This window comes from Candidatus Methanocrinis alkalitolerans (genome assembly GCF_029167205.1).
Classification (GTDB): Archaea; Halobacteriota; Methanosarcinia; order Methanotrichales; family Methanotrichaceae; genus Methanocrinis; species Methanocrinis alkalitolerans.
Genome location: NZ_JARFPL010000020.1, coordinates 1 through 45,875 on the forward strand (window position 1 = coordinate 1; position 45,875 = coordinate 45,875).

55 protein-coding genes and 2 pseudogenes are annotated in these 45,875 nt (G+C 58.9%); 31 read left to right on the forward strand and 26 right to left on the reverse strand.

Annotated elements, in window-relative coordinates:
• Positions 1-512: pseudogene (locus P0O24_RS07405) on the forward strand (transposase); the annotation flags it as partial.
• A 308-nt stretch (positions 513-820) separates the two neighbouring features.
• Here P0O24_RS07405 and P0O24_RS07410 read toward each other — a convergent pair.
• Together P0O24_RS07410 and P0O24_RS07415 are read right to left on the reverse strand one after the other, a co-directional pair.
• Complete coding sequence (locus P0O24_RS07410; protein WP_316969108.1) at positions 821-1,264, reverse strand: hypothetical protein; 444 nt, start codon at positions 1,262-1,264, stop codon at positions 821-823.
• A gap of 182 nt (positions 1,265-1,446) precedes the next feature.
• Positions 1,447-1,854 (reverse strand): hypothetical protein, encoded by a 408-nt coding sequence (locus P0O24_RS07415; RefSeq protein ID WP_316969109.1) that lies wholly within the window; start codon positions 1,852-1,854, stop codon positions 1,447-1,449.
• A 139-nt stretch (positions 1,855-1,993) separates the two neighbouring features.
• Here P0O24_RS07415 and P0O24_RS07420 point away from each other — a divergent pair, with 139 nt between their 5' ends.
• From P0O24_RS07420 to P0O24_RS12550, 6 genes and pseudogenes are all read left to right on the forward strand, one after another.
• Positions 1,994-2,551: a hypothetical protein gene (locus P0O24_RS07420; RefSeq protein ID WP_316969110.1), complete on the forward strand. Its 558-nt coding sequence runs from the start codon at positions 1,994-1,996 to the stop codon at positions 2,549-2,551.
• 600 nt (positions 2,552-3,151) lie between these two features.
• Positions 3,152-3,457 (forward strand): hypothetical protein, encoded by a 306-nt coding sequence (locus P0O24_RS07425; protein ID WP_316969111.1) that lies wholly within the window; start codon positions 3,152-3,154, stop codon positions 3,455-3,457.
• A gap of 79 nt (positions 3,458-3,536) precedes the next feature.
• Positions 3,537-3,887, forward strand: coding sequence for an ArsR family transcriptional regulator (locus tag P0O24_RS07430; RefSeq protein ID WP_316969161.1), 351 nt, complete (start codon positions 3,537-3,539; stop codon positions 3,885-3,887).
• A gap of 204 nt (positions 3,888-4,091) precedes the next feature.
• A complete protein-coding gene (locus tag P0O24_RS07435; RefSeq protein WP_316969112.1) occupies positions 4,092-5,192 on the forward strand; it encodes an AAA family ATPase in 1,101 nt (366 codons plus the stop codon).
• A 163-nt stretch (positions 5,193-5,355) separates the two neighbouring features.
• Positions 5,356-5,859 carry an amino acid-binding protein gene (locus P0O24_RS07440; RefSeq protein ID WP_316969113.1) on the forward strand — a complete coding sequence of 168 codons (504 nt, stop codon included), beginning with the start codon at positions 5,356-5,358 and terminating at the stop codon, positions 5,857-5,859.
• Positions 5,860-5,950: 91 nt separating this feature from the next.
• A pseudogene (locus tag P0O24_RS12550) lies at positions 5,951-6,109 on the forward strand (DUF3795 domain-containing protein); the annotation flags it as partial.
• A gap of 16 nt (positions 6,110-6,125) precedes the next feature.
• Here P0O24_RS12550 and cofC read toward each other — a convergent pair.
• The 6 genes from cofC to gatD form a co-directional block, all read right to left on the reverse strand.
• The gene (gene cofC / locus P0O24_RS07445; protein WP_316969114.1) at positions 6,126-6,806 is read right to left on the reverse strand and encodes a 2-phospho-L-lactate guanylyltransferase; all 681 of its coding nucleotides are present in this window, start codon (positions 6,804-6,806) and stop codon (positions 6,126-6,128) included.
• A 9-nt stretch (positions 6,807-6,815) separates the two neighbouring features.
• Positions 6,816-7,562, reverse strand: a complete 747-nt coding sequence (locus P0O24_RS07450; RefSeq protein WP_316969115.1) for a coenzyme F420-0:L-glutamate ligase — start codon at positions 7,560-7,562, stop codon at positions 6,816-6,818.
• Between the two features lie 24 nt (positions 7,563-7,586).
• Positions 7,587-7,820, reverse strand: a complete 234-nt coding sequence (locus P0O24_RS07455; protein ID WP_316969116.1) for a hypothetical protein — start codon at positions 7,818-7,820, stop codon at positions 7,587-7,589.
• A gap of 16 nt (positions 7,821-7,836) precedes the next feature.
• A complete protein-coding gene (locus P0O24_RS07460) occupies positions 7,837-8,463 on the reverse strand; it encodes a translation initiation factor IF-2 subunit beta (RefSeq protein ID WP_316969117.1) in 627 nt (208 codons plus the stop codon).
• A gap of 21 nt (positions 8,464-8,484) precedes the next feature.
• On the reverse strand, positions 8,485-9,000 hold the full coding sequence (locus P0O24_RS07465) for a 50S ribosomal protein L16 (protein WP_316969118.1): 516 nt from the start codon (positions 8,998-9,000) through the stop codon (positions 8,485-8,487).
• 122 nt (positions 9,001-9,122) lie between these two features.
• Positions 9,123-10,367 carry a Glu-tRNA(Gln) amidotransferase subunit GatD gene (gene gatD, locus P0O24_RS07470; protein WP_316969119.1) on the reverse strand — a complete coding sequence of 415 codons (1,245 nt, stop codon included), beginning with the start codon at positions 10,365-10,367 and terminating at the stop codon, positions 9,123-9,125.
• A gap of 164 nt (positions 10,368-10,531) precedes the next feature.
• Here gatD and P0O24_RS07475 point away from each other — a divergent pair, with 164 nt between their 5' ends.
• Positions 10,532-11,065, forward strand: a complete 534-nt coding sequence (locus tag P0O24_RS07475; RefSeq protein ID WP_316969120.1) for an XTP/dITP diphosphatase — start codon at positions 10,532-10,534, stop codon at positions 11,063-11,065.
• Positions 11,066-11,086: 21 nt separating this feature from the next.
• Here the strand turns inward: P0O24_RS07475 and P0O24_RS07480 are convergent, their stop codons facing one another.
• The gene (locus tag P0O24_RS07480) at positions 11,087-11,374 is read right to left on the reverse strand and encodes a hypothetical protein (RefSeq protein WP_316969121.1); all 288 of its coding nucleotides are present in this window, start codon (positions 11,372-11,374) and stop codon (positions 11,087-11,089) included.
• A gap of 63 nt (positions 11,375-11,437) precedes the next feature.
• Here P0O24_RS07480 and P0O24_RS07485 point away from each other — a divergent pair, with 63 nt between their 5' ends.
• A complete protein-coding gene (locus tag P0O24_RS07485; protein WP_316969122.1) occupies positions 11,438-11,752 on the forward strand; it encodes a ribonuclease P protein component 4 in 315 nt (104 codons plus the stop codon).
• 343 nt (positions 11,753-12,095) lie between these two features.
• On the opposite strand, the gene P0O24_RS07490 is transcribed toward P0O24_RS07485, so the two are convergent.
• Both P0O24_RS07490 and P0O24_RS07495 read right to left on the reverse strand, forming a co-directional pair.
• Positions 12,096-13,931 (reverse strand): YgiQ family radical SAM protein, encoded by a 1,836-nt coding sequence (locus tag P0O24_RS07490; protein ID WP_316969123.1) that lies wholly within the window; start codon positions 13,929-13,931, stop codon positions 12,096-12,098.
• A gap of 3 nt (positions 13,932-13,934) precedes the next feature.
• The gene (locus P0O24_RS07495; RefSeq protein WP_316969124.1) at positions 13,935-14,387 is read right to left on the reverse strand and encodes a PPC domain-containing DNA-binding protein; all 453 of its coding nucleotides are present in this window, start codon (positions 14,385-14,387) and stop codon (positions 13,935-13,937) included.
• 226 nt (positions 14,388-14,613) lie between these two features.
• On the opposite strand from P0O24_RS07495, the gene P0O24_RS07500 reads away from it, so the two are divergent.
• From P0O24_RS07500 to P0O24_RS07535, 8 genes are all read left to right on the forward strand, one after another.
• Positions 14,614-15,069 (forward strand): lamin tail domain-containing protein, encoded by a 456-nt coding sequence (locus tag P0O24_RS07500; protein ID WP_316969125.1) that lies wholly within the window; start codon positions 14,614-14,616, stop codon positions 15,067-15,069.
• A 175-nt stretch (positions 15,070-15,244) separates the two neighbouring features.
• Entirely contained in the window at positions 15,245-15,694 is a 450-nt protein-coding gene (locus tag P0O24_RS07505; RefSeq protein WP_316969126.1) for a lamin tail domain-containing protein, read from the forward strand.
• A gap of 16 nt (positions 15,695-15,710) precedes the next feature.
• A complete protein-coding gene (locus tag P0O24_RS07510) occupies positions 15,711-16,565 on the forward strand; it encodes a hypothetical protein (RefSeq protein WP_316969127.1) in 855 nt (284 codons plus the stop codon).
• Positions 16,562-17,956, forward strand: a complete 1,395-nt coding sequence (locus P0O24_RS07515) for a B12-binding domain-containing radical SAM protein (protein ID WP_316969128.1) — start codon at positions 16,562-16,564, stop codon at positions 17,954-17,956. Before P0O24_RS07510 ends, P0O24_RS07515 begins: the two co-directional genes overlap by 4 nt.
• Before the next feature lie 162 nt (positions 17,957-18,118).
• Positions 18,119-18,619, forward strand: coding sequence for a lamin tail domain-containing protein (locus tag P0O24_RS07520; protein ID WP_316969129.1), 501 nt, complete (start codon positions 18,119-18,121; stop codon positions 18,617-18,619).
• Positions 18,620-18,716: 97 nt separating this feature from the next.
• On the forward strand, positions 18,717-19,097 hold the full coding sequence (locus P0O24_RS07525) for a hypothetical protein (RefSeq protein WP_316969130.1): 381 nt from the start codon (positions 18,717-18,719) through the stop codon (positions 19,095-19,097).
• A 147-nt stretch (positions 19,098-19,244) separates the two neighbouring features.
• Positions 19,245-19,673, forward strand: a complete 429-nt coding sequence (locus tag P0O24_RS07530; protein ID WP_394356743.1) for a COG2426 family protein — start codon at positions 19,245-19,247, stop codon at positions 19,671-19,673.
• A gap of 143 nt (positions 19,674-19,816) precedes the next feature.
• Complete coding sequence (locus P0O24_RS07535) at positions 19,817-21,607, forward strand: SLC13 family permease (protein WP_316969162.1); 1,791 nt, start codon at positions 19,817-19,819, stop codon at positions 21,605-21,607.
• Here P0O24_RS07535 and P0O24_RS07540 read toward each other — a convergent pair.
• Positions 21,598-22,506 carry an SAM hydrolase/SAM-dependent halogenase family protein gene (locus P0O24_RS07540; RefSeq protein WP_316969132.1) on the reverse strand — a complete coding sequence of 303 codons (909 nt, stop codon included), beginning with the start codon at positions 22,504-22,506 and terminating at the stop codon, positions 21,598-21,600. The genes P0O24_RS07535 and P0O24_RS07540 overlap by 10 nt on opposite strands.
• Positions 22,507-22,654: 148 nt before the next feature.
• Between P0O24_RS07540 and P0O24_RS07545 the strand changes: the two genes are divergently transcribed.
• Positions 22,655-23,176, forward strand: a complete 522-nt coding sequence (locus P0O24_RS07545) for a YeeE/YedE thiosulfate transporter family protein (protein ID WP_394356744.1) — start codon at positions 22,655-22,657, stop codon at positions 23,174-23,176.
• Positions 23,177-23,192: 16 nt separating this feature from the next.
• Positions 23,193-23,762, forward strand: coding sequence for a YeeE/YedE thiosulfate transporter family protein (locus tag P0O24_RS07550; protein ID WP_316969134.1), 570 nt, complete (start codon positions 23,193-23,195; stop codon positions 23,760-23,762).
• 80 nt (positions 23,763-23,842) lie between these two features.
• On the opposite strand, the gene P0O24_RS07555 is transcribed toward P0O24_RS07550, so the two are convergent.
• From P0O24_RS07555 to P0O24_RS07605, 11 genes are read right to left on the reverse strand one after another with little or no spacing between them, the layout of a single operon-like run.
• Positions 23,843-25,321: an NADH-quinone oxidoreductase subunit N gene (locus tag P0O24_RS07555; protein ID WP_316969135.1), complete on the reverse strand. Its 1,479-nt coding sequence runs from the start codon at positions 25,319-25,321 to the stop codon at positions 23,843-23,845.
• A 1-nt stretch (position 25,322) separates the two neighbouring features.
• Positions 25,323-26,825: a complex I subunit 4 family protein gene (locus P0O24_RS07560; RefSeq protein WP_316969136.1), complete on the reverse strand. Its 1,503-nt coding sequence runs from the start codon at positions 26,823-26,825 to the stop codon at positions 25,323-25,325.
• The gene (gene nuoL / locus P0O24_RS07565; protein WP_316969137.1) at positions 26,822-28,780 is read right to left on the reverse strand and encodes an NADH-quinone oxidoreductase subunit L; all 1,959 of its coding nucleotides are present in this window, start codon (positions 28,778-28,780) and stop codon (positions 26,822-26,824) included. The genes P0O24_RS07560 and nuoL overlap by 4 nt, the downstream gene beginning before the upstream one ends.
• 4 nt (positions 28,781-28,784) lie before the next feature.
• Positions 28,785-29,087 (reverse strand): F420H2 dehydrogenase subunit FpoK, encoded by a 303-nt coding sequence (gene fpoK, locus P0O24_RS07570; RefSeq protein ID WP_316969138.1) that lies wholly within the window; start codon positions 29,085-29,087, stop codon positions 28,785-28,787.
• A gap of 22 nt (positions 29,088-29,109) precedes the next feature.
• Positions 29,110-29,376, reverse strand: coding sequence for an NADH-quinone oxidoreductase subunit J family protein (locus P0O24_RS07575; protein WP_316969139.1), 267 nt, complete (start codon positions 29,374-29,376; stop codon positions 29,110-29,112).
• The gene (locus P0O24_RS07580; RefSeq protein ID WP_316969140.1) at positions 29,369-29,668 is read right to left on the reverse strand and encodes an NADH-quinone oxidoreductase subunit J; all 300 of its coding nucleotides are present in this window, start codon (positions 29,666-29,668) and stop codon (positions 29,369-29,371) included. Before P0O24_RS07580 ends, P0O24_RS07575 begins: the two co-directional genes overlap by 8 nt.
• Positions 29,669-29,688: 20 nt before the next feature.
• Positions 29,689-30,240: an NADH-quinone oxidoreductase subunit I gene (locus P0O24_RS07585; RefSeq protein ID WP_316969141.1), complete on the reverse strand. Its 552-nt coding sequence runs from the start codon at positions 30,238-30,240 to the stop codon at positions 29,689-29,691.
• Positions 30,241-30,251: 11 nt separating this feature from the next.
• Positions 30,252-31,298 carry a F420H2 dehydrogenase subunit FpoH gene (fpoH, locus tag P0O24_RS07590; protein ID WP_316969142.1) on the reverse strand — a complete coding sequence of 349 codons (1,047 nt, stop codon included), beginning with the start codon at positions 31,296-31,298 and terminating at the stop codon, positions 30,252-30,254.
• Positions 31,299-31,310: 12 nt separating this feature from the next.
• On the reverse strand, positions 31,311-33,026 hold the full coding sequence (fpoD, locus tag P0O24_RS07595) for a F420H2 dehydrogenase subunit FpoD (protein ID WP_316969143.1): 1,716 nt from the start codon (positions 33,024-33,026) through the stop codon (positions 31,311-31,313).
• A 15-nt stretch (positions 33,027-33,041) separates the two neighbouring features.
• On the reverse strand, positions 33,042-33,614 hold the full coding sequence (locus P0O24_RS07600) for an NADH-quinone oxidoreductase subunit B (RefSeq protein WP_316969144.1): 573 nt from the start codon (positions 33,612-33,614) through the stop codon (positions 33,042-33,044).
• On the reverse strand, positions 33,605-34,000 hold the full coding sequence (locus P0O24_RS07605) for an NADH-quinone oxidoreductase subunit A (protein WP_316969145.1): 396 nt from the start codon (positions 33,998-34,000) through the stop codon (positions 33,605-33,607). Before P0O24_RS07605 ends, P0O24_RS07600 begins: the two co-directional genes overlap by 10 nt.
• 144 nt (positions 34,001-34,144) lie before the next feature.
• On the opposite strand from P0O24_RS07605, the gene P0O24_RS07610 reads away from it, so the two are divergent.
• The 10 genes from P0O24_RS07610 (at position 34,145) to P0O24_RS07655 (ending at position 43,274) form a co-directional block, all read left to right on the forward strand.
• Positions 34,145-35,062 (forward strand): deoxyhypusine synthase, encoded by a 918-nt coding sequence (locus tag P0O24_RS07610; RefSeq protein ID WP_316969146.1) that lies wholly within the window; start codon positions 34,145-34,147, stop codon positions 35,060-35,062.
• A 14-nt stretch (positions 35,063-35,076) separates the two neighbouring features.
• The gene (locus P0O24_RS07615) at positions 35,077-35,715 is read left to right on the forward strand and encodes a UbiX family flavin prenyltransferase (RefSeq protein ID WP_316969147.1); all 639 of its coding nucleotides are present in this window, start codon (positions 35,077-35,079) and stop codon (positions 35,713-35,715) included.
• Between the two features lie 383 nt (positions 35,716-36,098).
• On the forward strand, positions 36,099-37,703 hold the full coding sequence (atwA, locus tag P0O24_RS07620; protein ID WP_316969148.1) for a methyl coenzyme M reductase system, component A2: 1,605 nt from the start codon (positions 36,099-36,101) through the stop codon (positions 37,701-37,703).
• Position 37,704: 1 nt separating this feature from the next.
• Positions 37,705-39,231 carry a methyl-coenzyme M reductase-associated protein Mmp3 gene (mmp3, locus tag P0O24_RS07625; RefSeq protein ID WP_316969149.1) on the forward strand — a complete coding sequence of 509 codons (1,527 nt, stop codon included), beginning with the start codon at positions 37,705-37,707 and terminating at the stop codon, positions 39,229-39,231.
• Entirely contained in the window at positions 39,232-39,657 is a 426-nt protein-coding gene (locus tag P0O24_RS07630; protein ID WP_316969150.1) for a methanogenesis marker 6 protein, read from the forward strand.
• 9 nt (positions 39,658-39,666) lie between these two features.
• Complete coding sequence (locus P0O24_RS07635; RefSeq protein ID WP_316969151.1) at positions 39,667-40,104, forward strand: methanogenesis marker 5 protein; 438 nt, start codon at positions 39,667-39,669, stop codon at positions 40,102-40,104.
• Positions 40,101-41,327, forward strand: a complete 1,227-nt coding sequence (locus P0O24_RS07640) for a methanogenesis marker 15 protein (RefSeq protein ID WP_316969152.1) — start codon at positions 40,101-40,103, stop codon at positions 41,325-41,327. Before P0O24_RS07635 ends, P0O24_RS07640 begins: the two co-directional genes overlap by 4 nt.
• Before the next feature lies 1 nt (position 41,328).
• Positions 41,329-41,904 carry a methanogenesis marker 17 protein gene (locus P0O24_RS07645; protein WP_316969153.1) on the forward strand — a complete coding sequence of 192 codons (576 nt, stop codon included), beginning with the start codon at positions 41,329-41,331 and terminating at the stop codon, positions 41,902-41,904.
• Positions 41,897-42,820 carry a methanogenesis marker 7 protein gene (locus P0O24_RS07650; protein WP_316969154.1) on the forward strand — a complete coding sequence of 308 codons (924 nt, stop codon included), beginning with the start codon at positions 41,897-41,899 and terminating at the stop codon, positions 42,818-42,820. The genes P0O24_RS07645 and P0O24_RS07650 overlap by 8 nt, the downstream gene beginning before the upstream one ends.
• Positions 42,821-42,830: 10 nt before the next feature.
• Positions 42,831-43,274, forward strand: coding sequence for a carboxymuconolactone decarboxylase family protein (locus P0O24_RS07655; RefSeq protein WP_316969155.1), 444 nt, complete (start codon positions 42,831-42,833; stop codon positions 43,272-43,274).
• A gap of 98 nt (positions 43,275-43,372) precedes the next feature.
• Here P0O24_RS07655 and P0O24_RS07660 read toward each other — a convergent pair whose 3' ends face one another.
• The 3 genes from P0O24_RS07660 to P0O24_RS07670 are packed head-to-tail and all read right to left on the reverse strand — an operon-like array spanning position 43,373 to position 44,402.
• On the reverse strand, positions 43,373-43,732 hold the full coding sequence (locus P0O24_RS07660; protein WP_316969156.1) for a NifB/NifX family molybdenum-iron cluster-binding protein: 360 nt from the start codon (positions 43,730-43,732) through the stop codon (positions 43,373-43,375).
• Between the two features lie 6 nt (positions 43,733-43,738).
• Positions 43,739-44,206, reverse strand: a complete 468-nt coding sequence (locus P0O24_RS07665) for a NifB/NifX family molybdenum-iron cluster-binding protein (protein ID WP_316969157.1) — start codon at positions 44,204-44,206, stop codon at positions 43,739-43,741.
• 34 nt (positions 44,207-44,240) lie between these two features.
• The gene (locus P0O24_RS07670; protein WP_316969158.1) at positions 44,241-44,402 is read right to left on the reverse strand and encodes a hypothetical protein; all 162 of its coding nucleotides are present in this window, start codon (positions 44,400-44,402) and stop codon (positions 44,241-44,243) included.
• 188 nt (positions 44,403-44,590) lie between these two features.
• Between P0O24_RS07670 and P0O24_RS07675 the strand changes: the two genes are divergently transcribed.
• Both P0O24_RS07675 and P0O24_RS07680 read left to right on the forward strand, forming a co-directional pair.
• On the forward strand, positions 44,591-45,097 hold the full coding sequence (locus P0O24_RS07675; protein WP_316969159.1) for an ABC transporter ATP-binding protein: 507 nt from the start codon (positions 44,591-44,593) through the stop codon (positions 45,095-45,097).
• Positions 45,094-45,774 carry an ABC transporter permease gene (locus P0O24_RS07680; protein ID WP_316969160.1) on the forward strand — a complete coding sequence of 227 codons (681 nt, stop codon included), beginning with the start codon at positions 45,094-45,096 and terminating at the stop codon, positions 45,772-45,774. Before P0O24_RS07675 ends, P0O24_RS07680 begins: the two co-directional genes overlap by 4 nt.
• Positions 45,775-45,875: the final 101 nt, after the last annotated feature.

Sequence of the window (45,875 nt, forward strand, 5' to 3'; positions counted from 1 at the left end):
ACAATCGTGAGCTTGAGCTCGAGTTTCTTCGGTCGATGGCGGATGAAGAACATATTATGAAGATCGGCGACGAGAGCGATTACAAGCGATGGCTATGGGAGGCAAGGTGTAAATTCCGGGATTTCGTTCATGCTCTTGAACTCAAACGCAGAAGAAAGAACCTGAACCTGGAACAGAGACCTTATAACGACGCATTAAATAATTTTCATAATATGATGGACAGAATAGACTCGTTCAAGATGGCCGTGAAGAAGAGGTTGAGAAAAATCGAAGAGCTGTGGCCGAATCTTACAGCTTTTTACTTCGTGGACGGTGCCCCGGCCACAAACAACGCCATAGAAAATTACTATTCTACAAGCCTAAAGACTCATAGGAAGAGACAGTTAAAGACATCGGGGATTGAAGATCAAATGAAGCTCTCTGCCATGAAGAGGGCGGGTATCTTCGAAAGACCTCAAAAAACGTTACTCGAAGCGTTCTTAATGTTCATTCCTTTCCTTGATACAGGATAATAGATTTTTAATATAAAAATCTGCAACAGTATCAATTGATTAGCCTAAGCCATATGATTCTAAATTAATTTAGTAAATTTTATTGTTTTATTGATTAACTATATTGTGCGATAATTTAGATTTCACCCAATTCTCGCGAAAACTTTAGAGATATGGAGATAAAGTAAAACGGCATTTTGTTCCCGAAAGCTGAATATCACTCGATTTCTAGATAGTGCCGTCTGGTGCAATCTTCTGCGGTTCTTTTTCCTTCACAATGGCTTAAGAATAGCCTTGTATCAGGTTTAATTGCAGTCAAACTATAAATATCACCGTACTCTTTCGAATCGTTGGCATCGACGTTTTTCTCCTTTTTTTATATATGACCATATCTCGTCTACTTGCACGCGATCGAGACGGAGATTCTTCAAATAATAATCATTCACTTCTTTGCAGTGTTTGCCAGCGAGATCTATCCACCTGCAGATTGTGCTAATGCTATAGCCGGATGCCCGAGCTGCACCGCGAATGCTTCCTTTTTCGGGAATCAGCGCCAAAGTTCGGCAGACTTCATCTATCGATGTGTTTAAGCCGAAGAACGGCGTTCCGCGAGTTTCGCTGAAGCAATGACCACAGGTCCTGCACTTGAGAAGAGCTCTATTATCCTTCCCGTATTGTTCTTTCAAAAATATATTTCCAGCACCGGTTCTCCCATAATCGAGGCAATCCTCCTCCCAGCACCAGAATTTAGATAAATCCAACTTTTCCTCCATCGCTACACCCAATCATAATTGGAGGCGGTAATATATAAATTATTCAGTCATACAAGCACACGACCGGTTTTTTTTTGCAGCTCAAGACAAGAGGCCCAGCAAAGACCTTCTTTGGCTCTTATCTCACATAAAATAGGAGAAGAGAAGATTGAGAAGATTGGATCTTCGAATAAGTTCCGGGGTCACTTGAACTCCAGAACGCCTTCGGAGGCGGAGTAGATCTTCCTCCCCTTCATGATTCCGTATCCCAGGAGCATGGCAAGGCCGGAGCATAGGACTACGATACCCATGAGGAGAAGCTCGAAGGTGAGGGCGGTTTCAAGCCCTGCAAACCCGGCCAGGTTCGGCGAGAATATCAGGGTGGCTCCCGCGAGAGAGAGGAACAGGCCGCTGGATAGACGCCTCTCAAGCCTGACGTCCAGGGACTCCTCCTTCGCCCGATCCGCCCCTCCCCTCTCCAATAGGTACATCTTCTTCTTGTGGTCCAGATAGTAAACGAACGCCAGGAAGGGTATCCCCTCCAGGATGAGCAGGATTACGGGCCAATCTGTCACGATCTTCCACCCCAAACGGCTTATCTCGTTTCCCATAAATAATCCTTTCGCAAGAGAGTTCAAATATGTAATAACAACATATCCGATGGGAGGAAACGATCAGTATCGACATCGGAACCGACGACCAAAATAATTAATATCCCCGCTGGATTAAACCTCCACAGGAGGGTTCGAATTGGTTATTAAATCCCAACAAACGGCTTCGATCCTGGCGGTCGTCCTCTCTATTGCGATCTTCTCCGGATGTATCCAGTCCACCCAGGAGATCGTCATCGATGAGGGGGGGATGGCCCAGGTCAACTTCAGCGCCATCGCCGACAAGTCTCAGGCCGGATCCGAACTGGATCAATTGTCATGGCAGGTCCAGCAGCTGATACCGGAGCTGAACACCAACTATGATAGCAGCAGCCGCACCTTTGAGGAGGATTATACTGAATACATCGTCTACGAGTGGACCGCCAAGGATAAAGTCCCGGTGACGGATATAAGGGGCGCAACCTGGAAGGCGGAGGACGGATCCTACGAGTTCGGGCTCCATCTCGACCCGATGTTCAGCCCCGAAGAGATCGTCGGAGCCGACAGGAACGAGGTGGTCATGACGATCACGTTGACGATGCCAGATGAGATCATCATAGCCAACACCCCCTTCGTGAAGGGAGATACGGTGAGATGGCAGATCACCAAAGAGCTCCTATCTCAGAATAACACGGTACTGATGGCGAAGACTGGATAAGATCCCAGGGATCGAGATCCGCGAGGGCCCAAATCCTCGCGGATAAATCTTAATTTTACGGTAACTATTCAGCCCACCGCAAACAGCATCATCAGACCCGCTCTTAGAGATCTCGTGTGGCCAGTTCCAGAAAGCTAACTTCAAGTAACCTCGGCATTGGATATCGTTTTTCATTTTGGTGCAAGTTGTTGATCGGCATACCGTTATAATCAAAGTCAGCATCATGCGGGCGATTCGGTATAGCTGAATAGTTACAATTTTACATGAAATATATCTGAAAAGATAAGCACAAAGGTGAATATATTGTGCCCACCTGTTAACCGGCTTTAACCGAGCCCTTTAACATTTTGGATGCGAAAGGACGTTACTCCTTTCGAATTTTCGCCGGGCCACATTACGGATCGCCTCGGCACCGTTGGGCTTGGCCGTGTCGCCACCTTCTGACGTCCACGAAGGCCGCATTTTACAGGTGGGCAAACTACTACTACGCATCTATACTATTTAAACATTATGGTATATGTCCTATTTATGCCTATGAGATTTTAGAAGTCAAAAAATATATATCTCTGTAGCGCCTTTTATTTTGGGAGGGAGCATGCGATGAGCGATAACGTCAACGGAGACGATGGTGCCGAAGATCGTGGTTCGGCCACCAAGAGAGGTTCCAAGGTCGAGACGAAGGGGGGCGGACCGCCTCAGTTCCTGCCGAAGATCCTCAAAAGGCCGATCATGATCCGGATGATGGACGGCCGTCCCATAAAAGGGGTGCTTGAGGCCTACAACGACTACGAGCTTCTCCTCATCGTCGGCCAGGGCAAAAAACTGATCGTCTTCAAGGGTGGCATATCCTCCATAGAATACGAGGACGATCCCGAGAAGGGGAAGGTGGAGGTTAAACGATGGTGATCTCTACTCTACTATGCACCCCCCCACCATATCCTCAAAAATCTCGGCGGTGATCAAAATGATGGATAGCACTTTGAAGGTGCTGGACGACGAGGATCTAGAGTTCGTTTTTATACTCCAAAGTCTGGGGATGCAGCGGAACGTTGCCGTTCTCATCACGTACCTGGGAAGCGCCGGCGAGACGACATCAAGAGAGATCGAACAGGCTACGGGCCTGAGACAGCCTGAGGTGAGCATAGCGATGCGAGGTCTCCGCGGCGCAAACTGGATAGATGAGCGGGAGGTCAAGACCGGAGGGAAGGGCCGGCCCTCAGCAGTCTATACCCTCAACACCCCCCTAAGCGATATCATTAAGCGGATCGAGGACGAAAAGCTGCGGGAACTTGCCGACGCGATGGAGAACATACGGAAGCTCAAAGAGATGGTATAGTCATCTTGCTCTGTTCATGAGAGGGGCAGGAGTAGCCGGTATGCACGAAAAATCGATTCGCAGGTGCCCCCTTCGGCCGAAGAGAGCCGTCACCGCCGGAAAGGGAGGGGGGACGATTCCAGCAGAGGAGCGGACCGCACCGAGACCCGCGGTCCAGATGCCGGAGCCAATACATTTAACTATCTTCGGGCTGGAGTTTGAGGCGTGCGATCGATCCAGAAGACCGGTACTAAGGAGCATGGCGGCAAGCTGGAGCGGAGCAGGACCTCGGGAGCCAGATACGTCCTGCTGAGACCAGCAGGGTATCCGTTGAAGAGCGTATTTCAGGATTACCCAGAGGTCGCCGACCCCCGTCTCTTCGAACGTTACGCCCGAGAGCAGTGGTACGGCGAGCTGGTGAGGCCGGGGTGTTACCTCTTTGATCGAAGGCTCTACCCCGACTTCGCCTTCAAAGTGTTGAGGGCCCATCCTCACGTCTCGGTGGTGGGGTCCGATACCAGGATCGTGGTGGAGAGGAAGAAGTCCGAGGAAGCCAAGATCAAGAGCGATGTCACCTTCGATGACGTAGTCGGCCAGACGGAGGCGAGGAGGAAGATGAGGATCGTGGAGAAGTTCCTCACAGAGCCGGAGCGTTTCGGCAAATGGGCTCCCAGGAATATACTCTTTTACGGCCCCTCGGGCACCGGAAAGACGATGATGGCAAAAGCCCTATCCGGGGAGACGAGGGTTCCCATGATCCCGATAAAGGCGACGACCCTCATAGGCGAGTTCGTCGGTGAGGGGTCGAGGCAGATCCACAGCCTTTACAAAAGAGCGGAGGAGATGGCCCCCTGCATAATATTCATCGACGAGCTGGACGCCATCGCCCTGGACAGGAGGTACCAGGACCTCAGGGGCGACGTCTCTGAGGTGGTCAACGCCCTTCTGACGGAGATGGACGGGATCCACTCGAGAAAGGGGGTCTGCACCATCGCAGCCACCAACAAGATAGAATTCCTCGACGAATCCATCAGGAGCAGGTTCGAAGAAGAGATCAGGTTCGCCCTCCCCAACGCCGAGGAGAGGCTCGCGATCCTGGAGACGAACGTCCAGACCCTCCCTGTGGAGTTGGGCGCTCTGAACCTCGCGGCCCTCGCCAGGCTCACCGAGGGGTTCTCAGGTCGCGACCTGGTGGAGAAGGTCCTGAAGGCCGCCGTCCACGGCGCCATCATCGACGAGGTTTCCATCGAGCAGCGCCACCTTGAAGAGACGGTGGCGAAGGCGAAGAAGGAGACGAGAGATCCCCCCGCCGAGATGTTCTCCTGAGGGAAGACCCCCTCAGTCCTCTTCTCTCGATTCCATCCACGCCCCCGTCCATCCCTCAATCCCTTCTTCCTTACGGCCAAATCCATATCTCAGCAGGACGGTCCGGCGATGAGGAAAGGGCTTTTGTACAGATTAGTCCAATACCCTTCAGAATGGCGATGATATGTGGCGGGAGATTCTGGCTAAGTTCAAGCGTTACCCCGCCCAGGAGAAGGTCGTAAGGCTGATCCTGGAGCGAGGCTTTCAGGTGAGCGAGCGGGGAAGGGTGATCTCGGGAAGGATCGAGATACCCCACGCCCAGATCGCAAAAGAGCTGGAGGTGGACAGGAGGGTCGTGGACACCACCGCCGCGGCGATCGTCGAGGACGAGGTCCTCTGGAAGATCTTCAAGAACGTCCGATCGATGACGTTCCTCGCCGACGTGGCCCCCGTTGTGGGGTTGGGGGTGATCGAGATCACCCCCGTAGACGCTGCTCAGACCGGCCTCTTGGGCGAGGTGGCGAGCGCCGTCGCCGAGTACGGCCTATCCATAAGACAGGCGGTCTCCGACGACCCCTTCTTCGTGGAGCAGCCCAAGCTCACCATCATCACCGAGGCGAAGATCCCCGGGGAGCTGGTCCGGCTCCTCATGGACATCAACGGCGTCAGGAGGGTGACGGTATACTAGGGCAGAGGATGATGGACGATGCTGATCGGGGTATGCGCAGTTCCCTGCGAGATCGGCCCCCGGAGGTTGAAGGGGGGCATGTCCCAACGGCGAGGCGGGTTGCCTGCCCAGAAAGAATGAGTTCTGCAAGATATCGACCTGCGCCTCGAATAAGGGCGTGAGCCATTGCTTCTCCTGCTCCGAATTCCCCTGCAAGACGACGGGGTCGGGGCCGATAAGCTTCGGCTTCTGCCAGTACATCTCAGGTTAGAGCCCCCTGCCCCAACTCACCGGGAGATCTCCGCCCTCGACCTCTCTCTCACCCCGGAGAGCGAGAAGCCGAGGCTCCTCAGGAGCTCCGGGGTTCTGCCCCGGCCGTGGATCATCACCTCCACCAGGTCCGAGGGCTCGTCGACGTCCGATCCGCACCGGAACGACTCGAAGACCCCGGCCGAGAGGCCTAGGTCCGCTGCCATCTGGAGGTGCTTTAAGAAGCTCAATCCGTAGTAGCTGACCCTGAACTTCGGATTTCTGATCAGAATGAGGTTCGTTCCGCCCCCTCTCCCCGGAGCGATCACCACGTCTCCGGGGGTCCCCACCATCTCCTCCAGATCGGAGGGGGTCATCAGGGGAAGGTCCGCCATGGCGATCAAGAGGTCCGAAGGCCAGCCCCTCTTCACCTCGGCCTCGATCAACAAGTTCAGGGCTGGATCGAGCTCTAGGGGGCAATCGAGGATATCGATTTGAGAATGGATCCCCGGCCGGGATATCAGGCGGTCGAAGGTGCCGGGTTCGGAGGGCGGGTCTTTCAGCAAGATCGTCACATCTCCCAACCCCGATACCGCATCGATCACATCCTCCAGCATCGCCAGGGCTAGATCTTGCCTCTCGGCCGAAGATAAGACCGGCGACAGCCTGCTCTTGGCGCAGTCGAGCTTGAAGGGTATGACTACTTTTATCGACCGCATGACATCTCTTTAAGATCTCGACTCACTCTCTTGGAGGCGGGCCCTGATGACGTCCAGCTCCCTCGGCCTAAATATCCCGCCGCCGGATTTCGGATATGAAAGTCCCCGGACTACGACGACGGGAGTCCCGCCTCCCGCCTCACCCATGAGGAAGTTCGCCATCCCAGCGATCTCGTCCGCGATCGCCTCAAGGGTGATCTCAAGCTCCCTCCCCTCCAGGTCCCTCTCCCCCCGCCAGTCCCGGAGGGCTGCTATCCCCGACCAGCCCACGGCGACGCCGGCGACGCCGCATCGGAAGGGCCTTCCGGAGGTGTCGGTGACGATGACGGCGCAGTCATTTTGTAGACCCCTCCTGATCCGATCGGCGCTGGCCTTGGGGTCTTCGGGGAGGAGGAGGATCCTTTCACCCCCGACGTTGGACAGATCTATCCCGGCGTTGACCCCGACGTGGCCGAAACGGGTAGCCACCAGCAGGAAGGGGCTCTCCAAGATAACCTCCTGGGACTCCTCCAGGACCGCCTCGACGAACCGGGGGTCTTTGTCGAGCCGCTCTGCGATCTCCATCGACCTCGACGATGGGGTATAATCCTCGAGCCGCCTCGTCCTCCCTTCAGACTTGGAGACGACGGTGGAGGCGATGCATACGACGTCCCCGTCCCGAAGGGGGAACCTTTCCAGGATCATCCCCACCAGGTCGTCCCCCTCTTTGAAGGCGGGAAGATCCCTCACCAGATGGAAGCAGACCGGCTCTGCCAAGATCGGCTCCTGGGCGGCTACACTCTACCTGAACCGCTCCTCGTAAGGCTTTCTGCTCAGGTTGTAGAGCCTCGCATGGACGAGAAGGTCGAGGAGGTAGGAGTAGTTCTCGGCGACGATGGCGAGCCTTTCATCGCTCCTCTCCTCCCAGGGCAGAGAGTTGTAGCTATCGGCGAAGGGCCTCCAGTAGTCCGCCGGGAAGAACTCCATCAGGTAGAGGTGCCGGTCCGTGAAGGAAAGGGTTACCTTCGGCTCCATGCACCATCTCTTCCCATCACGATGACCCCTTCTTCTCCACGATCTCCGAGAAGGCGAGGGTTCCGCTGATCTTCTTGATCTTCGCCCGAACTATGTCACCCTTGGCGGTCCCCGGAACGAAGATCATGAACTTGTCGACCCGGGCGATACCGTCGCCCTTCCTCCCCACCGAGTCGATCCGAAGCTCGTAGGTCTCCCCCTCTTCGATGACGTCCCTGGGAACGACCGTCTTAGTCTTCCTCTTCCTGACGGGACGATGGGCGCCGCAGGCCTCGCACTTGAGCATAAGGACCCGATCGCTTCTGATGAGCTGGGTGTCAGGCCTGTGGCACTCCGAACAGATGACGTACTCCTGGACGTAAGAGTCGATGTGACGCTCCAGGTTCTGCTCCGTGAACCTCCCCTGAAATACGGCGTGCTGACCCTCAATCTTTCCTGCGGTCCCCATCTCCTGGAGGATGAACTTCATCAGGTGGTCTGGGTCCCGGTTGAGGGCATCGGCGATGCCGGCAAAGTTCTCGAGGACCGTCGTCTTGCCCTCGTAGAATATCTTGGGAGGGGGTATCACAAACCGATCCTCAGTGCCCCTGGAAGCGGGCAGCCTGCTGATCGCCCGCTCGAGCCCTTTCATGTAGTCTTCCATCAAAACACCGATCAACCTCAATTATTTGATAAGCTCGGCACCCTTGTCGACTACCATGTAGACAGGGGTGGGAAGCTTGTGTCCTGCTCTCCGCAGCGCCATCTTGGCATGAGAGAGGTTCTGGGGCGTTGTGCTGACGGAGAATACCTTCTGGTCCGCGTCAACCCTGGCGGCGGTGCCGACGGCCTTTCCGAAGGCGTGGCGCATCCCACTTGATACCCGGTCCGCCCCAGCGCCGGTGGCCTGTTTGTTCTCCCTCAGGACCTGGTGGGGGTAGACCCTCAGCTTCAGGTGGAAGTTGAGCCTTCCGACGTAAGTCATGAGATAACGGTTGGCGGTGATCCTCCCAGCCTCGAGAGCCGTATGCCTGATCTGGCAGGGCTCCTTGACGGCGAGGGTCAGAGTCACCGGAAATTCGGTGTTGAGGTTGCCCATGTCGTAGTGGACCACCTTGCTTCCCGGAACGCCTCCCATGTACTTCCTTCTGGTGTAGGGGCGCTCCAGTCTTCTGTACATGCTTGCTGGTTTACGTGCCAAAACTGAATTCCTCCAAAGTAATCTTGAGCCAGCCTAATATATCTATCAGGTTTATAAGCGTTGGGGGGAAGCAAAAGGGACGGGGACCAGAGCCCTCCTGCGAATCCCCACGGGTTCGACTTTTACACCGTCGTCGGCGTCGAGGAAGATATCTCTCCCGCCAGGGAGACCTTCATCAACCCCTTCGCCTCCTCGACGGTGGATGTGTTGGCGAGGGCCCACATCAGCTTCACCAGGGCGACCTCCGGGAGGGTGTCCCCGCCCTCGATCCCCCCGGCTGCGAGGATGTCCCTCCCCGTATCGTAGACCCGATCGCATACCCTACCCCGGAGACACTGGGAGGCGATGACCACGGGAACCCCGGCGTCTGTCGCGGACTTTATCGTCTTTATCCAGTCGGAGGCGACGTGGCCGAGGCCCGTCCCCTCCAGGACGATCCCCCTGTAACCAGAGTTTATGTAATGCTCGAAGAGGTCGGGTTTCGCTCCTGGGAAGTACTTGACGAGGGCGCATCTCGACTCAAGACCGTCGTTGACCTCCAGAGCTGCCTCGCCTCTCCTCCGGTGGCCCCCCAAAACCTCGATCTCTCTATCCGGATAGCTGACCTTCGCGATGGGGTGGCAGTTTATGCTCCGAAAGGCGTCCCTTCGAGAGGTGTGCATCTTTCGGACCCTGGTTCCCCGGTGGACTAAAGCGAAGTCGTCGCTGGTGGTCCCGTGCATCACCACCGTCACCTCCGCGATATCGCTCGTCGCGACGGCGGCCGCAGAGATGGCGTTCATGGCGGCGTCGCTGCTGGGCCGGTCGGAGCTTCGCTGGGAGCCGACGAGGACGACTGGAACCGGGGTTTTGATCATGAAGGAGAGGGCTGCGGCGGTGTAGGTCATGGTGTCGGTCCCGTGAGTGACGATGACCCCCTCCGCCCCCTTCTCAATCTCCGATCCGACGGCCCTCGCCAGGACCTGCCAGTACTCGGCCTTCATATTCTCGCTCAAGATGTTGTAGATCACCCGCCCGTCGTAGTTGGCGATCTCCAAGAGCTCCGGGATCGATGATATGATCTCCTCCGCCGAGAACTGGCTCGTCACCGCTCCGGTCCTGTAGTCGACTTTGCTGGCGATCGTCCCCCCGGTGGAGAGGATCGAGACCTTCGGGAGACCCTCACGGCGCAGGAGGGGGGGTGGCGGCGGAACCATCGGTGCCTTCCCCTTCCTCACCAGCTCCACATCGGACCGTTCCGGATCGAATCCGGCGTTGTAGCCGCTATCCATCTTTATGACGACGGTGCCGGAGACGGAGGGCATAAGAACCCCCTCGCGCCGGACGCCGTCTTTTGTGACCGCTATTCTGTCCCCCAGTTCCAGCATCGCCGCATCAGCTCCTCTCTTCTTTCGGGGAGGGTCTTATCCCCCGGGTGAAAAACGTTCCCCTCAGAGACCGACGACCGGACGGAAGAGGCCCACTAGATAGAAGAAAGAACGAAAGCCGATTAATACGAGCCGGATCGAAGGTGGGGAGAGGTGGAGGAGAGATGATCTATTTCGTCACCGGAAACAGGGGAAAGTTCGAAGAGGCCCAGGAAATCCTGGGAGAGGTGGAGCAGAGGAACATCGGGTACGTCGAGATCCAGGCCGATACCCTCGAGGAGGTGGCGGCCTTCGGGATCAGGGAGGTCGCCGAGAAGCTGGCGAGTCCCGCGATGATCGAGGACGCAGGGCTCTTCATCAATGGGTTGAAGGGCTTTCCCGGGGTCTATTCCGCCTACGTCTTCGATACCATAGGTAACGACGGGGTCCTCCGGCTGATGGAGGGGATCGAAGATCGGAGGGCGGCGTTCAGATCTGTGGTGGCGTACGCCGAGGCGGGGGGAGAGCCGGTCGTCTTCGCAGGAGAGCTGGAGGGTGAGATCGCCACCGAGCCCCGGGGGTCGGGGGGGTTCGGGTACGACCCGATATTCGAGGTGGGAAATAAGACGATCGCCGAGATGGACCTATCCGAGAAGAACAGCATCTCCCACCGGGGCAGATCGATCCGGGCCCTGGAGAGCTGGCTATCCTCCCGGTGACCCCTCCCGAAAGATCGCCCTTCAGCACTTCCGACCCTTCCTGAGGGCGCAACGGGGGAGCATGCTGCTGTCGATCCTCTTTATCCGGGGAGCCTGGACTGCGGAGATGTAGAGGGCCCTCCCCCCCACATCGACCTTCTGGTCCATCGGCTTTGGGGGGCTGAGCCTCACCGGGAGGAGGATCGGCCCCTCACAGGTGGTGCATAACCGAAGCTCTGAGAAGCTCTTTATTATGTACTCCCTCATCTCCGGAGATATCTCCGGGGGAGCTGTCGGCCCTTTCTTTGGAGACTTTACAGGCATCGTCATGGAGATCTCTTCGCCCCTAGAAATAGTATATCTTTTATACCGACCGGTGATGAGGCTATACCCGTGGCCAGGAGGAAGAAAGGATACTACAGGGCGAGGGATCTGGCGAGGCAGAGGATCGAGAAGCTCTTTCTCCTCGCCGAGGAGGAGCACCTCCTCCACCCCGAGAGGAGCGACCGGTACGCTGCCCTCGCCAGGAGGATGGGGATGAGGATGAGGGTCCGGATCCCCAGACGGCTGAAGAGGCAGATCTGCAAGGGATGTCGGTGCTACCTCACACCCCAGAGGACCCGGGTGAGGCTGAGGGACGGAGTCCTGACGATAACCTGCACTGAGTGCGGAGAACAGATGAGGTACCCCTACCGAAGGCCCCGGTGACTGAGAACGGCGGCGCACCCCCCCCCGATGGCACCATCCGCCCCGTCACCACCTCAGCGACGGCCGAACGCTTTTAATATGTCTGGAGAGGATATACAATAAGCGGACGCGTTAGAGGTGGGATGTGACGCCCTCGAATTTGTGGGATCTGCCTTGGATCTTGACATCTTCGGTCGGGATAATGGGCGAGCCGGGCTATTGGCCTCCCGAATACATAATGGCATCCAGAGCGTTCCTCTTGCTTTTGACCTCTTTGCTCGGGTTCAAGGCGCTCTTTCTGCCTTTCAGGTTCGTAGAAGACGAGTAGCTCCTGAGAGGAGACGGGGCTTGGGATTGGAGACCTTCATCGCCTTTCGGCGGGGACGAGACAATTCGGCCCGTCGCCGATGAGATCCTCTCTGCCCGCACCCCTGAGCCCTTCCCGAACGAGGGGCCAGTTCCTCCCATCCCGGTACTGGAGGAGCGCCCTCTGGATCTCCTTCTCCCTGCCCCGGGGGACGTGGACGGGCTTTCGGGTGAAGGGATCGATGCCTGTATAGTACATGCAGGTGGAGACGGTCATCGGCGTTGGGGTGAAGTCCTGGACCTGCTCGGAGTAGAGCCGGTGGTCCCGGATGTACTCGGCCAGCTCCACCATGTCCTTAATTTCGCAGCCGGGATGGCCGGAGATGAAGTAGGGGACGAGGTACTGCTCTTTTTCCACTTCCCGGCTCGCGGCGACAAACCTCTTGCGAAACTCCTCCAGGGCGGCCCTGGGGGGCTTGTTCATCGCCAGGAGGACCCGGTCGGAGACGTGCTCTGGCGCCACCTTCAGGTGGCCTGAGACGTGGTGGCTGACGAGGGTCTGGAGGTACTCCGTCCCCGCAGGGGTCTCGTCACTCAGGACGAGGTCGTGCCTGATCCCAGAGCTGACGAAGACCCGCTTCACCCCGGGGATCTCCCTGAGGCGGCGGAGGAGCTCCAGCTGCCTTTCGTGGTCGGCGGCGAGGGTCGGGCAGTCGGAAGAGCAGAACCTGTCGGCGCAGGCCCCTGAGGTCTTCCAGCGGCTGCACGCCATCCCGTACATGTTGGCGGTGGGGCCGCCGACGTCCTGGATCACCCCCTTGAATCCGGAGAGCTTTGTGAGCCCCTCCGCCTCCCTCACCAGGGAGTCGATGGACCTGGACTGGACTATCCTCCCCTGGTGATGGGTGAGGGCGCAGAAGGAGCAGGATCCGAAGCAACCCCGGTGGGTGGTGATGGAGAACCTCACCGGCTCGAGAGCCGGTACCTCTTCCCGATAAGAGGGATGGGCCTCCCTGGTGTAGGGGAGCTCGTATACCCGGTCGAGCTCATCGGTCGTCATGGGGAGCGCCGGCGGGTTCTGGATGACGACGGTCTTGGGGTGGGGCTGGGCTACCGTCCTTCCCAAAATGGGGTCCTGCTCTCCGTAGTGGAGGCGGAAGGCCTCTGCGTACCTCCTCTTATCCCTCGCCACCTCATCGAAGGATGGGATCTCGAGCAGCCCCTGGTGGTCGGATCCTCTCCACTCCCGCACCCCCATCTTTACGACGGTCCCGGGGACGTCCCTGATCTCGGAGACGGCATCGCCAGAGGAGAGACGGCAGGCCACCTCCAGGATCGGCCTCTCCCCCATCCCGAAGACGATCATATCCGCCGGGGCGTCCGCCAGGATCGAGCGGCGGACGGAGTCGGACCAGAAGTCGTAATGGGCGAACCTCCGGAGGGAGGCTTCGATCCCGCCGAGGATGAGGGGCACGTCGGGAAAGAGGGCGTGGACCCTGTCGGCGTAGACAATACCCGCCCGGTCGGGGCGCAGGAGCCTCCCCCCGGGGGAGTAGACGTCCCTTCTGCGCCTCTTTCTCTTCGGCGAATAGTTGTTCACCATCGAGTCGACGTTGCCGGAGGCGACGCCGAAGAAGAGCCGGGGGGCCCCCAGGGCAGAGAGATCTTCGTCCCGCCTCCAGTCTGGCTGGGGGATGATCCCGACGGCGTATCCAGCGTCCTCCAGGACCCTGCCGATGACCCCCACCCCGAAGGAGGGGTGGTCGACGTAACCGTCCCCGGAGACGAGGATGACGTCGAACCGGTCGACGCCCCGGCGCTTCCCCTCCTCCATGGAGACGGGGAGGGGCGGCGAGCCCCCCCGTCTCGCCCTCTCCCTCAGATCTCTCCTCATAACCTAAAACCTCTCCTCCAGGACCGGGAGACAGAGACCCGACCTCTCGTCCAAAAGCCTTCTTGCCCCAAGGCCGAGGATCTCGAATACCACCGCCTCCACCACCAGGTAGGTGTCGGCCCTCTCCCGGAGGCAGCCGGTGAGGACCTTATCGCTCCTGCCGACGGAGGCGTGGATGTGAACCCTCGGCTCTCCCCCTCCCCCCGGGTAGATGGTGGCGACGCCGAAGGTCTCCCACCCCCCCTCCAGATCTTCGACGAAGGGGCTTGTCGGCGGTATCGTCGGCTCCCGGGGTCCCGCGATCAGCCGCCCCCGCCGGAGGGCTCCGAGGAAGAGGATCGTCCCGGAGGCGACCTCCTTCTCCGCCAAAAATCGATCCAGCGAGCTGATCAGATCCTCGCCATCCTCAAGCCTGATGACGAAGACCCTGCCGAGCCTTCCCTCAGAGTATTCCATGAAGACTGATATGAGGATAGGAACGTAATAAAACCTTGACATGGAAGCAGTCAGGAGATATCGTCGACGATCGGAGGATGCCTACGATCTTCCCTTGAATCCGATGGATCATCACGATCGACACCGTTATCTACCCGGAAGATATTTCCTGCCGACAGGCTTCCGGACCTTCCGGAACCTTTTAGACATGTGGGGGATATTTATGAGCAAAACTAAATCAAACATATTGATATTCGCGCTCTGCATCGTGGCCCTCTCCGCCATCGGCGCAAGCGCCATGGTGATCAACGAGGTGGAGCTGAACCCCCTCGGAAACGGGACCAAATGGGTCGAGCTCTACAACAACGGCGAAGATGACGTGGACGTCTCCGGATGGGTCGTATCCATAGTCAACCCGCCCTGGAACGGCCTTATGCCGATCCGCGACGGCACGATCATCCCAGCGAAGGGATACTTTGTAGCCGAGGGCTCGGCCCAATGGGGGCAGGAGGAGAGCGGGACCGTGGTCCTGGTGAACGCCTCGGGGTTCAAGGTCGACGAGACCCACTTCATGACCGACGACGGCGATAGCGACTTCACCTTCGGCCGCTACCCCAACGGCGTCGACACCGACCAGAAGTCGGACTGGAAGCTGATGAAGGCCACCCCAGGGTCGGAGAACCTCCTCTCCATAAGGGCCTGATGGCTCCTTTTGGGAAAGACCGGAACGAAATGATGGGTGATCCACAAAAACCGCCCCGGACCCTTCGCCCTGGATGGCAAGGTCCGGGACGGTCCGTATTCTTCGGACGATCCGTATTTTCGGCTGAGAGATGGATCTTATGATGATCCGAATTTCATGGGGAGCGTTGACATCCTTGCTGGCGGTCTTGGCGATATCCTCTCCGGGCCTTGGGGCTGTGGTGATAAACGAGGTGGAGCTCGACCCCTCCGGCGACGGTAACGAGTGGGTGGAGCTCTATAACAACGGCGGAGAGGAGGTTTCTATAAGCCGCTGGACCGTCTGGATCGTGGACTGTGATCCCACCTGGACCGGGATCATGAAGATACCTCAGGATACGGTCGTCCCCCCCGGCGGCTTCTACGTCGCCGAAGGGGATAGAGGCTGGATCCACAACACCGGGAGAGGAACGGTGATCCTGAAGAGAGAGGACGGGTCGGAGGCGGACAAGACCCCCCTTCTCAGCGACCAGAGCGACAACTTCTTCACATATTTCCGCCATCCCAACGGATTCGACGCGGACCAGAGGTCAGACTGGATCTTCGGCAAGGGGACCAAAAACGTCCCCAATTCTCCAAATTCTTAACCTTTGGACCAGAATCATGAACTCACCGAAAGAGACGCCAGAACTCCTTCTTCCCGGGGTCGAGATATCGAAGGACCTGACCCTCATCGTCGGCCGGGGGGGCCTTCAGGGGTATCCCACCTCAAAGATCGAGAAGGGGCTAGTCATCTCCTTGAAGGGCGAAGACCTCTCCGAGGAGGGGGTGGGGTTCGGGGTCCCAGTTCTCAAGTTCGGGGACGACGCGGCCTTTCCTGGAAGTTCCGAGTCGAGTTCATGGACAAAAGGAGATCTTGCGGTGGTGAAGGTCGACTACGACATCAATCTCGTGAGCAGACTTGCCCTGGGAGATAGATTGATCAAGACCGACCTGCTTTGCCGTGCCAAAGGAAGGGTCGACCGCCTCCACAGAGACCGTCCTTCCCTGAGGCGCGCAATCCGCCTCGGATCAGCCCTATTCAGGAGAGGACTTTCGGTGGAGACGAGGCTTGTGCAGACGGGTTCCGTCGGAAGGGCACAGGTGGTTTACACCATATCCCAGGAAGGCTTGATCGACGTCCTGGTGAGATGCTGGCCGAAGGCGGAGGGGTGCACAGAGATGGCGGTGATGAACGAGCAGGGGTCCGAGAGCTTCGATCGCTACATCGATTCAGAGGGGATGGACATTTCCGGTGAGGAGATCGGCTCGTGGGAGAGGACCGGGGCGGATTGGGGAGAGTTCATCGATACAGGCCACGGCCTCTCGTTCAGGCTATGGAGGACCGAGGGCGCGGATCTATTTCGGGGGCGAGAAGCGATCCCCGGCCGCCTCGCATGGGCGGGCCTCGCCCACGTGGTCTCCATGCCAGAGGGGAAGGATCTTGAGTACAAAATTGAAGTTGGAGGATCGCCATGACATCAGTCCTTCTGATATATCCCCACTTCAAGCCCCGCCGGAAGAAATCGAGCTTCCTCTTCCCTCCTCTGGGCCTCGGCTACGTCGCATCGAGCCTTCGGGAGGCAGGCCACCGGGTCAACCTCCTGGACTGTACATTTTTAGAACGGGATGAAGCTCGCCGGAGGGCGATCGCCTCGAGGGCTGAGGTGGTGGGGATCTACTCCATGATCTTTATGCGAGACGATGCGCTCGGATTTGCGAGGCTCCTTCGAGATCGAACCGAGCTGCTAGTAGCGGGGGGGCCAGAGCCCTCCTCAGATCCGGTCCCCTTCCTGGATGTTTTCGATATCGCGGTGATCGGCGAGGGGGAGGAGACGATTTTGGAGGTCTTAAAATCCCAGGAGGAGGGCACCGACCTTGAGGCAGTGAAGGGGATCGCCTATCGTCGGGATAGGAATTGGGGATCTATAGGCGATCCTCAACAGGGCAATAAGAACCTCACAGATCTCGAGGACGAGGTCGTCACCACAGAGCAGCGCCCTCACCTGCAAGACCTGAACTGCATCCCGTTTCCTGCTAGAGACCTCTTTGCTAACGATGACTACATACGATACTGGAAAAGCCATTTCGGCAGAGCCTCTACCGCCGTCATCACCACCAGAGGCTGCCCTTTCGCTTGCGAGTTCTGCAGCCGACCGGTCTTCGGGATATCTTATCGAGAACGATCCGCAGAAAACGTCCTCGATGAGGTGGAAGTCGCCCTGGACCTCGGGTACGACCACATCCACTTCGCCGATGACGTCTTCACCCTCCACAGGGATCGGGTCCTGGATATCTGCCAGGGGATCCGGGAGAGAAGGCTCTCTTTCCGCTGGGAGTGTCTAGGACGGGTCGACTCGATCGATCCGACAGTAGCGTCAGCCATGAGAGGGGCGGGATGTGAGAGGGTCCTCTTCGGCATCGAGTCCGGGTCTGATCCCATCCTCAAGCTCATGAAAAAGAGGATAACGGTCCAAGAGGCGCAAAGAGCGATCTCGGCGGCTCGGTCTGCAGGCCTCAAGACCGGAGCCTTCTTCATCCTCTGCTATCCCGGTGAGACGGACGATACGGTCATCGAGACCATAAGGTTTGCAACCCGCCTCCCCCTCGACTACCTCTCCTTCACCACACCTCACCCCCTCCCAGGAACCGTTCTTTATGAGAGGGTGAGGGAGAAGATCGATTCTCTCGATCCCCCGATGGATGGGGGCGCCATCTTCGACGGCGAATTCTCCAAGAGAAAGATGAGGTTTGCGAAGTTGAAGGGCGATCTCCAGTTCGGAGTCAGGAGACGGCTGGGCCGGGGCGCCCCCCTGGTCCTCTCGCCCTTTGAGGCCGTAACCGATGGCATATTAAGGCTGATGAAGTAGAACGGGGCCCGCAAATGGGCCCCGCAAATTCTGCGGATTGGATGTTTTGGGTCTCACCCCGCCCCACAACTCATCGACACGGTTATTTATTCGAAGGTGGTCATTATCCAGCGGGCAGGGACGGGGAAGTCCCGAGCCTCTAGGTTCATGTGGGGGTTGATCATGAAGATTATATTGAAGCTGCTCATGGCGTCATTGACGGTCTTATCCGCCTGGCCGGCAGCATCGGGGTCCGTCGTCGTCAACGAGGTGGAGCTGAACCCGCCCGATGGGGCGGTGGAGTGGGTGGAGCTTTACAACGTCGGGGACGACTCCGTGGATATAGGGCTGTGGACGGTATCGATAGTCGAGATCCTGCCCACAACCTACGGCAGATGGACCGGAGCAATAAAGATACCCAAAGGGGTGGTCCTTCAGTCCGACGAATACTACGTCTGGGAAGGCGACCCCCGTTGGGTTCATGGAAATAACGGGACCGTTTACCTGAAGACCGACGAAGGGCTGGAGGTGGATAAAACCCCTCTTCTATCCGACGAGGATGGAAACGACTTCTCCTGGTCCCGGTATCCCAACGGCCAGAATACAGGCACACGGTCCGACTGGGCCTTCATCAAGTCGACCAGAGGGAGAGAGAACGTCCTGCGAACCACCCCTGACTCATGACGGGGCGGATCTTTTAACCGGGGACGGTGCTCGCCAAAGGCCCCTTCGCATTCATTTATATGAGATGATGCAGTAGATAGCTTCCAGGTGGAAGTTCATGGTATCTCTTAACGTCAATGCGGAAGCTAAGGCGAAGGTTCAGGGTAGCGAGGACTCCGAGAGGTATCCGATCGTCGCCGAGGTGAAGGGGACGGGGGAGGACGGAGGTCTCCGGGTATCGGTGGGGATCGAGTCTCCGATATCGGCGAAGGTGAGCGGCGATATGGAGAGCCCCGTCGCCATCGCCCTTCCCGAGCTTCAAGAGATCGCCGAGGTGGTGGCCCGGATGGCGGAAGGGATTAAGGTCGAACTATCCGGCGAGGAGAAGCCCCTGAAGGTCGCCCTCGGCAGGATCCCCGTAGACCTGACCGTCTCGGTCACCTCCCCCAAAGACGAGTCGGTGCTGACGGTCAGGATAAAAGGGTCGGTAGGGGACTGAATCTCTGAAGACCTCTCCATTGGACCCCCCTCCTGAGCCGCAGCGCTTCGGGATCCGGTGGCCTCGGGTTCCGGCTCGTCCAGAGGGATCCATCTGATAGACCTCTTATCCTCGATACCGGGCTGGCTAGCGACCTTCGTCCTCGCCATGTCCCCGATCTTCGAGCTCAGGGGCGCCATACCCCTGGCCATAGGGGTCTACGGCATACCACCCCTGGAGGCTTATGCCATCTCCGTCGTCGGAAACTTGGTTCCCGTCGTCCTCCTCCTCCTATTCCTGGAGCCGGTATCCCGACATCTGATGAGATACCGGCCCTGCAAAGCATTCTTCTCCTGGCTCTTCACCCGGACATACAGGAATCACGTCGAAAGGCACCGGAAGTACGGCATCCTCGCCCTGGTCTTCTTCGTCTCGCTGCCGCTGCCCGTAACCGGAGCCTGGACCGGATCTGCCATCGCCTTCATCTTCGGCCTGCGGTTCCGGGAGGCCTTCCCCGCCATCGCCGCCGGCGTCTTGATCGCAGGAGCCGTGGTGACGGCTTCGGTCGTCGGGGCGATATCCCTCGCCTTCAGCTGAACCGCAGCACTCGGTGGCCTTTTCGGGATCTCAGGACCGGACGGCACCCCGATAACATCCGATCATCGAGGCGATCCGCCCAAAAGATATTATCTATGAGGAGATATATAACCTGTTGAGGTGCGTGGTGTATCGTGGACGGCATGACCCTGGAGATCGAGCTCGCTTTCCTGGTAGTGGCAGCGACGATACTGCTTTTTGTAACCGAAGTGGTGAGGATAGACGTCGCGGCGATGCTAGTTGTTCTCCTCCTCGCCTGGACCGGCCTTGTGACCCCAGCCCAGGCGCTATCGGGGCTGGGGAGCAACGCCGTAGTCTCGATAGCCGCCATAATGATTCTGGGGAGAGGGATGGATAGGGCTGGTGTCGTCAACAGCATTAGCGGGGCGGTCCTGAGGACGGCGGGGTCGGATGAAAAAAGGCTGTTGGGAGTGATATCGTCGGTGGTGGGGGTGATCTCCGCCTTCATGCAGAACGTCGGTTCTGCGGCCCTCTTCTTGCCGGCGATCCTGAGGATATCCAAGAGCACCAAGACCCCCGCATCCCGGCTCTTGATGCCCATGGGATTTGCGGCAATCCTCGGAGGCACCCTGACCATCGTCGGCTCAAGCCCCCTCATCATCCTCAACGACCTGATGATACAGGGTGGTGAGGAGCCCTTCGGCTTCTTCAGCGTGACTCCCATCGGGATCGTCCTTCTGGCCTCGGGGATCGGATACTTTCTGATACTCGGCCACCGCCTCCTTCCAGAAGAGGATCGATCGGAGGCCGATTCCATGTCCCAGGTAGATCTGATCGAAACCTGGCAGCTCCCCTCCCTCGTCAGTTACTACTTCGTATCCTGGAAGAGCGATCTTGTAGATAAGACCAGGGAGGACGCCCGGATGAGGCGCAACTACGGCGTCACCCTCGTCGCCATAGTGGAGGGGGAGGAGGTGACCTACTCGCCCTGGAGGCGGACGAGGTTCTCTGCGGGTCAGGTGCTGGCGCTCCTGGGAGAGGCGGAGGACGTCGAACGGCTCGCCTCTGATCACGACCTCTGGAAGATCGTCGACGACTCCAGGCTGAGCGGCCTTCTCTGCGAGGCTGAGGCGGGCTTTGCGGAGGTGATCGTCCGCCCGCGGGCACCCATCGTCGGAAAGACCCCCCGGAAGATCGGGATCCGAAAAAATTACGGCGTCGAGCCCATCATCCTTTTGAGCGGTACGGAGGAGCAGAGGAAGGACTTTGCCGACCGTCCCCTGGCCCCGGGGGACACCTTCGTCGTCCACGGCCTCTGGGACAGGATAAGAAAGCTCGGCTCCGACCCCAGCTTCGTCCTCCTGACGCCGGTCGAGTCGGTGAGCTCCGACCGGTCGAAGGCGATGCCCGCAACCCTCTGCTTCATCGGGGCGCTGGCTCTCGCCCTCGCGGGCTTTCAGATATCCATAGCCCTCCTCACCGGCGCCTTCGCCATGATCCTTCTGCAGGTCATATCCGTCGACGACGCCTATGGTGCCATCGACTGGAGGACCGTCGTCCTTCTGGCCGGCCTGATACCCCTGGGGATCGCGCTGGAGGAGACGGGAGCTGCCTTTCTTGCTGCCTCGATCTTGATGGAACTCCTCCAGGGATTCCCGACGATCGTCGCCCTCCTGGCGGTGGCGGCCCTCACCACCTTCCTGTCCCTCTTCATATCCAACGTTGCAGCCGCCGTCCTCCTCGTCCCCCTCGTCATGGTCATGGGCCAGGGGATGGGGATAGACCCGAGGGCTCTCGCCCTCCTGGTGGGGATCTCCGCCTCCAACTCCTTCCTTCTCCCCACCCACCAGGTCAACGCCCTATTGATGGCCCCCGGCGGATACAAAAACTCCGACTTCCTGAAGGTGGGAGGGGTCATGACCCTGATCTTCATCCTCGTCGCCGCGGGGATGGTGGAGCTTCTTTACCTTTGAACCTTCAGTACTTTGCGAACTCTGACGCTATCGCCTGCGGACGCTCCCAGGTCCTCGGCGGCGCTATCCATGTTGATGGCGATCCCCAGGCTCCCCATGAAGCCGACGAAGGCCACCATCTCTCCACGAGGGACGTCAGAGTAGGTCGATCCGAAGGCCGCCTCCACGACATTTCCGCCGACGGCGATCTCGATTCGATCATTTGGGGCGAGGCCCACTTCATCCGCCAGATGGTAGGGGATGTTGGTGACGAGGTTTCCCCAGTGGTCGACGTGGGCTACGGCCCCGACGAGTACGCCGTCTTCGATCCCGGCCCTTGCCGCCTCGATCCTCACAGGATCGAAGATCTCGGGCCCCACCTCGGATGTGGCGACCCCTCCGGCGAGGCGACCGGCGACGGGGCCGTAGACTTCGACCCCTTTGAAGGCGGCATAACCGTCCCCCTGCCGTGTGAGGCTCAGGTTTCTGACCTCGCGGACGGCTGCGACCCCCAGCTCGTCCATGACGCCGGTGAATAGGCCGTTGTCAGGCCCCACGAAGAGCTTGCCGTCTTTGGTCTCCAGGACGATGGATCTCACCCCTGCCCCGACCCCCGGGTCGACCTCCGCTGCAAAGACCGTCCCCGGGGGGTACTCCCGGGCGGCCCGGGCCAGGATGTAAGACCCCTCGGCAACGTTGAAGGCCGCCACCTCATGGGTTATGGCCGATATCCGGGCATCCGGGTTGGAGGAGTAGATAGACCCCTCCAGGGCCCCAACGTAGAAGTCGCAGGTGCCGTAGTCGGTGAGGAGGACCACCAGGTCCTGGACCATACCTTTGTCGGGTTCGGGAACCCCTCCGACGATGAGGGGAGAGATCGCCGCCATCATCGCCGCAAGCATCAGAAGTCGTCTGCTCATGCTTCAACCTCCTAGCGAAATCGGTCCCTCCTTCGTATCAGCTTTATAAAGATGTGACGACCAAAATGATGATCTTGATGAGCGGATCCTGTGGCAAAGATCGAGATGCTCAGGGGTCCGGGTCTCAGAGATGCTTAGAGGAGATCTGATGCTGGAGTATTTGAAGATGGATCTTTGGTCCCCCTACGTTGCTGGGGTGGGTATAGGGGTCTTGAGCATCCTGGCGTTCCTTCTCTCCGACAGGCCCATCGGCTGCTCTACAGCCTACGCCAGGACGAGCGGGATGATCGAGAGGATATTTCGCGGACCTAAGGTCTCGGTGAAGGCGTATTACAGGAAGTTTGAGCCGGTCGTCGACTGGGAGGTGATGCTCGTCATCGGGATCGTCATCGGATCGTTCTTCTCGGCGAGCCTCTCGGGTTCCTTCCGGCTGGAGGTCGTACCCCCCCTCTGGACGGACCGGTTCGGCCCCGACCCTCTCCTGAGGGTCGCTGCCGCCTTCGCCGGGGGGGTCCTCATGGGGATGGGGGCGCGGTGGGCAGGGGGCTGCACCAGCGGCCACGGGATCAGCGGGACCCTCCAGCTCGCGGCGAGCTCGTGGGTCGCAGTGATCGCCTTCTTCGTCGGAGGGGTGGCGACGGCGATGGTCCTCTTCGGGGCAGGAGGATGAGGCGGTGATGGAAAGCATGACGGAAGATACGCTCAAAGGCCTCAGATCGAAAAGACGGGCTCAGCTGGCCGTGGGCCTATCCATCGGGATCGTATTCGGCTTCCTACTACAGAAGGGCGGCGTCACGCGGTACGACGTCATCGTCGGCCAGCTCCTCCTCGCCGACTTCACAGTCTTCAAGGTGATGGCCTCGGCGGTGATCGCCGGGATGATCGCAGTCCACATCCTCTGGAGGCTGGACCTCGCAAGACTCCACCCGAAGCCCGGATCCTGGGGCTCCTCAGCCTTGGGCGGGCTCATCTTCGGCGTCGGCTTCGCCCTCCTCGGCTACTGTCCCGGAACGGCGGCCGGAGCCGTCGGCCAGGGGTCGGTCGACGCCCTCCTGGGCGGAGTCGGAGGCATCCTCCTGGGGGCCGGCATCTTCGCCGCGATTTACCCGAGGCTCGAAGAGAAGGTCCTGAGGAGGGGCGACTTCGGGGATGTTACGATCCCGGAGATCCTGGGGGCGAGATGGTGGCATGTGGTCTTCCCGGCGGCTCTGATCCTCATCGGCCTATTATTTTGGATCGAAGAGATGGGGCTTTGAAGGCGACGATGTAGGCCTCCATGGGCTTTAGGGATGATGGGCCGTCGAAATAGAAGGAAAAAAAGGAAAAAAGAAAGTTTTCAGTGCAGCAGGACCGCTGCTGCACTGGAGGCGAAGTCGACGAACGCCTGCGGGAATATGCCTATGTAGAAGACCGCGACGAGGGCCACGACCATAGCCAGGACGTACCCCCTCGGCTCTGCGATCTTCGCTCCTGCGGGCTCTTTCATGTACATGTACATGATCACCCTCAGGTAATAGTAGAGGGAGAGAGCGCTGTTGAGGGCGAAGAGGACCGCCAGCCAGACGAGACCGGAGTCCATGGCTGAACCCCAGACCAGGAACTTGCCGACGAACCCCGCCGTTGGGGGTATCCCCGAGAGCGAGAATAAGAAGACCAGCATACAGAACGCCGTTATCGGCGCCCTCCTTCCCAGTCCCGCATAATGCTCGATGTCATCGGGGTTATTCCTCCCCTCCCGCAGGGCCATATAACCGACGACCGCCACGGCGATGAAAGCCCCGGTCTTGGAGAAGGCGTGGCCGAGGATGAGCATCAGGCTCGCAGCGATGCCGTTCTGAGCCACCCCGAGGTCGAAGCCGCCGTTGTTGACCGCACCGACCACTACGAAGGCGATGGCGATGTATCCAGCATAAGCGACGCTGGAGTACGCCAGCATCCTCTTTACGCTCTTCTGCCATATGGCGACGACGTTGCCCAGGGTCATGGTTATAGCCACCAGGACCGCGAAGGCCATGAACCACTCGAGCCTCAGAGCCACAAGGGCGATGAATATCACCTTGAATGCGGCTACGAAGCCCATCTTCTTGGAGCCCGCGGCGAGGAAGGCGGTAACGATCGTCGGCGACCCTTCGTAGGTGTCGGGAGCCCACATGTGGAAGGGCACCAGGGCCATCTTGAACCCGAAGCCCGCCACCACGAATAGGAGGGCAACGAGAGTTGCAGGTCCCATCATCTCCATGGAGGATGCCGCAACCTCCGCTATCCTGGTCGACCCCGTAAGGCCGTAGAGGATGGAGAACCCGAAGAGCATCATCGCCGATGAGACCGATCCGAAGATGAAGTACTTCATCGCAGCTTCCAGGTTCCTCTTCTCCTTGTCGAAGGCGGCCATGGCGTAGGTCGAGATGCTGGCCAGCTCAAAGCCTATCCAAAGGGTGAGGAGGTCGATGGAGCTTGCCACCACCATCATGCCGATGGTGGCGAGCAAGAGGAGGATGTAGAACTCGTCCTGAGCAGGACTGTCCTTGTACCTGGTCAAGCCCGCCAACACCACGATCAGAGAGACCGAGATGAAGATCAGCTTGAAGAACTGGGATAGCGCGTCGACCTCTATCGTCCCAAAGAAGATCGGCCCCTTGGTCATATCGGCACCGATCGAGAGGAAGAGGGCGATCCCAAGCCCGGCTAGGGCGAGGTATCCCTGGATGTTCTTGTTCTTCAGGTACAACCCCAGCAAGATCATCAGCATTACAAGTCCCGTCAGCAACGACTCCGCTCCCATGAGGGAGAGATAGTCGCCGAATCCTAGTGTCACTTCAGATCACCCCCGTCTGCGCCAGGGTTATAAACGGCTTGACCAGCGGCTCTGCCGCCACCCCCATGATGTCGGTGATCGTCGCCGGCTGCACTCCGAAGTAGATTATGAGCAGCACAAGGATGCTCATGGACAGGATCTCGTATGAATGTGGATCTTTGAGATCCAGGTACTTCTTGAGGATCGGACCGAACATCACCTTCTGCATCGCCCACAGGTGGTAGCCTGCGGTGACGGCGATGCTGCCGAAGACCGTTATCAATACGTATATCGGCAGGTTCTCGTAAGATCCCGCCAGGACCGATACCTCGGCCACAAAGCCGCTCATCCCCGGAAGGCCGAGGGACGCCATGAACCCCGCCATCATCAGCACCGCAAACTGGGGCATCCTGTCGGCGAGGCCTCCCAGCTCGGAGATGATCCTCGTACCCGCTGTGTGCTGGATCGTCCCCGCAGACATGAAGAGGACGCAGGTGATGAGGCCGTGGCTGAACTGCTGGAACATAGCTCCCTGGACCGATAGGACGCTCAAAGCTCCGGCCCCCAGGAGGACGAAGCCCATATGGCTGACGCTGGAGTAGGCGACCATCTTCTTCAGGTCCTTCTGGGACAGGGCCAAGAAGGCACCGTAAACGATGCTCACAACCCCTACCACCGCCATCAGCGTGATGTAGTTGGGCGATACGTTCGGCAGCATCGGCATTATGATCCTGAACAGGCCGTAACCTCCCATCTTCAGGAGGAGGGCTGCCAGGAGGACGCTGCCGGCGGTCGGCGCCTCGACGTGAGCGTCGGGGAGCCAGGTGTGGAAGGGAACGGCGGGCATCTTCACCAGGAACCCAAAGAGGAGCCCGAAGAAGATCAGGTTCAGCGCCATCGGCGAGAATATCGTCGAGTCCCCCGTCGCCGCGAGGAGCGTAAGCATGTCGAAGGTCCGCAGCCCCTCGGGCGTCCTGTAGCTGAAGTATAGGGCGAAGATCGAGAGGAGCATTATCAAGCTCGCCACATGGGTGTAGATGAAGAACTTGATTGCTGCATAGTCCTTCCTCGGGCCGCCCCATATCCCCACCAGGAAGAACATGGGTATCAGGACTACCTCCCAGAAGATGTAGAATAGGAAGAAGTCCAGGGCTGCGAAGACGCCTAGAACCCCCACCTCGTTCAGGAGGAGGAGGGCGAAGAACTGGTTTGGCCTCTTCTTCTCTCCCCAGGAGTACAGGACCACCAGGACGGTGACGATCGTCGAGAGGAGGATCAGGGGCAGCCCTATGCCGTCGACGCCGACGGTATACTTGACGCCGATGGCTGGGACCCAGTCGTAGCTCTCGACGAACTGCATGACGTTCGTCGTCCTGTCGAACTCCCTGAACATCTGGAGCGATATCGCCAGAGGGATAAGAGATCCTATCAGGGCTGCGTACTTCGCGAACTTCCCGTTCATGAAGGCGAAGATCGCTGCGATCAGCGGTATGGCGATCATCAGTGAAATTGCGTTATCAATCATATCGCCACCCCCATTGTAGCCAGCTGAATCAAAATCAACAGCGCTGCAACTCCCAGAACTATGGCGGTGATGTAGTTCTGTATGACTCCGGTCTGAACTTTACGGAGAGTTCCGCCGAACCCGACAGAGACCGCGCTTATCTTGTTCACCGCTCCATCTATGATCTTCAGGTCGATCATGTTGGAGACCAAGGCTATTCCGTAGACCACCTTCTCTGCGAACCAGAGGGTGTAGATCTCGTTCTGGTAGTATCTCTTGAGGAGGATATGCCTGAGGGGGTCCCTCTCAGAGGTTACCATGGACGGATCGAACCTCTTCCACCTCGAATAGAAGAGAGCCGCAATGATTATGCCACCGACTCCGACTATTATCGGGAGGATCTTGAAGATGAACGGCTCGTGGACGTGGCCGTGCTCTACGTGATGGCCTCCGATATGGGCCAGCTCCTCAAAGTCGACACCGAAGTGGTCGAAGTTGTTGCCGACGTAGTCGTAGAACTGACCCTGGGTCGGCATCCCCATGAAGAGGGCGAATAACGCCAAGACCACCAGGGGCCCCAGCATGATCCAGGGGGACTCATGCTTGTGATAGTCGCTCCTGGGCTCGCCGTCGAAGGTGAGGAACCAGAGCCTGAAGGTGTAGATCGCCGTCAGGAGGGCCGCAAGGATGACGAATACGTACGGAATCCATCCTAGACCGAAGGCTCCGTTCTCGAAGGCGAGGATGATGATCTCATCCTTGCTGAAGAAGCCCGTCGTCAGCGGAAAGCCTGCCAGGGTCAGGGACCCCGCCAGCATCGTAAGGCCCGTCCACTTCATCGATCTCAAGACGCCTCCCATCTCCCTCATGTCGTTGGTGGCGACGGCGTGGATGACGCTGCCGGCGCAGAGGAAGAGGAGGGCCTTGAAGAAGGAGTGGCCGATCAGGTGGAACATGGAGACGCCGACGGCGGTCGCGCCGACGGCCGCCCCAAACCCTAGGGCCGCCATCATGTATCCCAGCTGGCTGACCGTCGAGTAGGCGAGAACCCTCTTGATGTCGAACATCACAAGGCCCATCGTCGCCGCAAATAGGGCGGTGAAGGCGCCTATGTAAGCCACTACCATCAGGGCGTCGGGTGCCGCATAGAAGAGGGGGAACATCCTCGCCACCAGGTAGACGCCGGCGGTCACCATCGTCGCAGCGTGTATCATCGCCGAGACTGTGGTGGGACCCTCCATGGCGTCAGGGAGCCAGACGTGCAGGGGGAACTGACCGGACTTGCCCACAGCACCTCCGAAGAGGAGGAGGGCTATCCAGGTGAGCTGGTCTGGCGGGATGAGGGCTAGGCTGTCGTATATCGTCTGGAACTGGAGGAGGTACGCTCCCTCGGGGAGGACCAGATTCAGCCTCATCATGTTGGTGTAGAGGAGGATGATCCCCGCGAGGAACATGACGTCTCCGACCCTCGTCACCAGGAAGGCCTTCTTGGCGGCGGACGCCGCAGAGGGCTTGCGGTACCAGAACCCAATGAGAAGGTAAGAACAGAGACCGACAAGCTCCCAGAATATGAAGAGCTGAAGAAGGTTGTCTGAGAAGACGAGGCCCAGCATCGCCGCGGTGAAGAGGCCCGCTTCGGCGAAGTACCTGGCCATTCCAGGGTCGCCTTCCATGTATCCGAGAGCGTACGTGTGAATCAGAGTACAGACGAACGTCACCATCAAGAGCATCACTATGGCGAGCGGGTCTATCAATATGCCAGCGTTGAAGCTGGCGAACCAGTGCATCGATTGATGTACTATCTCGTTATTAGGGTAGATCTCCCTGAATATACCGAAAGAGAGTATGAACCCGGCGAAGGTCGCCAGAACTGTGAAGAACCCGCCCCCCTTTGGCAGATGCCAACCGAGGAAGATCGTGAGGACGAAGGCCAGAATCGGCAACCCCACGATCAGATAGGCGTAATCTTGGTACATCCCTCTACCACCTCAATGCGTTGATGTTGTCCAGCTCTATCGTTCCGTACAGCCTGTACAGCGCGATCATTATGGCAAACCCAACGCCGGCCTCTGCTGCGGCCAGAGCGATGGCGAAGAGGGCGAATACCTGGCCGTTTACGTTGGGCAGGTACGCCGAGAACGCCACCAGGTTGATTATTGCGCTGTTGAGCAGGATCTCCACGCACATCATAAGCTTGATACCGTTGCGCTGTGTCAGAAGGCCGTAAAGGCCGATGACGAACATCGTCGACGCCAGCAGCACGTAAAGCACTAGTGGTACCATCTCTTTTCCTCCCTCCACCCCATCATTTCGGCAACTCCTTTCTTGCGATGTAGATCGCACCGATCATAGCTGCCAGAAGGACCAGGGCGAGCACCTCGAAGGGGAAGAGGTAGATCGTGAAGATCTCAACGCCTATATCCCCAGCTCCGCTCTCCGGGGCTCTGACCCCCTCTCTCGGCTCGAAACTGTACCCGCTCCTCTCCTCGCCGTCCCATGGTGTCGCTGCGATGAATATCATCAGCGTCGCCAGAAAGATCAGCATCAAGATCGCTGTTTTTACCTTAACCATGGGATTCCTCCTCCACCAGAGTCCTCCTCGTGAGCATCACTGCGAAGAGTATCAGCACCCCAACCGCCCCGATGTAGACCAGCACCTGGACCACCCCGACGAAGCTGGCGTTCAGGGATACGTATAACATCGCCACAGAGGCGAAGGCCCCCAACAGATATAGAGCGGCATGGACCATGTTGCTGGACCATACGGTGAGGATCGAGAAGCCGAGGATCAGCACCGCCAATATGGAGAACGCCCCAAGATCCATCAGGAACCTTATGTCGTAAAATTGAGCAAGATCTATCATTCGATCTCAACCTCCGATAGTCATTCTGCCTTCTTCTTGGCGGCCTTCTCGCCGGAACCCTTCTCTACCGCTTCGGCCTTGGCGGCCTTCGCCTTCTTTGCCTTGGCAGCCTCGGCGGCCTTCCTCTTCTTCTCCTCTTCGGCCTTCCTCGCCTCTTCGGCGAGCTGTGAGAGCTCCTGGTCGGTGTAATCGCCGACGCCGATCTTCTCGGGTCCGTAGATTATATCTTCCCTATCCCAGCCGGCTATCTCGAAGACCTTGGACATGTGAAGACAGCTCACCGGACAGTCGTCGACACAGAGGCCGCAGAACATGCACCTGCCGTAATCGATCTGAGGATACTGGAGCTTCTTGTTCTTGACGGGGTTTCCGCGCTTGTAGTCCACCAGCTTTATGCAGTCGTTGGGGCAGATCCTGACACAGGCACCGCAGCCGATGCACTTTCTTATCTCCAGGACGTGAACGCCCCTCTCTGCGTCGGGAAGATCCATGATCTTCTCCGGATAGAGGCGAGTGACCTCCACGCCGCTTATGGAGCGCTTGAGGGTCATTTTGAGGTTCTTTAGCACCATAGATCATCACCTCACGCAAAGTACAGCCCCACCGCCACCGCCCAGACGAAGTTGACCAGCGAGAGGGGAAGCAGTATCTTCCATCCCAGGTCTGTGACCTGATCTATCCTGAACCTGGGCAGCGATACCCTGATCCAGATCAGGGCCACCAGCACGATCAGCAGCTTCATGAAGAACCAGATCATGGGGGATATGAAGGATATCACCGGGATGACCGGACCCTTCCATCCTCCGAGGAAGAGAAGGACCAGCAGGATCGAGCCAAGGAGCATCACAATGTACTCCTGGAAGTAGAGGAGACCGAACCGGATTCCGCTGTACTCGGTGTTGTAGCCGGCGATGATCTCCTCCTCCGCCTCGGTCTGGTCGAAGGGCATCCTCCCGAGATCGGTGATGAGGGCGATGCCGAATATCACAAAACCGAGAGGCTGAGCGACGGCGAACCAGATGTTCTGCTGGGCGTTGACGATCTCGACGAGGTTGAGGCTGTGGGCCATTACGGCGACGCTGATGACGCAGACGCCCATGGGAACCTCGTAGGCGATCATCCTCGCGACGCCCCTGAAGGCCCCAAGCATCGAGTACTTGTTGTTCGAAGAGTACCCTGCCATGAAGGCCCCTATGGCCATCAGGCTGAGAACCGCCTCGACGTACAGGGCGCTGATGTCCATGTTGGCCACCACCAGGGGGACCTCCCTTCCATCGATGATAACGGCACCGAAGGGCAGCGCCCCCGCAATCAGCATGGTGGTGGCGACCGCAACGATGGGTGCCCAGACATAAACCGACTTGTCCGCCCCCCTGGGGATGATATCCTCCTTCGTGAATAGCTTGATGGCGTCGGCCCCCAGCTGAAGAACCCCCCATCGTCCCCCGACCCTGTTCGGTCCGTACCTGGCCTGAAGGTCGCCCATGACCTTCCTCTCGAGCCAGACCAGCAGCATCGCAACCACGTTGATGACTGAGGCGAGGATGGCGGCGGCGACCAGCCCTATGATGAGGCCGTATATCTTCGGCTCTCGGGCTGCAAATTCTGTGATCGCAGATAATAGTTCCATTGTACAGTCCTCCTACCTGTCCACCTCGCTGGTGCAAGCGTCCATGCTGCCCGCGATGGCGACGACGTCGGCTATGTAGACGCCCTCCAGAAGCGGGGGAAGGGCCTGGAAGTAGGCGTAGACGGGACCTCTGGCCTTGACCTTGACGGGCTTGTCCGTCCCGTCGCTGGCGACGAAGAAGCCCATCTCTCCCCGGTGGTCTTCGACGCGGTAGTAAGCCTCTCCCGGCTCGGGCTTGATCTTCTTGGGGATGCCTTCCGCCATGATGGGGCCGCTGGGGATCTGGTCGAGGCACTGCTCAATGATGTAGCAGCTCTCGATGATCTCGTCGAGCCTCACCTCGACCCTCGCCTTGGAGTCTCCCTCCTTCCTGGTGATCACATCGAAGTCCAGGTCCTTGTAGAGGAGGTATGGATCTTCCCTCCTCATGTCGTAAGGGGTGTCTGAAGCCCTCAGGGGAGGACCAGAGACCCCGAGCCTCTTCGCCTCCGCCGGTGACAAAACCCCGATCCCCTCCATCCTCCTTCTGTATATGCTGTCGGAGAGGAAGAGCTCCTTGTAATCCTTGGTCTTCTCCCTGACCATCTTCAGGGTGTCCAGGGTCATATCCTTGAAGCCGTCGGGAAGGTCGTTTCGGACCCCGCCGAAGCGGACGAAGCTGTGGTTGATCCTCGCCCCCGTCACGCTCTCTATGCAGGTGAGGACGTCTTCTCGATCGATGATCATGTAGAGGAAGGGGGAATAGACGGCGCTCGCTATGAGGGTCAGAAACTCGGCCGTCCCCAGGAGGTGGCTTTGGATCCTCGAGAGCTCCTGGGTGATGATCCGGATATACTGGGCCCTCTCAGGGGGCTCGATCCCAAGAAGCCTCTCCACAGCGCCGCAGTAGGCCTCGTTGTTGGTGAGGGCGGCCATGTAGCAGAGACGGTCGGTTATGGGGATCCCCTGGACGTAAGTCCTGTTCTCCATTATCTTCTCGATCCCCTTGTGGATGTAACCGACGTCAAGGAACGCCTTCTTCACCTTCTCTCCGTCGACGAGGATGTCGAGGAGGAAGGGGCCTGGGACGACGGCGTGCTGGGGGCCGAGGTGGAGTATCATCTCAGAGGTCTCTTTGATCTCCATCTCCTCCCGCTCCCGGAAGGTGGGGTACTTCGGCCTCTCTTTTGGGACCGCCCCCGCCTCGATCTCAGCCTCCGTCGGGGGGATGGAGTACTCAGTATACCCGTCAGCGGTGACCGTCTCTATCGCCCTCTCAGCTGTGGTATAGTCCGGATAGCCCTTGAAGTCCTTCCTCCAGGGCCAGACCCCCACCAGCTCATCGGATAGGAGGAGAGGGTATAGCTCGGGATGGCCCTCAAAATCGATCCCCAGCATCTCCCAGATCTCCCGCTCGTACCAGTTGGCGTTCCAGTAAAGGCCGGTCAAGGACTTGACCCGCGGATCGTCCCTGGGGGTCTTGACCTTGAGGAGCGCCACCACCTTGTGGGCGCCGTGGCTCGCCAACATCTCGGTGACCTCGAAGAGCCCTTCACCGATCCTGTCCACCCCCACGGCACCGGAATAGTGATCGAAGCTGTGGTTGTCCCTCAGATACTTGCAGACCTCCACGATCCTCTCCGGCTTGATGGTGGCCCAGAGTTGACGTTCGGGGGATACCTTCGCCTCCTGGACCGCTCCCGGAAAGGCCGACTGGAGGGCTGCCAAGACATCATTTGCAGTTGTCAACGATGAACTCCTCCTCTAATAGCCTCTCTTGTCCTCGCGCTGCTTGATCTTCTTCTGAAGCTCTCTGAACCCCTCGATGAACTTCTCAGGCCTCGGGGGACATCCCGGGACGTAGACATCTATCGGGAAGAAACGACTGGTGTCGTTTATGATGTTGTAGGAGTCGTAAAAGGGGCCGCCAGAGATGGCGCATTCGCCTATCGCCATGACCCACTTGGGCTCAGGGATCTCTTCCCACAGGTTCTTGATCGCCGGAAGGTACTTTCGGGTTATGTAGCCGCTGATGATCATGACGTCGACCTGTCTTGGGGTCGCCCTGGGAAATATACCGAACCGGTCGCAGTCGTAGTGGGGACATCCGAAGACGAGCATCTCAACGCCGCAGCAGCCCATCGGCTGCATCAGAAACCACAGGGAGTTCTTCCTGCCCCAGTTGAGGACGTTCTTAATGGGGCCCATATCGATGATCTCGTGGATCTTCTCCGTGGTGGTGAACCAGACGTCGGTGAGGGGCCTGCCCCAGATCGTCCACTTCTCCAACTCCTCATCAACAGCTACCGGAACAGGTATGACATCACTTATACCCAACGCAACGCCTCCTTCTTAATGTCGTAGAGCAGACCGATCAACAGCACGACGAGGAAAATCAGCATCCCGGTGATCGCAATGCTCACTCCGCCCACGGCGGGGATCGCCTCGGAAGCATAGACGTAGATCCATGGGTAGAGGAACAGAACCTCAACGTCAAAGATCACGAAGACGATGGCGAAGAGATAGTACTGAACGTTGTACTGAACTCCAGCGTCCCGAACAGGTCTCAGACCGCCCTCGTAGGTGGACCTCTTCCGAAAAGTTGATTTCTGAGGAGATATGATCTTCACGGCAGCCAGCGCGCCGATAGGCACAAGAGCACCTATTATCAAAAACATAATAAGTGGGATATAATAGTCCACTGCCACCAATTCGCCGCTCATTTTTTACCTCCTTTAGCCGTAAGAGCTAAACACAAAGTACTGATATAAAAGGTTTATGAGAAAATCGATTAGCACCACGATCGCTATCCAGGGATGCCGTCCATAACAGAACGGTCCGATTCAGCATAATCCAGGTGAGTTTCGGTGGACTATATAAAGCAGATCGAGATCAGCCCCGGGATGGGCGTAGATGAGCTGGTGAGGATGATGGAAAGCTGCGGCTTTGGTGCCAGAAGGCTGGCTGAAGCCGTAAATATATACGAGGAGATGCTCTCGGAGGATTACACCAGGTTCTTCACCCTGGCCGGCGCGATGGTCCCTTCGGGGATGAGAAATATAATATCCGGTCTCATCAGAGACGGCAGAATAGACGTTCTCATCACCACGGGAGCAAACCTCGTTCACGACATAATCGAGAGCTATAGCCACCACATTCTCGGCGACTCTGAGGCGTATGACGCCGACCTGAGAGGAGAGGGGAAGAGCAGGATATACGACGTCTACGTCGGAGACGACGATTTCGTTCGGTTCGAGGAGCTTCTTCAGGAGGCGCTCCCCGAAAGCGCCGAGCCGATGACAGGAAGCGAGCTCCTGAGGGTCCTGGGGAGGAGGATCGAGGACGACAGGTCGATCTTGAGGTCCGCCTGCGACTGCGGCGTTCCGATATTCTGTCCTGCCCTATCCGACTCCATGATGGGGCTTCAGGCCTGGCTTTACAGGCAGACTAGAGAGCTCCACGTCGACGCCTTCAGCGACGTAGGAGAGCTGGTGGACATATGCTACGGTGCTGAACGATCGGGAATAGTCATCATAGGTGGAGGAGTTCCCAAGAACTTCGCCCTCCAATCGATGCTGGTGACCCCCAGGGGATTCGACCTCGCCATCCAGCTGACCACAGACCGGCCCGAGCCGGGGGGGCTATCGGGAGCCACCCTCTCGGAGGCGGTATCCTGGGGGAAGATCGAGGCAGAGGCCAGAAGGGTCACCGTCTATGGAGATGCCACCATCAACTTCCCCCTCCTGGTGGCGTCGACTTTGACCCGGCTTCAGAGGAGAAGGTGACGTCTTGATTCGAGATGGGATGTGATAGCATTCAGAGGAAGGGAAAGATTTCGGACGTGGTGGTGGGGATCAGCGGAGCATCCGGGGTCGTCTACGGTATCAGGCTCCTGGAAGTCCTGGCGGAGATGGGATCTGTCACCCATCTCGTGATGACCGATGCCGCCCGGAAGATAATAGAGATCGAGACCGAGGAGAGCCCCATCGAGGTGGAGATGATGGCCGACCGGGTCTATTCGCCCCGGGACTTCACGGCGTCGATCGCCAGCGGGTCCAACATCTTCGACGCCATGGTGGTGGCGCCCTGCAGCATGAGGACCCTGGCGGGGATCGCAAACGGCGTCTCCGACACCCTCATCACCCGGGCGGCAGACGTCTGTTTGAAGGAGAGGCGGAGATTGATCCTGGTGACCCGGGAGTCGCCCCTGAACCTCGTCCACCTGAAGAACATGGTCGCCGCCACCGAGGCGGGAGCGATCATACTTCCCCCGTCCCCCGGCTTTTACACCAGGCCGGAGAGGATTGAGGAGATGGTGGACGCTGTAGTGGGGAGGGTCTTGGACCTCCTGGGCGCAGAGCACGACCTATACAAGAGATGGAAGACTCCCCTGAGCGGAAATGCTTATAACGACGAAAATCAGATGGAAGTGAGGTGACTTAGATGAAATGTCAAATCTGTGCTGTTGACAAAGAGACATCGCCCGTAAAAGCCAAGCAAGCTACGATACACGGCCTCAAGGACACGGTTTTTCACGTCTGTAAGGAATGTCTTGAGGCGGCACATAAGTCTTACATCGACAAAGAATTCCTTCTGAAGAAGGGAGGAGAAGGATAGCATCTACCTCATCGACCCCGAATATCTACATCGGATATTTGAGGTGGAGACTTCCTTTGCGTCTGGAGACCTGCTCGGGCTTGGGCGATTTATGATATCGAGGTTTATGGTCGGTGTTGCCGGTCTCTTCGGGACGGTCTCGGATAAACTTAAATTTGGGATGGCCTGTAGTTCGTTCGCAATAACAATTCGAGGCGAGATAATTTGACACCATTTATTGAGATCCGGGACTTGACGGTGCGGTTTGGAGAAGTTGAAGCGCTGCGCAACGTCAATTTGGAGATCATGGAGGGGGAGTCTCTCGGCATCCTGGGAAGGAGCGGTTCCGGCAAGAGCGTCCTATTGCACGTCCTTCGTGGAGTGGAGCCCTTCGAGAATATCAGCGGCCAAGTGATCTACCACGTCGGAAGATGCGCTCGGTGCCAACACGTCGAGCCCCCCAGCAAGGTGGGGGAGAAGTGCAAATGCGGCGGCAACCTCGAGCCCTTCGAAGCCGATTTCGTCACCCTGGGGATCAACGACGCGGATAGACGCGACATATCTCGCAGGATCGCCATCATGCTTCAGCGGACCTTCGCCCTCTACGGCGACGAGAGGGTTATCGTAAACGTCATGAGGGCCGTAGAGGAGGCGAGCGGTGGGTCCATCAGCGTCAACCGGGCGGCGGACCTTCTGGACGAGGTCAACATGTCCCACAGGATGATGCACGTCGCTCGAGAGCTCTCCGGCGGCGAGAAGCAGCGCGTCGTTCTGGCCCGGCAGCTCGCCAAGTCGCCGATGATGCTCCTCGCGGACGAGCCCTCGGGGACCCTGGACCCCAAGACCGCCGACCTCGTCCACGAGAGCATAAGGCGCGCCGTCGGAGACTTCAACATGACGATGATCATCACCAGCCACTGGCCGGACGTCATGGTGGAGCTGACGGACAGGGCGGTCCTCCTCGACCACGGCGAAGTTGTATCTCTGGGGAAGCCCTCGGAGATCGCCGCCGAGTTCGCCTCCATGGCAGGGAAGATGGATGATAGGAAGGAGGTGAAGGTGGGGGCCCCCATACTCCGGTGCAGAGACCTATCAAAGCGGTACATAAGCATCGATCGCGGCGTCGTCCGGGCGGTGGACGAGGTCAATCTGGAGGTCTACGAGGGCGAGATCTTCGGCCTGGTGGGGACGAGCGGCGCTGGCAAGACGACCCTCTCCAAGATGCTCAACGGGATCATCCTCCCGACCTCCGGTGGGATATGGTGCAGGGTCGGCGACGAATGGGTGGACATGACAGTCCTCGGTGCGGACCAGAAGGGGAGGGCGACAAAATACATGGGGATGCTCCACCAGGAGTACACCCTCTACCCATACCGGAGCGTCATCGACAATCTCACCGAGTCGATAGGCCTCGCCCTCCCCTTCGAGCTGGCCGAGAGGAAGGCGATTCACACCCTCGTAACGGTGGGCTTCTCCGAGGAGGAGGCTGAGAAGGTCCTCTCCAAGAACCCCAACGAGCTGAGCGAGGGGGAGAGGCACAGGGTCGCCATGGCCCAGGTCCTGATCAAGGAGCCGAGGATAGTGGTCCTGGACGAGCCTACGGGGACGATGGACCTCATCACCAAGATAGACGTCTCCAAATCGGTCTTGAACGCCAGAGACGAGCTGGGAGAGACGTTCCTGATCGTCAGCCACGACATGGACTTCGTCCAGAACGTATGCGACCGGGCTGCTCTGATGCGCAACGGCAAGATAATTCACGTGGGGACCCCCGACGGCGTCCTCTCCCTGATGACAAAAGAGGAAGAAGAGGAGATGTTGGGGAATTAAATTGAAAGTCTTTCTCGACGGAGCGGAGATCTCCCTGGCGGCTGGTTCGACCCTGAAAGACGCCCTAGAGGCGGCGGGCGTTGGAGCAACGGAGGAGGCCATCATCGGGATAGTCAAGGGTAGGGAGGAGGAGGCCAAGGAGACGAACTCTTACTGGCTCAACACCACCAAGGGGAAGATGAGGATAGAGCTCCTCGATACGGGGCTGCAGGAGGTCTGGCACCGGGCCGTCGGCACCATCTCGGGTCTGAAGGTGCGGTGGAGCGACGGCGCCGCCGTAGCCTTAGGGCCGGTGGGAACGAAGATGTCTCCCACCAGAAGAGAGGAGGAGTATGACCGGTGGGAGGTCATCCTGGGGGCCAGCGGCTTTGAGGCTGATAAAGGCCAGATAGTCTTCGCGAGGAAGAGGCACTCTGCGGCTTACGGCTCTCCCGCCGAGAACAGGGGCGTCTTTGCGACGGTGGTGGGGGGCAAAGACCTCCTGGGGAGGCTCGAACTGGGAGATTCGATCTTGGACGCGGAGCCGATCGTGGAATGGGCTGCCATCTCAGAGAAGATGGCAACCCAGGACCTATCCCTCCCCATCGCCGACGGGATGGAGATCTATACCAGAATTGAGGTGGACCTGAGCGAGTCGGCGCCAGAGGGTGCCGAGTTCTTCCTGGGAGCGACGAGGGACGGGGTCTTCTCTGTCGACAGGACCTCCAGCTCCTACGCATCCTCCGACGTCCTTCTGGGGGAGCGGATAGAGTTTGAGAACCGCGAGCCCAGGAGCGAGGGCGCCGTCACCATCAGGACCAGCGGCAGGGGCCTGGGGAGGATCTTCATCTACAAGGCGGACAGGACCTCCATCCCCGGCCACTCCGTGGTGGGGACAGTGACCGCAGGGATGGACCTGGTGAAGCTCGCCGAGGGCGGGATGAAGCTGGCGGCTAAGGTCAACCCCGAGAGGATCATGCTGATGGGGCTCCCCCTCAAAGAGGCGGAGAGGATCGCAGAGGGGAGGGGGATAGATTTTGAGGTCGAAGGCCACTTTGGCGACGACGCCGTGGTGGTGGAGCAGAGGCCCGTCGCCACCATGCAGATCCTGAAGGAGGGGAAGGTCACCGTCAAATCGATCCCGTCAGATCGGATGGTGGCGATCGAGCTCTACGACGACCTGGCACCAAAGACCCTGGACTACTTCAGACACGTGGTGGGGCTGAAAGAGAAACCGGTGGGACCCCTCCCCGTCCACTTCGTCTACGAGAATACCATCCTCTTCAAGCCGGCGATCTCGGCTACCAGCTACAAGGAGATCCTCCCCGAGAACAAGCCTGGGGACCTGGTCAGGGCTGGGGAGATCGGAGTCACCAACCAGGCGGCTAAGAACGCTGGCCTCGTCGGAGTCAAGCTGGAGGACGACCCCAAGTACGGCCCCTCGGGAGAGAAGTTTTTGGCGACGAACATCGTGGGTAGGATCCTCGACCCCGAGAAGCTCCGGGACGTCAAGGAGGAGGAGACCGTTTACGTTCTGGAGGTGCGATAGGTGAAATCTACCAAGTACGTGGTGACGAGTCAGGACTCCGACGTCCTCCCCTCCGACATAGCCCTCAAGATCTACGAGATCGGCCGCGACATAAACGTCAAAGAGACCTGCTTTGGCGTCATCATCGACGGCGAAGAGGAGGATATCTCGGCGACGGTGGAGGAGGTGAGGAAGATGGACGAGAACAACATCTTCATCAAAGATCGGGGATTTCCGCCCGGGGACCCCAGGAGGTGTCGGGGCCACCGGGGCGGGGGGGCCAGGCCCGGTTTTTACATGATGGAACACGAGTCCGATATCCTCCCCCTGATATCCCGGGGCCTCGAATCCGAGGCGAGGGGCGAAGAACCTCCGTCCGGGGTCGAGACGAAGCGGCGCCCGAGCCTGGAGGAGCTGGAAGCGATGATAAACGAAGAATTTTCCTGAGGTCCTTTCATGGTTAAAGTCATGGTATACCCTCCCACCAGCATGATCCTCGCGGATCTCGTCGAGAGGAAAGGTCACGAAGCGCTGGTAGTCTCAAAAGAGGTGAGAAAGAAGATAGTCACCCCCGGTCTCGACTCTCCCCCCCTGAACATGACCCCCGAAGACCCCAAGAAGGGGCTTAAGTACGCCGCCGTCGACGTACCCTCCGGAGTGAGGGGGAGGATGGCGCTCCTGGGTCCGATGATCGAGGAGGCGGAGGCGGCGATCGTCATAAAGGGGGACGACTGCACCCTGGGGTGCACCGGCTGCGCCAGGACTAACGAGCTCGCCCGCTTCCTATTGAAGACGAAACGCATCCCCCTTTTGGAGCTGGAATATCCCGAGGATGAGTTTCAGGCGAAGCAGTTCGTCTTCAAAATCCGCGAGTTTCTGGAGGGTTTGAGTTGATCAGGATAGCCCAGCTCTCCTGCGGCCCCGAGTACAGCGGCGTCCAGGGGGAGCTGCAGAAGGCGGCCGACATGGTGGGAGCGGAGCTGATATTCCCCGAGGTCTCCCTCGAGGACGTCATGAACGTGGAGGAGAGGTTCGGGATCGAGGTGGCCAGCGGCGACCTCAACCTCGCCATGGCCAGAGCGACGCGGATCGTGGAGAACCCCGACCTCGCCGACGCCGTCTTCGTAGCCACCTGCTTTCGGTGTGCCGAAGGCGCCATAGTTCGTAGCGAGATCAGAAAGTACATCCATGAGAACTCCAGGATCCCCGTCCTCAGCTACTCCTTCACCGAGAGGACGACCGCCGAGACGCTCCTCACCAGGATGGAGGCCCTCGTCACCACCGCCAAGTTCAAGGGGCTATTATCCCGGGAGAGACAGACGGGCCTCACCGCCGGGATCGACTCCGGCTCGACGACGACCAAGTCGGTGGTGATGAAAGATAACGAGGTGATAGGGACAGGCTGGGTTCCCACTACGGAGGTCGTCAAGAGCGCCGAGGCCGCCTACAACGCCGCCCTCGAATCCGCCGGCGTCAAGAGGGAGGAGATCCAGGGGCTGGGGACGACGGGGTACGGCCGCCACCTGGTGGGAAGAGAGTTCGGAGCGAAGCTGATCCAGGAGGAGATCACCGTCAACTCCAAGGGGGCGGTCTTCCTGGCGGAGGCCCAGAAGGGCGAAGCCACGGTGATAGATATCGGTGGGATGGACAACAAGGCGATATCCGTCCAGGACGGGATCCCCGGGACCTTCACCATGGGAGGGATCTGCGCCGGGGCCTCGGGGAGGTTTCTGGAGCTCACCGCCAGGCGGCTCGGCGTCGACATAACGGAGCTCGGGAAGCTCGCCATGAAGGGGGACCACAAGAACGTCCCCATGAACAGCTACTGCATCGTCTTCGGGACCCAGTCCCTGGTGAACAGCCTCTCGGCAGGGTCGAAGCCCGAGGACGTGGCTATGGCCGCCTGCCACAGCGTCGCAGAGCAGGTCTTCGAGCAGCAGCTGCAGGAGGTGGAGGTGAAGGAGCCGGTGATCATGGTCGGCGGCACCGCCCTGATCGAGGGGCTGCCCCGGGCGATGGAGCAGCTTTTAGGGATGAAGGTGATGGTCCCCGATTACGCCCAGTACATCGGCTGCGTCGGAGCCAGCCTCCTCGTCTCGGGCCTCGTGGAGGATTGAGATGGAGATGGACCCCCTCGAGGTCTTCGAGGTCGAGATGCCCGGCGAGGGCTACGGGGCCGAGAAGTACCGGGAGATCATCATGGACATCCTCCAGGATCTGGGGCTCATCAGGTCGATAGGGAGGCTCTACGTCTACGTCGACATAGAGGCGCCCTACTTCGCAGTCTTCGGGATGATCCGGGGGAAGCTGCCTCCCCTGAAGGTGGAAGACGTCGGCGACCTGGTGGCCGCCGAGGGCGGGTATCAGATCACCGTGGAGGACGAGGAGCATATGGCGGGGCTCATCCGGGCCCTATGGGGAGCCTACGGCCGGGAGAAGGTGGAGCAGCCCGATAGGAACGTCCTCGTCGTCCTATCGGAGGAGTCGCCCGGAGGTCTGGTGGTGGCGGACACCGAGACGGAGTTTCGACGCGACCTCCTGGACGCCCTGGTCCGGATAGCCCCCGAAGGCTTCAGGAACCGGAGGAACGAGATGGCAAAAGATAACTTCTTCTTTTTGGCGGCGGAAGAGACGATAACTCCAGAGATCATCGCCGAGGCCAAAGAGAAGCTGGGGGGTATGCGAGATGCTTGATCCCGTGATGTTCACCGGCGGCGTCTACAAGCACGACCTGGTGACGGAGCTCATCGAGGACCTGGGAGGCTACCTCCTCCAGAAGAACGTCACCCAGAGCGAGGTGATCCTCCTGATGCTCGTCCCCCACGAGGACATGCCGGCGTTGGAGGCGATGACCAAGGAGCTGAAGGGAAAGCTGGAACGGGCACCCCTTGCGGGGACGGAGATCGCCGTCGTCACCCCGACCCTCGCCATCCATCACCTCCCCCACCCCGCCTGCGACGTCGCCGAGTACATCAGGAGGCATGGGGCCAAGAGCAACATGATCGGGATGGGGCGGGGCGTCGCAAGAGAGATCTCTCAGATGGACGAGTTCGAGACAGCCCTCATCAACGAGCACGACGCCGTCGTATTTACCTTCGGAAACTTCGCCGACTGCATCCTCAAGAAGGAACACCTCTACCGGACCCTCACCGTCCCGGTGATCGTCACCGGCGGCCCCGAGATGAAGAAAGAAGATCTCCCTTACGCCTTCGAGTACGTCAAGAACGTCGGCCGGATCGCCCACCGGTCCCGGAAGGCGACGGAGATCGGGTCCCTCGACAACATCATCGCCGCCGTTGGAAGGGCCCTCGACAGCGTCCGGGCCTCGATATCGAAGGACCCCCTCACCACCACCCCGCCGAGGGCGATGGAGGTGGTCAGAGAGCAGGTCCCCGACGTTACGCAGTCCCTTTCGCCGCTGCCGATAGCCCTGAACCTCAACGGCCTGAGGATAAAGCTGCCATACGAGGAGTACGGCGAGGCGGTGGCGGGGGTGGAGTTCGACGAGGGGGTGACCCTGGGGGAGATCGCGAAGGTGATGCCCTCGAGGATGAAGAACTATATACTCGTTCGGATATTGCCCGTCTCAGAGACCGGCTTTGTCGTCTAGGTGAGGGGAAATGAGGTTTGAAGAAGATCTGGAGAAGGTCCTGGAGAAGGGGACGGAACAGACGGCGGAGGATATGCTCGCCTCCATCGAGAACGCCTACGGCGAGGTGCCTTACATATTCCGGTTCATGAAGGACAAGCCGGAGCTTCTGATAACTAAAATCCTTCACAACAACGCCATCATCAGAAGCTCCCAGACCCTCGACCTGGAGACCCAGGAGCTGATATCCATAGCCGTCGCCGCGGCCATCCGGTGCACCCACTGCCTCAAGCTCCACTTGAGGGTCGCGAAAAGGATGGGGATCTCCGACGATGAGATCGGGGCCGCCCTCCTCATCGCCGGAAACATCGCAAACGCCACCGTCCTCGCCATGGCCACAAGAGAGCTGAACGAGGAGAAGGACGCCTGCCCCGTCTGCCACGTCAGCAGCAACGGCGACCCGATGGAGATCTGAAAGGGGCGTTGGATCCCCTTCTGGATCAGATCTCCCCGGATCGGCCGAAGATGGCTCTCAGAGATTCAAAGCTCGCCTCGTAGCTCCACGCCGTCCCATCAGTGCCGGTGTTCTCTGCAGGCGTTCTCGTCGGTCGCCTCTTCGAGGTACCCCTCCTTCCAGTCGCTGATGGCGTCCCGAACGGTGCCGGTCGCCCCGACGAAGACATCGATCCCGTATCCTTCGAACATCTTCACCGCCTTCGGCCCCAGCCCTCCCGCCAGCATTACGTGGGCGCCCTTGGCGGAGATGAGCTCCGGGGGAAGGCCTGTGCCTCCCATGTGCTCGCTGGTGTTGGGGATCACCTCTACATCCCCTGAATCGGTGTCGACTATCGTGAAGGTCTCGGCCCGGCCGAAGTGGGCGCATATCAGTTCATTGAGACCCTGATCTCCCATGGTTGGAACTGCAACTTTCATCTTCCATCACCGGTTTTGACCGCCCTGTCCCTGCCCACTTCCTCCGCCGCGACCGCCGCCACGCCCTCCTCCGCGGCCTCCGCCGCGACCCATCCCGCCGCCCATCCCAGCGCCCATCCCAGTGTGGGCCTGGACGGTGGCCGAAGAGGTCTCGGAGAGCTCTCCGTTCTTGAACCTCTCCACCGCCTCTCTGACGGTGCCGCCCGAGGTGAGGTAGACCTTAACCCCCGCCGCCTTCAGGGTCTCTGTGGCGTTGGGGCCGATCTGCCCGGTGATCAGGGCTTTTGCTCCGGCGTTGGCGATCGTCTGGGCCGCCTGTATCCCAGCGCCGCTGGCGGCTCCTGCACTGGAGTTTTGCATCGATTCTGCTTCCATAGTCTCCGAGTCCACGACGACGAAGTAGGCACACCGCCCAAACCTCGGGTCGAGGGGGACGTCAAGGCCGGGACCGGCTGCTGTAATACAAACTTTCATATCAAGACTTCCTCATAGGTTTCTGACATACGGTTCATTCCACAAATCCGATCGTCCCCCAAACAACCGACCACTCTTCGAGCCTCTCCAGTCCATCTTCAATCGGCATCACCATCCCGCCTCCTGGAACCTCTCGGTCTTCATCCTTTTGGCTCGATCCCTCAGTTGAGATGTCTTTTATGGGGACTTTATCCATGTTGATCTAGCAGATGGTATGGTAGTTGAACGCTATGTTCGTATATATGCGACCATCTATTTGAATCTTCCTGGGTTATTGTTCAATCTGATGGGCTTTAAATTTACATTTTACCTCTTCGCATACCTCTTCGCAGCAGATGAGGGCGCCGAACCCTTCACAACTTCTATTCCGACGAGGCCAGAGATATGGTCGATGACCTCCTCGGGGTCGTGGACCTGAAGGACGCCGCAGACGTCCGGTTTCTCAACTACTCCGCCGGGATGAAGCAGAGGATGGCGATCGCCAGGGGGCTCCTCAACGATCCTGCCGTCCTCTTCATGGACGAGCCGACGAGGAGCCTCGATCCGGGCGCCGCCCGGAGCCTCCGGGATTTCATCAAAGGAGAGATCGTGAGGAAGCGGGGGAAGACGATATTCGTATCGACCCACAACCTGGAGGAGGCGGAGGAGCTCTGCCATCGAGTGGTGATCTTCGATGAAGGGAGGATAAAGGCCGTCGGCCGCCCCGGAGATCTGAAGGCCGCCCTCGGGGAAGGCTCGAAGCTATCCGACGTCTTCGTCCACCACACGGGAAAGAAGTTCGAGGAGAGGGGCGGGACTGGGGCCGGGGCAACGGCACCGGGCTTCCGCCATGACCGGAGGGGCTTTCCCCACCGGGGCGGCGGCCTCGGCCGGAGGAGGGGCGGGGTATGATTATTATCTTCCGCAAGGCCTTATCCTTCATAAAGAGGAGCTACCTCCTCCAGATGAGCTACAAGTTCGAGTTCTTCCTGCGGCTCTTCTTCATGTTCTTCAACATCCTCACCTACTACTTCGTCGCCAAGCTGATCGGGACGGCGGGGCAGGCGTACCTCGCCCCCTACGGCGGCGACTACTTCTCCTTCGTCCTCATCGGGATCGCCTTCTCCGGCTACCTGATGGTGTCGCTGAGGGGCTTCTCCGAGAGCGTCAGAGACGAGCAGATGATGGGGACCCTGGAGGCGATGCTCGTCACCCCGACGGACGCCTCGGCGATCATCACCCTATCGACCCTCTGGAACTTCATCTTCGCATCCTTCCGGGTCCTCCTCTACCTCGCCATCGGCGTGCTTTTGGGCGTCAGCCTAGCCGGCGCCAACGTCCTGGGGGCGCTGATCATCCTCGCCCTCACGATCGTATGCTTTTCCAGCATCGGGATCCTCTCGGCGAGCTTCATCATGATCTTCAAGAAGGGCGACCCCATCAACATGCTCTTCATGAGCACGTCGGAGCTCTTCGGGGGGGTCTACTTCCCCGTCGCCGTCCTCCCCACCTGGCTCCAGACCGTCTCCCACCTCCTTCCCATCACCTACTCGCTGAACGGCATGGGTGGTGACCGTTTATCCGGTTGATGTTATATAATATGGGTGTGTAAGTAGTTCACGCAGAGTCCAATTATGATCAATCAATCCCTGCTGCTTCGCAGGAGAATTCTTCTTGCAGCACCCGTTTT

What these genes read in the sequence shown, in the direction of transcription:
- P0O24_RS07635 (WP_316969151.1), top strand. Translation starts at nt 39,667, where the DNA reads ATGGTTAAAGTCATGGTATACCCTCCCACCAGCATGATCCTCGCGGAT.
- P0O24_RS07660 (WP_316969156.1), bottom strand. Translation starts at nt 43,732, where the DNA reads ATGAAAGTTGCAGTTCCAACCATGGGAGATCAGGGTCTCAATGAACTG.
- P0O24_RS07580 (WP_316969140.1), bottom strand. Translation starts at nt 29,668, where the DNA reads ATGATAGATCTTGCTCAATTTTACGACATAAGGTTCCTGATGGATCTT.
- fpoK (WP_316969138.1), bottom strand. Translation starts at nt 29,087, where the DNA reads ATGGTACCACTAGTGCTTTACGTGCTGCTGGCGTCGACGATGTTCGTC.
- P0O24_RS07480 (WP_316969121.1), bottom strand. Translation starts at nt 11,374, where the DNA reads ATGACGATGCCTGTAAAGTCTCCAAAGAAAGGGCCGACAGCTCCCCCG.
- P0O24_RS07650 (WP_316969154.1), top strand. Translation starts at nt 41,897, where the DNA reads ATGCTTGATCCCGTGATGTTCACCGGCGGCGTCTACAAGCACGACCTG.
- P0O24_RS07490 (WP_316969123.1), bottom strand. Translation starts at nt 13,931, where the DNA reads ATGAGGAGAGATCTGAGGGAGAGGGCGAGACGGGGGGGCTCGCCGCCC.
- P0O24_RS07460 (WP_316969117.1), bottom strand. Translation starts at nt 8,463, where the DNA reads ATGGAAGACTACATGAAAGGGCTCGAGCGGGCGATCAGCAGGCTGCCC.
- P0O24_RS07415 (WP_316969109.1), bottom strand. Translation starts at nt 1,854, where the DNA reads ATGGGAAACGAGATAAGCCGTTTGGGGTGGAAGATCGTGACAGATTGG.
- P0O24_RS07530 (WP_394356743.1), top strand. Translation starts at nt 19,245, where the DNA reads ATGTCCCCGATCTTCGAGCTCAGGGGCGCCATACCCCTGGCCATAGGG.
- P0O24_RS07675 (WP_316969159.1), top strand. Translation starts at nt 44,591, where the DNA reads ATGGTCGATGACCTCCTCGGGGTCGTGGACCTGAAGGACGCCGCAGAC.
- P0O24_RS07680 (WP_316969160.1), top strand. Translation starts at nt 45,094, where the DNA reads ATGATTATTATCTTCCGCAAGGCCTTATCCTTCATAAAGAGGAGCTAC.
- P0O24_RS07525 (WP_316969130.1), top strand. Translation starts at nt 18,717, where the DNA reads ATGGTATCTCTTAACGTCAATGCGGAAGCTAAGGCGAAGGTTCAGGGT.
- P0O24_RS07520 (WP_316969129.1), top strand. Translation starts at nt 18,119, where the DNA reads ATGAAGATTATATTGAAGCTGCTCATGGCGTCATTGACGGTCTTATCC.
- P0O24_RS07575 (WP_316969139.1), bottom strand. Translation starts at nt 29,376, where the DNA reads ATGGTTAAGGTAAAAACAGCGATCTTGATGCTGATCTTTCTGGCGACG.
- P0O24_RS07585 (WP_316969141.1), bottom strand. Translation starts at nt 30,240, where the DNA reads ATGGTGCTAAAGAACCTCAAAATGACCCTCAAGCGCTCCATAAGCGGC.
- fpoH (WP_316969142.1), bottom strand. Translation starts at nt 31,298, where the DNA reads ATGGAACTATTATCTGCGATCACAGAATTTGCAGCCCGAGAGCCGAAG.
- P0O24_RS07540 (WP_316969132.1), bottom strand. Translation starts at nt 22,506, where the DNA reads ATGAGCAGACGACTTCTGATGCTTGCGGCGATGATGGCGGCGATCTCT.
- P0O24_RS07410 (WP_316969108.1), bottom strand. Translation starts at nt 1,264, where the DNA reads ATGGAGGAAAAGTTGGATTTATCTAAATTCTGGTGCTGGGAGGAGGAT.
- gatD (WP_316969119.1), bottom strand. Translation starts at nt 10,367, where the DNA reads ATGCTGGAACTGGGGGACAGAATAGCGGTCACAAAAGACGGCGTCCGG.
- P0O24_RS07535 (WP_316969162.1), top strand. Translation starts at nt 19,817, where the DNA reads ATGACCCTGGAGATCGAGCTCGCTTTCCTGGTAGTGGCAGCGACGATA.
- P0O24_RS07425 (WP_316969111.1), top strand. Translation starts at nt 3,152, where the DNA reads ATGAGCGATAACGTCAACGGAGACGATGGTGCCGAAGATCGTGGTTCG.
- P0O24_RS07615 (WP_316969147.1), top strand. Translation starts at nt 35,077, where the DNA reads ATGGGATGTGATAGCATTCAGAGGAAGGGAAAGATTTCGGACGTGGTG.
- P0O24_RS07665 (WP_316969157.1), bottom strand. Translation starts at nt 44,206, where the DNA reads ATGAAAGTTTGTATTACAGCAGCCGGTCCCGGCCTTGACGTCCCCCTC.
- P0O24_RS07545 (WP_394356744.1), top strand. Translation starts at nt 22,655, where the DNA reads ATGCTGGAGTATTTGAAGATGGATCTTTGGTCCCCCTACGTTGCTGGG.
- cofC (WP_316969114.1), bottom strand. Translation starts at nt 6,806, where the DNA reads ATGCGGTCGATAAAAGTAGTCATACCCTTCAAGCTCGACTGCGCCAAG.
- P0O24_RS07495 (WP_316969124.1), bottom strand. Translation starts at nt 14,387, where the DNA reads ATGGAATACTCTGAGGGAAGGCTCGGCAGGGTCTTCGTCATCAGGCTT.
- P0O24_RS07510 (WP_316969127.1), top strand. Translation starts at nt 15,711, where the DNA reads ATGAACTCACCGAAAGAGACGCCAGAACTCCTTCTTCCCGGGGTCGAG.
- P0O24_RS07475 (WP_316969120.1), top strand. Translation starts at nt 10,532, where the DNA reads ATGATCTATTTCGTCACCGGAAACAGGGGAAAGTTCGAAGAGGCCCAG.
- P0O24_RS07455 (WP_316969116.1), bottom strand. Translation starts at nt 7,820, where the DNA reads ATGGAGCCGAAGGTAACCCTTTCCTTCACGGACCGGCACCTCTACCTG.
- P0O24_RS07560 (WP_316969136.1), bottom strand. Translation starts at nt 26,825, where the DNA reads ATGATTGATAACGCAATTTCACTGATGATCGCCATACCGCTGATCGCA.
- P0O24_RS07670 (WP_316969158.1), bottom strand. Translation starts at nt 44,402, where the DNA reads ATGGATAAAGTCCCCATAAAAGACATCTCAACTGAGGGATCGAGCCAA.
- P0O24_RS07440 (WP_316969113.1), top strand. Translation starts at nt 5,356, where the DNA reads ATGTGGCGGGAGATTCTGGCTAAGTTCAAGCGTTACCCCGCCCAGGAG.
- P0O24_RS07605 (WP_316969145.1), bottom strand. Translation starts at nt 34,000, where the DNA reads ATGAGCGGCGAATTGGTGGCAGTGGACTATTATATCCCACTTATTATG.
- P0O24_RS07515 (WP_316969128.1), top strand. Translation starts at nt 16,562, where the DNA reads ATGACATCAGTCCTTCTGATATATCCCCACTTCAAGCCCCGCCGGAAG.
- P0O24_RS07655 (WP_316969155.1), top strand. Translation starts at nt 42,831, where the DNA reads ATGAGGTTTGAAGAAGATCTGGAGAAGGTCCTGGAGAAGGGGACGGAA.
- P0O24_RS07550 (WP_316969134.1), top strand. Translation starts at nt 23,193, where the DNA reads ATGACGGAAGATACGCTCAAAGGCCTCAGATCGAAAAGACGGGCTCAG.
- nuoL (WP_316969137.1), bottom strand. Translation starts at nt 28,780, where the DNA reads ATGTACCAAGATTACGCCTATCTGATCGTGGGGTTGCCGATTCTGGCC.
- P0O24_RS07645 (WP_316969153.1), top strand. Translation starts at nt 41,329, where the DNA reads ATGGAGATGGACCCCCTCGAGGTCTTCGAGGTCGAGATGCCCGGCGAG.